Genomic DNA, 55,575 nt, shown 5'->3' with positions numbered 1-55,575 from the left:
CCAAAAGCGCATGAGGCGCTCGGCAGTCCCGAAAACGCGCCATTGCCGGCTTAGATAGCTTAATGGGTCTTCGCACATCTTGGTTAGCTATGGCGCTTGCCGTTTCGGACACGTGTTTGGAAATGATCGCAATCCGCCTGCGTAGATTAGCGGCATGACCGCGACTGCACAGGCGGATCTGCGCATCGAGGTTTTCTGAGTAGCCGATCGTCTCGACGTCACCCGAAACGTGACCGGATCTCGTTGGCTGGCCGATTCTCGGCTCCTGACGAAACACAGAGACTCTGCATATTGATATCTGGCGCGTAGGAACTCCTTACACCGATCCCCCTTGATGCGGAAAACGGGAGAGCCGCATGTCATGGCGATGGCGAGAATTGGTTGTGTTGACGTTCCTCATATTGCTGCTCGGCGCCGCGATGATTGTGAACGTGAGTGACGGGCCGATGTCCGAGTATCGCGGATCCTTGGTGACCCGCGCATCACGCTTTTGATAGTTGATCAGTGCCAAGGACCTCCGACGGGTAACACGCTCTTTAAGGGCGACGGCGCCGCCTCAACTGCCAGCCGCCCGTTCTGCAACGGTCACCGTTGCTCAGGTTTCTTGGCCGGCGGCCCATTTGTTGCCAGGCATACCTTTGATATTCGACGTGTCCTGCTGTTGAACAGTCGGATTCTGCTGGTTCATAGTAGATCCAACGGTATCTCCCGGCTTTACGGCGGGACCGTTCTTATTGCCGGGCGCGCCGGCGATCCCGGCACCGAAGTTCTGGGCACTGGGGGACCGACGAAACATCCGGCTTGGTCGTTTGGGAGCCCGAAAGCTAATCGTTCTGAAACGCCGCGAAACAGAACTGAGCCGCGGCGGACCGGGCAAGTAAACACTACGGATTGGCCTTGGAAGGAGATCGCCATCAGGTGGCGGCCCGACTGACGCCAGAGGCGCTGCGAAATTCATCCGAGGGTAAGCAAATCAACGAGGGACACACATTACAGATCGGCGGCTCCATCGGTGATAGGGTCCGCATGGTGGCGTAGGACGGGATGAAGCGGGGCACTCATTCCGAACGGGCAAACCTTCTTGCCATCCGTCGCGAACACAGGCGCCTTGAGATGTGCTGTGACAACCGACGCCGCATCCTCCGGTGCCGAAGGCAGGTCTGGTAAGAGCGAAGGCCAAAAAGAACGCCCCTAACCAAGCAAATCGGGTCATGGTGGCGGCTCCTCGTCGTCTGTAGAAACAGCCCCAGCTAGAAGAACGCTGGGGCCGTCACTGTATGCGCCAGAAGTGAGCAGTGGAAGCCGGCGCGCCTTCTTACATTCGAGGACCTCGTACTCAAAGGCGACGCCTTCGGGCTCGTTTTCCTCGAGCCAGGTGTCCGCCGTATCGGCAGTCGCGAAGACTTTGAGGTGATCGGGGTCTCCGACGTCCTTGCTCGTATCCACATAAATGAACACGTTCATGGCTGGATCCGATTTAAGGAAGTGAAGCGGCCTCGACCGTTGCACTGGAAGAAGGACGGGGCCGCTTACTTCCAGGGGCCATGGGACTCGTGGTCCCGGAAGCTCAAGTAAGATGCACTTCGAGCGCAAACGTTCCTATTTCGCATTCTAAGCGGCCGTAGCGAATAACGATTTTAAGCGACCAGAACCAGGCGTTCAGTCCTTCGTTATTTCGCGTCGGCCGTGACAGCGGATCGTTCGGGCCGGCGGGGTCGTCGCTGGTCTGTCTCCTCAGCCCGCAGCGGCCGCCCCACTCACATTCGTCAGAGCAACCAAAGTAGCGTCCCCTATTTGGTCATGGCCAGTCGCGGCTGATGGTGAGGCGGCGGCGGGTCCGTCAGCGGATGGATTTTGGCGGCTTCGAGCCGCCGTCATTTGACGGTTCACCGACGCACGCGTTCATGAACCTAACAGGGGGATTTCTGCGTTGCTTCACAGAGGGAGAAACTAGGAAACAAAAGAGGACAAAAATGAACATCCGTAAAGCAATCTTGGCTGCGGCAAGCGCATTATCCCTTGCCTCGCCGGCAGTGGCCTCCGACCTGCCAGTAGGGCCTTATACCAGCGGTCCGACCTATGAGCGTGAAACTCACACTTACGAGCACCGAATCGCGCCCCGCGTCATAGTAGAGGAGCCGGCTCCTGTCGCTGCCGAGACAGTGATCGTTCGGAGGCCGGTGGTAGTCGCGCCGCCCCGAGTGGTGGTGGAAGAGTATCCTGTCTATGCAGCCCCGCGAACGTATGCCGCGCCTCCCGTGTATGCGTACGCTGGTCCGGGTTGGCGTCATGGGTGGGGCCATCGGCGCTTTCATGGTGGATGGTAGAACTGTCAGTGGCGGTTGCCTCGACGTAGGATCTCTCCAGCGGTGCTCTTGCTTGGGGAGGCCGCTGGTTGGCAGGCGCAATTTTTGTGTTCTCTAGCAACGCAGGGTAACTCCAGCTCTTGGCCTGGTATAAGCCTTAATTGGGTGAGGACGTCATCCGAATTACCCCTCACTCAATCTCTTCGATCAAGGCCCTCCTACCTTGCGCATCCTTACTCATCCGCAGCGCGACGCTGAGCTCTGCCAAGTAGTGCGGCAACTCACAATCGGAACGGGCATCCATATTGTTCACAAATGAGGAAACCGCGCCTTTGAGATCGCCCCGATCAAGATAATCGAAAGCGCGTTGCTTACACCGTTCGGCATACTTGTCGCGCGGAATATCTGCAATAACAGAACGATCCATTCATCAGCTCCCAATCGAATCAGAACGTTAGCGACGCTATCACGCGGCTTGTCGCCGAGAAGAACATTGCGGTTGGCCGATTGGGGATTGAAGACCCGGCTGAGATTTCCGAGCTTGCTCTTGGAGAAGCGCGCCGCGGGGCGAATGTGACGCAACGCTCGGCCTTGAACAACATTACAATCGGAAATATGCCGGAACGAAACGGTTGTGAGAATTTCTCATCCTAATGGAGGTACCATGATTCAGGCTATAAAAGGGGTGCATGCGCGTTCGCTTGGCGGAGCTACTTGCTGGTCCATAGCGATGTAGGAGAAAACGATGACAGGCGCGCTGCCCTCTTGCGTTACGTCACCAATCTTCCCGGCGAATATGACTTCGATCGTTTGCAAATAGCGGCGGTGACTTACCTGAAAAAGCTTGACGAACTGCATGATGATCTCTGTGCCAGACTTGCAGCAAATCAGGCTTGGCTGAGCTGCTAGAACCACGCGACGCACGACGCGGCACTTAGATTTCGGGCTTGATCACCTAGAACAGAAACACAAGCGACGATGGCTGAAAATACCTCTAACTCAGATCGTTTTTGCGCGCCCGGTCCAAAGGCCCGCCACCGGTGCGACAGCAATCGGTATTACGGCCCTGAAACCGATTATGCAGTTTTAGGTCTCAATGCTTAGGATGTGGGCCGACAGTATCGAAAGGTGTTTGCGGTCAACTACGAGTGATTCAATGAAACTGCAACCGACGTCGAGAAGCAAACAGGCGAGGATCGCAGCGTGCATTGAACGAGGGCGAGGCAAGCGACCTTTTAAAGTGGTTGCGCGGGAACCTCGCGGAGGCACTGCCGTTGGCAAGCATGCAGATCAGATCGCATTCGGAAAGTCACCTTGTGGAACTCGATGACGGCTCGAAATGGCAAATCTTTCCGGGCGACCTCGACGTGACCCTGAACTGGCAACCGGACACAGAGCTTAAGCTCGTCCGCATTGATGATCGGGTGAGTTCCCACGCGCTAGTTAGCATCAGCAGCGTCCGCGTGTTGCCGGTCGATGAAAACTGGCCTGTGGATGAGGTGCGTACCGTTCTAAAAGACAGTTGATATTAGGGCGATGGCTTAGGAAGGGCCGCCTTGCAGCGGCCCCACGGAAAACTTTAGATTCCCACGCCGTAATAATCATTTACCGCTCGCGTTCTTGTTGGATCACTCCAATTCCACGAGTTGTCGTTGCTAAACTTCGGGGCGTTCTGCAACTGAGACTCGGTAATCCCCGTAACGTACCCGCCGAGATTCGTGTCGTATTTCAATGACTGCCACGGCAGCGGGTAATGATCATCTCCTATGCCGAGAAAGCCGCCAAAGCTAAGCACGGCGTATGAAACCTTGCCGCTTAGCTTGTCGATCATCACGCGCTCGATAGAACCGATCTTGTTCCCGCCTGAGCCATAAACTGCAGTGCCTTCAACCTTGTCGCTACCGATCAGGTTACCGGTTTCTCTTGTTTCAGTGACCATTGTCTCCTCCACAGTTGATGAAGCAAGCAATAGCGATCCAAGCGTTTCGTTCCTATCAGCCATCACGTCGATCACCATCATCATTCCCAGAACGATGAACGCCGCGAAGCAGCACGACAGTGCGGCTAACGTAAAATCGGGTCGGGCGCTGTGTTCTATAACCCCGCGCAAGAAGGTCCTGATCACCCTCACAGAACCTTCTGCCGAAGTTGAAGGTGCGATAGGAAGGACAACCCCAAGCAGGTCGACCCGTCGAGGTCCTTCTCTCCCGCTTGCCAACGCCACTGTAAAAAGCGTTCTGGCGTACACCACATCTCATCGTTGGGAGCTATATCGCTGTTCTGAGCAAGATAGATGGACCATGCTTGTTGCGTCGCAAGAACATTCATTGGGCGATCCATGCACACACTCCCTTGTTTTTGTTTGCACGGGCACAGCTACCTCAACTGTCTAGGCCAAATTTTGTTGCCACTTTTTCCCAAACTTTAGTCGAAGCCGGCAACCTAGATGAGCAAAAGCGTTGCTTCGGAATGGACCAAAAAATCCGGGCATAAAACGACGAATGTGGTCGGCCTACCGTTGCCTAGTAACTGCCCCACTTCGCAGGCTTGCGTTTCAGCCTATCGACCGTCGATTGCTCTGTGCACGTCCAAGACCAGAAAACCCAGCCAGTGGTCATCCCAATACACGCAAGGATGAGAGCCGCCACAACGGCGTACTTCTCTGCCCCGTGTCGGAATACATCAATGTCCGCATCCGGTTCATCAGATGACGCCGAATGATTTTCGGTTTGCCGTTGGCACACGTAGCGAGATTGCCGCCCTTGGCAGGCAGATGCAGCGCGAGCGGACCGAGCGGCAGGCGTGAGCCGCCGCGTGATCCAGCCGAATTGGACTCTTTGTCGAATACCAATCCTTCCGGCAAGGGGCGCCGCCCGGCCGCAGTACGATCGTGGGGCGACCGGGAAAAAGTGGAAACATTTCGCAATTTCGCGAATTGCCAATCACTCACTTCTCCGCATTTGGAGCATGAGCATGGTCGACACAGTTACGTTGCGGACGGCGGTCGAGACAGCCTGGTCCATCTTTTGCGCGACCCATCACGGAGTCGATGCGGGCGACAGCCGCTGTCTGCTTGAAGGGCATCTGCAAGGGAGATGCGAAGCACGCGGGGAAGGAGGTGGACGAGCTCGCAAGCTTCGGCCTCGCCTATCTCTCGCGGTTTTCCGAAGACGAATGCTGAGGCCGTTAGCGAGATTGACGGAGCGGACTGCCCCCGCAGCGTGCGCCCCGAGTGGACACTTCTTCCGGTGTCTTACCTGATATCCGGTGCCGTGGTCTGGGCCATGCGCGCCGTGTTCGCGGAGGCCGGTTAGCGAATGCGCATTGCCCAGCTCGCTCCTCTCGCCGAAAGCGTGCCGCCGAAGCTCTACGGAGGCACCGAGCGCGTGGTCGCTTGGCTGGTGGACGAGCTGGTCGACCTTGGTCACGAGGTCACGCTGTTCGCGAGTGGAGATTCCCTGACCAAGGGAAAGCTTGTTCCCGTTTGGCCACGGGCGCTGCGTCTCGGCCGCAGAGGCGCCGATCCCAATGCGGCCTGCTCCCTTCTTGTCGAAGCGATCGCGAAACGGGCATCCGAGTTCGACGTCATCCACTCACACGTCGATTGGCTGCCGCTGCCGTTGCTCAGTCGTTCGAAAACGCCGTTTCTCACGACCGTGCATGGCCGGCTGGACCTTCCGGGATTGCCCGATATCGTTCGCGAGTTTTTTGAAGCAGGCTTCGTTTCGATTTCCGATAGTCAGCGCCAACAACTTCCTGACGCGCAATGGATTGCGACGATCCACCACGGCTTGCCGCCAAGCCTGTTTCGAGCTTCGTACGACCAAGGATCCCACCTGGCTTTCCTGGGGCGTTTGACCGCGGAGAAGGGGCCGGAGGATGCCATCCGCATCGCCGAAGCCGTCGGTATGCCGCTGCGCATCGCCGCCAAGATTCCGAGGGCCGAGACGGCCTACTTCAAGAAACAGCTACAACCCCACATCGATGGCAAAAGGGTAACTCGGGTCGGAGAAGTAGACGACGCGAAGAAGCAAGCTTTCCTTTCTGGAGCTGCCGCGTTGCTGTTTCCGATCGACTGGCCTGAGCCTTTCGGTCTGGTGATGATCGAGGCTATGGCGTGCGGGACGCCGGTGATCGCGTATCGCTCCGGCTCCGTGCCGGAAGTTATCGAGAACGGCGTCACGGGCTTCGTCGTCTACGGCGAGGAAGACGCCGTCCGAGCCGTCCGCGGGCTTCCACGTCTCGATCGAAAGGTTATCCGCGCCCGGTTCGAGGAGCGCTTCACTGCCGCCCGAATGGCGAGAGAGTACGAGGCACGCTACACCGAGCTCGTTACGGAGACGGAAGCCGAGGCGCACCTCCTCGAGAGAGCGTCGGCCAAATGAAAGGAGAGCACATGTGGTCTCGGACAGCAAATTTGGCACTCGTTTTAATCGCTGTGCTCGCCGGTGGTCCGGCAGTGAGCGCCGAACTAAACCCGGATGCGATCAATTCGGCAGAGCCGTCGAAGAAATCTCTCTCCAAGGATAAGACGACGCCGGCCGGCCTCCGGCTGCAGGTTCTGCTCGACAGGGCGCACTTTTCGCCGGGCGAGATTGACGGCAAGTTCGGAGAGAATGCAAGGAAGGCTTTGCGTGCCTATGCGGAGGCCCAGCAATTGCCGAGCGTCGATACGCCGACTGAGGAAGTGTGGAAGGCGCTAATGGCCGACGAGCGGCCGGTCACCTCCGACTACACGATCACCGAAAAGGATGTGGCCGGTCCTTTCCTGGAAAAGCTTCCTTCGAAGATGGAGGACATGAAGGACATTCCGAAACTCGGCTACACCAGTCCCCGCGAGGCGATCGCCGAGAAGTTTCACATGAGCGAGCAGCTTCTGGCGGCCCTTAATCCCGGGAAGAAGTTTGACCGCGCCGGCGAAGCCATCGTCGTGGTGGATACGGGCGGCGCTGAGGGCGGCGAGGCCGCGAAGGCAGACAGAATCGAGGTGGACAAGAGACGGCAGACCGTGAAGCTGTTCGACAAATCGAACGCCCTGGTCGGCTTCTATCCGGCGACCGTCGGAAGCGAAGAGAAGCCGTCGCCGTCAGGTACGCTGAAGGTAACCGAGGCAAGCCGAAATCCGACCTACCGCTACAACCCGGACTACCACTTCAAGGGCGTTCGCACTGACAAGCCGTTTACGATCGAGCCCGGCCCCAACAACCCTGTCGGCACGATATGGATCAGCCTGTCGGCGGAAGGATACGGAATCCATGGGACGCCCGAGCCAGGCAAGGTCTCGAAGGCGGAATCGCATGGCTGCGTGCGGCTTACGAATTGGATGCCGAGCGCGTTGCAGCGAGCGTTGTGAAAGGCACGCCTGTGGAATTCGCGGCCGGCCGTCGTTGATACATGGCGGGCGCTATTCATCTAGATAAACGTCCGTTCATCGTCACCCTTGTTCTTTAGTTGAGGCTTGCAACCTTCCAAAAGTGCTTTCGTTACAGCTCAAGTCAAAACCGAATTGAGGAGGACCTTTAGGTGAAGAAAACTGCACTTGTCTTGGCAACAGCAGCCGTGCTCGGCCTCAGTGCCATGGCGGCACCGAGCCCCGCCGAAGCCCGCTGGCGGGGTGGTGGGTTCGGCCCCGGTATCGCCGGAGGATTGATCGCCGGCGCCCTGATCGGCGGCATTGCCTCGTCGGCATACGGTTACGGTCCGGGCTACGGCTACAGCTATCCGAGCTATGGCTATTACGGCGGCTATGCGCCGGCGGCCTACTATGGTGGATACGATCCCTATCCGTGGGGCGGATACACCACCACGTACTACAGCGGCGGGTACGCGCCGACTTACTACGGTCCTCGCGATCGCCGCGTCATTCGGCCTGCGTTCGCTTACCACGGTGGTCCCTATGGACGCCACGTCATCCATCATCGCTGGCACCGCCATCACTGGTGAGCATGGCTCCCTCGGAGCTTTCCTTCGGCTCGGCGCGCATTTGCGCCGAGCTGATTTTTTCTAGGGCGCATCAATCCGTAACACTGGAATTGCAGTGGTTTTCGAAGCGCGGATTACCGGACGTCGCCAGGTACAAGATCAGCCATCCCAAGGAACAATTGCACCTCCGCCAGGTTGCTCGGTGACGGACACCTGCGTCGCGAGGCGGCGTCGATTTGTGTCCAACTTCGTCCAAGTGGGAAGCAAGCGAACAACCAAGGAGGAGGATCTGATGATGAACAGAGTGAAGAGTAGGTTGCTGGTCACGACGGCGGTATTGCTTGCGGGCGTGGGCTTTGCGTCCGCGCAAGGCGTGAGCGGTGGCGGGGGCGGCGCTGCCGGCGGCGCGGCGAGCGAAAAGGGAATGTCGGCCGGTGGGCACTCCGGGGGCGGTGCCGCTGCTCGAGAAGGCGGCGCTTCCCACAATGAAGGAATGACGCAGGGCCGAGGCGCCGAATCTCGCGAGAGCGGCCGGGCCGCGGAGGGGTCTTCCGCACGCGGCAGCGAGTCCAATCGCGCACAACGTGAGGAGTCCGGCACGCAGGAGCGTGGCCGAGCGGAAGGCTCTCGCGACAGCGGCAAGGGTCAGACGGCGGGGCAGGGGCGCGACTCCGACCGTGACAACGCGCGGCAGTCGCAGGACTCCAGCAAGGAACGCGACAGCAGCAAGGACCGCGCGCAGCAGCATGGCCAGAAGGACAAGGATCAGGCCGGTCACAACAAGTCCGAGCGGGACAGTACGCAGCGGACGGATGACCGCACGCAAGATAAGGGCAAGGCCGACGCCAAGGCGGACAACAAGGCTGACAGCAAGTCCAATAGCCAGCAGAGCGGATCCGGCCAGAGCGCCCAGGACCGGAATTCGAACATCGGCACGAACCAGAACGCGGCCCAGGGCCAGACCAACACGCAGGGTCAAACCCAGAGCCAGACCGCGACCAACAGCCAGATCCAGACCCAGAGCGGCAAGAACGTGACGGCGCAGCAGCGCACGACGCTGCAGCAGTCGGTCTTGCAGGCGAGCAACGTTCCGCATGTCAACGCGAGCTCGATCAACTTCCAGGTTCGCGCCGGCATCGCGGTCCCGTCGAACGTGACCATCGCCTCGGTCTCGACCTACCCGGCTCTGATCGACGTCTTCCCGGCCTATCGCGACGATAGCTTCTTCGTCGTGGAAGACGAGGTCGTGATCGTCGACCGCGAGCGCCGCGTTGTCGACGTGATCCCGGTCGGTCCTCGCGCGCGCTTCGCCGGCGCCAGTCATGGTGGCGGCCCAAGCAGCAGCGGCAGCACCGCGGCGATGGTCGATCTTCCGCCGGACGACGTCCGCGTCATCCAGCGCGTGCTGATCGAGCGTGGCGTGCTGCATGGTGAAGCCGACGGCATCTGGGGTCCGGATACCCGCGAGGCCGTCACCGTGTATCAGCGTCAGCAGGGTATCGCCGTGACCGGCAGCATCGACATGCGCACGGTATCGTCGCTCGGCGTGTCCGGCCGGCTGAGCCAGCAGGCGAGCCAGAGCATCCAGTCGCAGTCTTCGTCGACGACGGGCGCTCAGACCTCCACCGGCACCCAGACTTCAACCGGTACCCAGACCCCGACGGGTCAGGGCCCGACCGGGACCGGCAGCGCTCAGAGCCGGACCGGCCAGCCGTCGAACCAGCAGAACGCGACCGGGCAGACCACGAACCAGAATGCTGGCCAAGCGCAGAACCAGCCGTCTTCGACGACGGGGCAGGGCACGCCCAGTCAGTCGAGCACGACAGGCCAGTCTCCCTCGCAGAGCGGAAGCTCGTCCACATCCAGCCAGCCCAGCGTAAACCAGAGCACGTCGTCGAATTCATCGACGGACTCCGGTTCAAGCAAGAAGTAACGGTCTAGAACAGCAGGCCAATCGAGGAGTCCCGCTTTGGCGGGGCTCCTTTTGCTTGCGGTCAACGCTCGGCGCCGCTCGCCTGAGTTATGTTCGGCGGTAGGCTTCGCGTTCCAATCCTCCTCAGCCTCGCGCGCAATCCGGGGAGTAAACGCGCTCGGCAAGCATTGAGCCAATCAACGACAACTCCTATGGGATCGAAACCGCCTTGGAAGCTGGACATTCTTCCACCTCCGAGAGCAAAGGGGCAGTGTATATAGCGTTGTGAATGGCTCCTGCACTGATCATTCAGGCCACGTTGTGTCGGCATCACAGTAAAGTACTACGGCGAGGTTCGTGTGCTCGGCTCGGACCCCCGAACATTCGGAGGTGACCATGGCTGACGAACACCAGACAAACGCGATCATCGCGACAGCGATATTGGACAGCGTCAGAGATCACCCGGACATGCGATTGATCCTGAACAGGCGAAGTTAATGGCGAAGCGCATCTTTGAGGCACTAACCGATACCGGGCTCGAGATCACTCTAGTTGATCAATCTTGATCCGAATTGCATATCGGATGTTCGCCGACTGGCGTGTTGATGCAGGGCGCTCTGAGCGTGGGGGGCTGGGCGTGGTACGGTCCGGCGGACCGGTCGCGGCCGGCGACGCCGCGCGGGTTCGGCTACCGTCGGCCGGTTTCGCGCCTTGACGGCTCTGTAATAGCAAGCGCGCGTCCACCGGGCGCTCCAAGTTTATAAATTCTCGTCCTTAGGCCGCGTCTTCAAGCGCGGACGGCAGGGCTGCTTCACGGCTCTGATTGATAAGGTTTAGAAGATGGCTCGTGCCCGGGCATCGCACAGCGCCCGGTGGTGCGTTTTGAGTTCAATTCCCGTATATTCGCATAGTTTTCCAAGGCCATAGGACTTATGCCCCGGAGAACGCCGACGCATTCCTGCAACGGTGCACAGCTTCGGAAAACGAAAGCGGCGCTCGAGCCGTTCATATTCGTAGCTGATGAAGCCGTAGTCGAAATTGACGTTGTGGGCGACGAAGATCCCGTCGGCCATGAATTGCACAAAACTGTCGGCAATTTCCGAGAGTACCCCCCTTCATTAGCCGACTTAGAGGAATGGAACGCGGCGGTCCTCCTACTAGCGGGCACGCCTGGGGCGTTCCTGCACAATCGCGTCTGAGCGCTTCTCCGGTCTAATATAGATGGAGCTGATCCGGGGCGAAGCCTGCTTCACTTCGGTTTCGATCGCCTCGATTAGCTTCTCCGTCGCCGATCATCATCCCGGGCTCGAATTCGGCGCTGATCGCGACGAAAATCGAGTCCGGCACGCTGTGAATCGTGCGGACATGGTTGATCGCGTCGATTCCGCGGCGGCTTGTGAGGATATTCCAGATCGTGTTGATCAGATCCGGATCGGCGCTCTCGCCGATCAGCAGATCCTTTGCTTCCCGAGCCAGAAGGATCGCCACCGCGGGCGAGAATGAGGCCGATCGCGATCGACGCGATGCCGTCGATCCGGGCATCGTCGAACCAGTGACTCGCCGAGATTCCGACAAGGACGCCGAAGAAGTCGAACGCGAAAGAGAGAAAGTTCGAACGCCCGAAACGGGCAAAGCTGCACGTTTATGAGCCGGATATTTATGATCGCATGCAAAGGAACCAACTGCGGTCATCCCGTTTAGGAGTGGAATGGACTCGAGATGCGGCCGGCAATCGATCGACTCCGGGTCTGCCAAACCTGCCTCAGGCAGCCAATCGGAGTGCGTAAAATGGCAAGCCAAATCGTGATGGATCATACCGGTGACACCCGCCACACGTTCGACAAGCAGGATCGTGCGGAGGTCGCAAAGGCCGAGCAGCGGTTCAAGGAACTGACCGGCGCAGGCTTTACGGCAGCTGTCCGTTCTGGCCCGGCCGAACAGCGGATTATCCACTCATTTGATCCAACGGCAGATGAAACCTTGTTCTATCCGCGCCTAGTCGGCGGCTGACCACGGTGATGCAGCAAGCGCTCGCGTTGGGCTCGTACTGCCTGGCCTTGATCTGCCTCGCGGTGATCGGCACGCTGCTGCTTTCCGCGCTTGTGTCGGTTGCGGTGCGGCCTGGTTTCCTCTTAGCCAGGGCGCGGGCACTGACCCTGCTGGAGGAGTGGCTCTCGCCAGAGCAGCGCGCGTGCTATGAGCGCTTTCGGTATTTCGACGTCGTCGGCAGCGATACCGGCACGCACTATCGGATACACTACGGCACCCAGACCAACATCGAGGAACTAAGCCACGCGGGGCAACGTGTCTGCAGATGGTGCTTCGTTCCGGAGGGCAACCTCGTAGCTGGCGATGTGATGCTGGCGCAGAAGATTGCACTTGAAACGAACGAGCGCGGGGCGCTAGCAGTGGCACATCGCTCATTCGTATCGATGTAGGCGCGACAGCCAGCGTTCATGGCAGCTTGGCTCGGTATCTTGATACGCGACCAGATCGGCAGTCAGTTGGCGCCTTAAGCCGATCGGCCGCGGCCCGGAGCTTGCCAGCTTCCTTGAAGGCGTCAGAGCGAGCCGAACCTGGAGGCAGACTGCGAGCGTAATCCAGCGCTAGACAGCCGCCTCGTCAGCTTAAATGATGAGATAAGCAATCGCTATAAGTCTTCGCCTCTAGCGGCCCGTTTTTTACCGGTCGTGGACGCGCCGTCCGACGTCATTGCCCACATAGCCACTGCCTAATCAAGCTGACTCCCGGGGCCCCTTTACCATGGTTTGCGGCGGAGCTACCCGGGCCGCGCTGCTTCTTTCACAAGTCGATTGCGCAACATCGCAAGCACCGCGGCCTCTTCAGCCTTCAGGCTTCCCACGGCGCTTCGAAGCTCACTCTCCGCCTGCGATTGGATCTGCAGAACAAGGTTGCCGTCCATGTAGGAGTTCAGAACTTCGGGATGAACGTAGCACTTGCGGCAAATTGTCGGCGTATTGCCGAGCCGCGCCGATACCTTTTCAATCGCGCTACGAAGATTGCGCTTCGCCTGCGCAGCGCTATCGAAACTCTCAAATTCAGAGAGGGCCATCGCCGCCAAAACCGTTCCCGCCCAAGTGCGGAAATCCTTGGCCGTGATGTCCTTGCCGGTTATTTCCTTAAGATAGTCGTTTACGTCCGTCGATGTGACGTCCTGACATACACCCTGCTCATCGACATACTGAATCAGCTCTTGTCCGGGCAAATCCTGACAAGCTCGGATGATCTTGGCAATCCGTCGGTCCCGCACGCGTAAGGACCACTGCTTGCCGCTCTTGCCCGTAAAGCGGAAACGCACCTCGTTCCCGTCGATCGCGACGTGGCGGTTCTTCAAGGTGGTCAATCCGTAGCTGTTATTCTGCTTGGCGTAATCGTCATTACCGACGCGGATCAACGTGGTCTCAAGGAGATGCACGACGGTCGCAAGCACCTTCTCCCGGGGCAATCCGCGCAGGCTCATGTGCTCACGCACCTGTTCCCGGATAGTCGGCAGCTCGTCCGCAAACGCCACCACACGCTCGTATTTCGTGCTTTCTCGTATCTCGCGGAAGCGGGGGTGATAACGGTATTGTTTGCGCCCCTTGGCGTCACGGCCCGTTGCCTGGATATGGCCATTGGCGGACGGACAAATCCTCACATCTGTCCAGGCCGGAGGAATGGCAAGCGCCTTGATCCGCTTCAGCGCATTCCCCTCGGTTAGCCTTGACCCGTCAGGCCGCGTGTAAGTGAAGCCTGAGCCCGACTTCTTACGGTGAATTCCGGGACGGTCGTCGGCGACATGTCGAAGGCCCACCGACTCGGCAGCATCCCTTGGATCGACAATGACCTGCGCGGCATCGGACGAATCGACTAGCAAACTATAGGCCTCATAGGGGTGTCACCCAAAACGAACTTTTTTGCACGACGCATGTTCCAAAGGTTGCGGGTTCGCCGTCCAAACCGCCGCTAGTTAAGGCTTTCGTCTTTAGCGCCGGAAGCGATCGACACCGGGCTGACATCGGAAACTTCCGCCGCAGCGCGCGCGCCGAATCTCTCGAGCCGCAGACGAAGCGGTAGGGTGAGGGTTGCGAATCAGTGGGCCGCGTACGCGGGGCGAAACTACCTTGCTCCGCGCGCCCGGGCAGGATGACGTGCCGAACCTTTTGCACCTCCCCGCTTCGGCGAGGATTTTGTCGTACGCTCGGCGGCGATGCTGCGCCGGAGCGCGTCCATGAGATTGATTACGTTCTCCTGCGATGGCTTGACCGGAGGCCCATGCGTGGGCCGTTTGACCTGCTTTTTGCGCAGAATGCGAACAAGCGCGGCGCGGTAATGATCTTCAAGCATAGATGGATCGAACTCCGTCGACTTGGTCCTGATGATGTGTTGGGCAAGCTTCATCATCTCCGCTGGAAGCTTCATCTGCGGGATCCCGCCGAAATAGTGGTCTGCGGTGCGCACCTCGTTCGAAAAACGCAGCGTCATACCGCGAAGGCCCCCGTCCATCGGCTCGATCAAGAACGGGCGCTCGCAGGAGGACAATACGACACGGGCGAGGCCGACGACGCCCTCGCGGGTCATGGCGTCGCGGATGACTGCAAAAGTTTCTTGTCCGATCTCTTCGCGCGGCACCACATAGTATGGCTTTTCGAAATACCGGCCGTCGATCTGGCCCGCCTGAACAAAGCGCTCGATTTCGATCGTTCGTGAGTTTACCGGACGGGCAAAAGTCTGATCTGCCTCCTCATTATCGTGGTCATTTTCTTCCGTGTCCTGCTCAAGCAGCCCCGCGGGCACTGTCGGCGGACTCTCGTGCGGAAGCGGCTCGGCAAGTTCCACGGCGCCAGGCGGCAGGCGGCGACTGCGCGCCCGCTCAAGGTCGCGATCCTCGACCAGTAGAAACTCGTCCTCGCCAACCTCGTAGCCCCGCGCCTTCTTTGATGAATCCACCGCTTCGCCAGTGACGGAGTCGACGAGTTTGTGCCTGAGGCGATGACCAGTACGCCGGTTAATCTGCCGGAAAGAGACCCGCTCGGCCGCCGAGGTCGCTGGGTAAAGCGCGACCGGACACGAAACGAAGGACAGCTTCAGAAAGCCTCTCCAGAAAGCGCGGGACGCAGGCACGCAAACCTCCAACGCAAAGAGTAGGTAGTTCCGGGACTTAACGGGCTGCAAGCACGGGAGTTTCAGGTAATCACGCTGTTTTTCCCCGACTATTGCAACCAAGACCCAGCAGGTGGCCGGCAGTACATCGGGGGTAGCGTATCGGTCGCTCATGCTCAGTCTCCTCGAGCTTTCCTCATGGCGCGCCTCCGTCTGGCTGACATCCATGCGCGAAGGCCGTAGCGGACGTGCCTGACGAGTCGGGCGAACTTCTCACGCAGTATGGTGCACAGGACTTTATCGAGGATCTCAAGAAGCAGCTAGCCGAACGAGGTTAGTCGGAGTCGCTAGAGGCAAATGGTTCTAGCGGCTTGGAAAGTGCAGCCAGCTCCTCGGGATTCCGCTACTTGCCGTCGGTAATAACAGCCCCCATCGACGCCAAGTTGGCTCCATTCAACCAAAACATCTGGCTGGCAGGTGTCGAAAGCATGCGACCGATAATCTCAGAAGGGACGCCCAAAAGTTTCGCTATCCGGCCCATGGATTCAGTAGCTTTGATCGATATGGCGCCGGACGCCATCGTCGCCGCGTGTACCCCCACTCTAGCCCCATTCTGAACGGATTGGTTGAGCCCGCTGCAAAGACGAGGAAGCAAGCTGACGCGCAGATATTGCGTTCCGCAACGCAGGTATTAAGCGAAGCGGTTCGGACGACTCTTGCCAGGCCAGTTCCTTCATACAAGCTTGCACCGATCGAATTCAGCTGGATTTCGGATATGGAGAAGTTCGCAAATTGGGCTGTTTGTATTTCCAGCCTCAACGCTTCCGCGTCGCCTTCCACGATTTCTCCGGCGATCGAAATTGCAACGGTCCCATCAGCGCTCGCGCGGCTCTCGATTACTGCGCCGCTCACGGGCAACACGTTGAATATGGCTAGCAAGGCTATCCGGAGACTTATACGAACAATCAATCCGCCCCTAGCCATGCTCAACCGCATAATAAACTGAGAAAGAATGCGTTTATTGTCGTTCCGGCTTCGGTCGCTGGACGACAGTGGCTCGATCAACAGCCCTTGCAGATGCTTTTAATTTTCTTGTCGACCACCTCATCTTCCGCTCGGATTGCAGCGTCTCCGGGCACGTTAGGCCCTTGGGTAACCGTACTGTCAATACGACCGCCGCTTTGACCGCCGCGTCGATTGAGCGCTGATCCGGTGGTTTGGGAATCGGTACCCGTTGACGAGTTGCTGTTAGATGATCCTCCGGTTGCATTGGCGGTCCCAATGCTATTGGTTCCAGGAGCAGTGGGTACTTTGCTTGCGTTACCAGCGCCGCTCGGATCATTACCGGAATTGTTGTTACCTCCAAGATTGGCGGGGCCATTAGGAACGCCACTGACCGCTTGGGTGCCCGCTCCCGCGGATCCAGCGCTCGGGGTGCCAGCCGCGCTGGGGCTCCCTGAAGTCGGACCACTCGCCGCGCCAGCCGCAGTTGTCCCGGTGCTGGCGCCGGCTGAAGATGCACCTCCACCCGTACCGCCGCCTCCTGCACCGCCGCCACCGCCGCCTCCGCTACTTTGAGCGTATGAAGCGAGCGGCGACACCAACAAACCAATGAGCAATAATCTGGAAACCACAGCCATCGCGAGATCCTCCGTCTGGCCACCAACTATCTCATCCCGCACCCGTTCCTAGCGGTGCCGACAATCGCGGCTGAGACTTGGTTGGTCCTGACCTCATAATGCTGCGATCGCCCGGTCGCGATGGCGGTCATTGATTCGCATGCTCAGTCGTATGTCTCGTGCATCTCAATAGTTCCGCATGCCGGTTTCTAATCTGGCGGCAATACGCCGTCCGGCTTTGTTTGGTACGCCCATGGCTGGTTCATTCGAGTACTTGCGGCCTTTTCGTCCGGCATCCTCAGGAGCTGGGCGGGCCTAAAGCGGAGGGATGCCCTGTGGCTTTAGGAGCTAATCCTGATGCACCGCGTTAAGGCGGCATGGAGACCCTTGAAGACTATTTGCTCAGAAAGAACGAAGAGTGCAAACTGCTAAACGGCCTCCTCGAAAACCCGTTCAAACTTAGGCAGCCGCGGTCTGTGGATGAGGTTATCGAGCAGAAATTTCACTTGGCAGCGGCGCTTAAGGCCGAGCACGACTTGCAAGACTGGGCGCTCACGGAAACGGCCTGGACGCATTCAGGTCGCCCCAGATCGAGCGCGTTCGAATTTAGATACGACTACCAACGTGCCGACCTCGAAGTCCGCGGTCCATCTTTCTACGCTTTCGAGAAATTGGCAGACGCCGAGCCCGTCTATACGGCATCGGGGATGGCGGCCATTTCGGCGCTGTTAATGGCAATGCGGCCTACGTTCTTCGAAGCCGACTTCATCACCCTGCCGAACGGTTACGGTGAAACCACCGAGCTGATCGATGGTCATGTAAGGCACCTGAAACGGATCGAACTGAGCGCATCGTTTGACGAGGTCCGACGCAGAAAGGGAGCCAGACCGCGGATCCTTTCGTTCGATTCCTCTATGTCTAACGGGATCTTCGAGGCCCTACTTAAATGCGTGCGACCGCGTCTTGATCTGATCGTGTTCGACACCACATGCTTTTCCGGTGAATCGGGACGCATACGTCGGGTCATGAATTGGGCCGCTCGGGCTGCTATCCCGCTCGTTCTCCTTCGAAGCCATACCAAGCTCGACTCTCTAGGTGTCGAATACGGCCGTCTTGGATCTGCAATCTTTCCGAACTGTCGCGGTCTCTCCGAAGAACAGCAAGTGCTCGTGAATAGGCTCTCGGCTGAGACCAAGAAGGCTGTCCGATTATTCGGCAGCGCTGCTCTCCCTGCGCATTTCCCACCCTTCGCCGGGAGTAGGACTTACCGCTCGTTGACGAGTAAGCGCATCTGCGCCCTTCTGAAAAATGGCAAGCGCATGAGGGGCCATTTCTATCGATCATTGTCCGCCTTCGCTGCCGAATTTCATTTTGCGCATGGTCTATATTTGACATTGGCGTCTGCAGGGTTGAACGATGAGAAAGCCGCGCGCGAGATCGTTGCGGAGATGTGTGCCGATCTCAAATGCAGAGGTTTGCCGATTCGCCACGCAGGAAGCTTCGGATTCGACTTTGCGGCGGCGGAATGGGCTCAGGACAGATCGCGGAATCGCTACGTGGTTAGGCTCGCGGCGGCAGATCTGCCAACCCCAATATGGGACGAAATTGTTGCCGCAGTTGCTGCTTGGTGGAGGGCTCGCGAAAGGCAATCGCCGTGTTGCCATCACGGGAAAAGCACCGCGCAGCGGTGACCCGCGGCCGTGCTGACGGCGCGGTTCGTGGCAACCTCACCGGACGATTGGGTTGAAACGATGGAACGTCGCTACACCGATTTGCTTGCAATCCAAGTCATAGAAATGCGGCTGAAACATTGAATTGAACGCGCGAATGGAAGCCCACGTCCGTTGGCACAAAGCCGATCTAGGCGGCCTCCACGTCCACCATTGTTTTGGCGAACTCCTCGTAAACGCGTCCATCAGCGACAACTGTGACAACGGGGAATTCTCTGCAGAAAGTCACTTGCAGCGCGCATCGCTTCCTTGCGGGTAGCGGCAACGACCTTCTCAATCCCATCCGGCTTCCACGGCTTAGCCTGCACGATGAACACCATCTCGCAGTCCTACGTTTGAGCCCGCGACTAAAACGGGCAAATGGTTCGGGAGTTCCAACGGATGCCAGCTCGGAATTGTGCCCGCCAATGCAAGCGAAGGCCGTTTGCACCAACCTAATGGACGAGACGTCCGCCGCCAATGCGACCGTTTCGCCAATAGCTCCGTGGATGCTCATCTGTCGTGCGCCTCTCAGAGAGCGGGACCATCGTGAGCCCTAGTTTTACGGAACAGGTCCGCTTCTTTGATATTGTCTGTTCTGGTATGCGAAAAGTAATCAGCAAACCGTGGACCGTCTATGATGTTAGCGCCTTAAGGGAGCTGGCTGAGAAAGGCACGCCTGCTCGAATGATTGCTGTAAAACTCGGACGCACCCTAGGAGCAGTTCAGGCAAAAGCGCAGCCGAGCGCATTCCCTGCGAAAGTTGCGGCCTTTACGCAGTTTAATAAGGTAACGTCGCCCCACGCTTCGAGCTTCGGGGCACTGGTGGCTCGATCTCAAATCGCGGTCCGGCGCCGACCCGCAAAAAGTCCGTACACAAAGAGCACTATGATCGCGCCAACCACAGCGCCAATCAGTCCAGCGCCTTCGCCCGGTCGGTACCATCCCAGAGCTTGGCCTAAATAGCTGGCCACGAAGGCACCCGCAATCCCGAGAATTGTCGTTAGGATAAAGCCCGACGGCTCGTTGTCGCCGGGCATGATGAATTTGGCTATTACACCAGCGATGAAGCCGATGATGATCGTCCAGAGGATGCTCATTTCAATCGTCCTTCCGTTTGTAGTTAGTTGGACAGCCGGGTACACGCCCATCCAAATGCCTCTAAATGGGATGGGTTCCAATGGGACTACTCCCGGGATGAGCACCAAGACATCCAAGCCATAGGGGCGGCCCGGGGTCATGGGCCGAAGATGCACGCTGGGACTGCTCGGCAACGGTTATTGGAAGGCCGGGCGTCGCCGATCAAGCCGAGGCCGAAGCCCCCATGGTCATGTCCGCATGGAAGGCTGGCGGCCGGACCGAGCCAGCGTCACGGTGCCCCTATTCTTAAGGGCCGCGACTGGAGTGGAGTAATATATCTAAAGGGAACTAATGTTCACTTTTTAACTTGATGGTCTGCTTGCTCTCAACGGCGAGGCAGTATCGTGAACAGAGATTTCAAGAACGAAGTATTTTCCAAATATGAGCCTAACCCGGCTCCTCCCTGTTACTGCGGTGCAAAGCCGGTTCTTAAGCTCAAGATGCTTAATCCGGGCACCGGCCAGACTGTTCGAATGTTCAAATGCGAGTGCGGCGCGCAAACATGGAATGCGGCCAAAGAATAAGGACGTCTTGTTGGCGAGGGCCTTTTCCCTCACCGCTTGCCCGGCCACGATGTTGACGGCGGATCGCTCGCGCTGATCTTGGTGATACGCAACGCCACCAGATGGCTGCGCTTGTACGGGCGCCCCCGAAGTCTTGAGCAATCTTTGCACCGCATGTATCGCTCCAGTTCGTGGATCGGTGAGGCGGCTCCGCAAGTGCGAAGAGGAGTGCGCCATGCATTCGAGGAAGCGTCTTTCGATCAAATTAGCGACAGTTGCCGAGATCGCTGCTAGCGCCCTGTTGGGGCTTGCAGGTGTCACTCTCAATCCCGCGCCAGCTAAGGCGGTCGTGTACTGCACATACGAGCGATATCCCGGAGGGTGCATTGCCCGCGCAGGCGTCGTGCTCAGGCCTCGTCCGGTGGCGCGTGCGGCGGTCCGTCACAATGCCGGTGGCAAATATGAATGGTGGCGTCAATCGCGTTGGAGCACGGCGGTAGAGGATTGTTTCGGCGGCAAGCGTGAAAAAGAGTCGTCACCGCTTCAACCCCGGTGGCGGCGTTTTTTATCGTTCCGGCGCGGACAGGCGAGAGGCGGCGGCATCGCGGCATGAACTACACTTGGTATGTCACTTTTGAAGTGCCAACCGATGGCACGCTGTCAAGGCGGCGAGCGCGGGATGACCGCAGAATCCATCGGCCAACTCCTTGGCGGCTGGGCATGAAATCGTGCTTCCAATTGGTGGCTCTCGCCAGGTTTGTTTGGGGGCGACGGGGTATTTAGGTAGCGCCGAACCTAATCGCATTTTTCATAGAATCGAGGTGCGTCATGAACTCCGCAGGGCGCTGCATGGAGGCAATCAACTACGACCATCACTCGGCGAGCTCAACCAGCCTCTTTTGCGCGAGCCCCGCAATGTGGGTGGCAGAGAAATTGCTCGGCCACAGGCAACCGGTCGGCGCGCCGGCGCACCGCGGCATTGCGGTCGAGGGTGGCGTCATGGCCTCCTGATGCCTGACGCATCCCTGGCGGAGTGCGTCAAGGGTGCCATCATCAAATTCGACACACTCATGGCGTTGTCGCCCGACGTCCGCCGTGAGCGGTATCGCGAAACGATTTCCGTCATGGTTAGCCAGGCTGGCGGAATAGCGCCCTTACGCGTGCCCTCGGCCGTGCAGGGCCGCGTTGAGTGGAAACCCGATGGTTTGCACCTGCCTCGATGGTCTGGCGGGCTGGTAAGGAGGCGTTTATAACCGGAACCTTCATCCGTCTCATGCGTTACGAGGCCGAGTAGGAAGGAGCCATGCATCGCGTTAGACTGGTAATAGCAGATCGACGTCCCATTGTTTTGCAAGGTCTTGTATCGCTGTTCGGAGCGCGATTTCGAGGTGGTTGCATGCTGTCTCGATGGAGCTAGTTGCCTTGCAGCGATTCGCAGGCTGACGCCAGATGTGGTGTTACTGGAGGACGGGTTCACGGATGTGACCGCGTCCGACATGCTGGCCGTCGTGGGCGACAAAGGCCCTTCTTCCCGACTGGTGTTCTTCACCGCTTCTGTCGCCTGTGGCGATCTTGCCACAGCAATAGCGACCGGTGCTTGCGGCATGATATCGATGAGCGCCAAACCGGAAGCACTAGTGCAGTCCGTGAGGCTGGAAAAACCGGGGTCAGACCTGGCGAGGGTCGGTAACGAAGCCAATGGAATCGCGTCGTTCGGTAATAACGTTCTGGCAATTCTGACCGTCAACGAGCGGACGATCATGGATCTCGTCGCCGAGGGGTTGTCAGACAGCGCTATTGCTCGGGTGCTCGGTGTCGTCCCGGACATCGTCAGGATTCACCTCAACCACGCGCGACAGAAGCTCGGAATCAGCAGCCGTACGGAGCTCGCCGCGCTCGCCCTTTCGCGCCGTTATGGCGCGATGAGTATCCTGGCAGCTGCTATCCTGGCGGCGTTGGACGATTCAGTCGACGCCGGTCACACCGCGATCGAAAGTTTCACGGTCATGGCCGCAAACGGCTCCCCGGAGGTTGTCACTATCAAAATCAGCCGGAAGGAAACAGTAACAGGTGACACCCCAGAAAGAGCCGCCAGCAAGGAGCGCTGCGGCGCCGGCGCGGCAACTGGAACGTCAAGGCCGGTCGGCAAGCTCGTCGATCCGGGTGGCGAGACGGCCGCGAGTTCATTTGCGCAGGCAGCACTCAACGCGCCGAGGCCGAGTTCGAGCAGCTACGGCATCTTCATGATTGCGGCTTTCGGAGCCTTGATTTACGAGCTCGATCGTACCGCCCGCGCCGCGCAAGCGTTTGAGTTTGGCGATGGCCTAGCTGATGTCTTCACTTCATCTCCCGCAAGCGACGCCAAGGGACTGGCAGCGGTCGCAGCTCCCAGCTTCGCAAATTTCGACGGCACACCAGCTACTGCAGTGTACGATGGGGCGTTCGCATTCGAGTTCGCCCAAGGCGATAGGATCACCAGAGACCACAGCGAGCTTCATGTTGGCGATGCCGACGCGGAGGATAACGGCAGCGACCGAGCGAACACTATTCCCCAAGGTTCCGGAACCATTAACGTTGTCGCGGCGGCCGCGAACGAAGGCACGCGTGACACAACGCAGGCAGGCCAGGATAACGAGCCCAATCATGATCAATGGCAGCCCGACTTGCATGCTTCCGATAACGGCGCTGGAGCTGCCAAGGGGTATATCAAGCATGAGGCCCTGGGAGACGATCTAAATCACGGTCAATCGCAGAAGGCCCTGCATGATTCCGACAACGGCTCCGGAGCTGCCAAGGGGCATATCAAGCATGAGGCCCCGGGGGACGATTTAAATCACGGTCAGTCGCAGAAGGCCCTGCATGATTCCGACAACGGCTCCGGAGCTGCCAAAGGGCATATCAAGCATGAGGCCCCGGGGGACGATTTGAATCACAGTCAGTCGCAGAAGGCCCTGCATGATTCCGACAACGGCTCTGGAGCTGCCAAGGGGCATATCAAGCATGAGGCCCCGGGGGACGATTTAAATCACGGTCAGTCGCAGAAGGCCCTGCATGACTCCGACGACGGCTCTGGAGCTGCCAAGGGACATATCAAGCATGAGGCTCCGGGAGACGATTTAGATACTAACAAACCACAGCACGATCTACAAATGGCGTCCGTAAAATCTGCCGACGACGCACATTCGGCATTGAAGTTTAAGGCTGAAGGAAAGGAAGGGGCTTCCTCCGACGACTCCGGTCGGGCCAAATCACCAGTTGGCACCGAACTTGGCGATTCCTTTCATTTTAATAATGGCGCCAACAATGCTTCTTCAGACATTCTTGACTTACAGCAGCTGGGCCATGGGAGCGGGAAATCACATGAAGATGGTCAGCATGCTGCCGCACACAACGGACCGGTGTTAGTCCAGGATGCAGATGCGATTGATACTTCAGCGGCGCGGCACGATCACTTAGGGCATAGCAATCACTATGCGGCTCACGATTTGATTGTGTAGCCATGTACTGATCGGGATGCAGTCGTGCGGCCTCGTTAGTTGCAATCCCTTCATGAGACGCAGGGGCCAGGGGATAATCGGGAGACGCGAAATTGCAATTCGGACAAGGCGCGCCCGCGTCTCCACGAGTGGACGCAAGTGGGCGTCTTGACCTCCCACACCCGGCCGCAATCCGCGCAGAGCAGCCGAGTCATACCGATGCTCTTACTTGCTTCAGTCCCGTTCGAGCGGCTTGCCGCTGAAGAGCATGAGCTCAAGCTCAAAGCCCGTTGGAAGGGGCGGGCGAGGGCTTACCGAAAGCTGGCGGCAGAGCGCGCAGAGAAATTCGGACTTTATCTCCGCCGCGCCCGCCAGGCTCGTGATGACTCAGTTAGCGGATTATTTCATTCCAGCAATAAGGTTCGACTTCATTAGGTACGAGGCCGCCCGCTCCGGCGGGACCACCAACCTTAACGCAACTGGCAACGAAGGACTTTTGAAGTTGTCGAAGCGCCTTGAGGCGGCCGGCAGGCCGTCAATCCAGCCCCATCTCCACCGCGATCCGGATCAGGTCCGAATGGCTCTTCGCGCCAAGCTTCTGCTTGAGCAATGAGGTGGTGTTGGCCACCGTCTTGTAGGAAATCTCCAGCGCATTGGCGACTTCGGCGATCTTGTCGCCGCGGCCCAGCAGCCGAAGAATTTCCAGCTCGCGCGCTGTCACTTGGGACGCCGGATTTGCGTTAATGCCTCCTCGATCTTCACCGTGTTGTCCGACGCAAACAGCGACCGGCAACCCGCCAGGACCACTGCGTGGTCGTCGACAATCAGGACCTTCGTTGCCGATCTGTCGGATTTCTGCATCATCCAACCCCTTGCGGGAAAAATTTTTACGCTAGCGATATTTGGAATATAGAGATTTGGGAAAACGGGGTGAAAGTAGTCGTACACTCGACTCCGAGGATCTTGCTACCGATCGATCTTTGTGGCGGTGTGTGCCGATCCGCGCCTCAAGGTACTGGTGAACGTCGATTATTCCTTAGCTTTGCTGTCGCAAAAGCAAGAGCAAGTCAGGGTTCGAAAGCAGCCCTCGAAAATTTCGACCTCAAGCCCCGCGAACAACAGTAATAACCTTAATTGGGAATCCGCGTGATTTCGCTGGAGGCGTCCGACGTGCTGGCGAGCAGGGTGTTTAGCAAAGGGAGAACAACGAGTCTTACCTTGATCGGAATCAATGCATTGCCGTGCGATCACCCGCACTTGAGCCGGCCGGAGCATTCAGAGGATTTCTTGTCCTGCTGAAATCGCTCTGTCAAAGCGGCCAGATCTAAGGGCGCAGGCGTTTTGGTGTCGCTTGGCATGGCAGGCACTTCCTTTTCCATTCTCTCTGCCACCTTCTTGCTACGAATGATGGTCGTCGCACTCGAGTGTAGGTCCCGAGGCGCGGAATGAGAAACACTGGATCTTCTCGCGCGTTTGCTGGATTCGAACGTTCCGTACTCACGGCCCTTTAGCTATAATCCACCACCATTCCGCTGGAAACGGGTGCCAGCAGCGGCCTTCGTATGGTGAAAGAGCGGCTAACGGCAGCCGCTCTTTCCGAAGCCGAACCTGTACTCCAACTCAGGCAGTACGTCGCATCTCTTCCATGCTCTGCTTGATCTGCTTTCCGGCTTCATCGGCCATTTTATGCGACAAGTCAGCTATTCGCCGGCTGCTTTCCAAAGCGGTTTCGACGTTCTGTCGCATCAAGTCAGTTTGTACGGCGGCAAAGTCCTGAGGGGTTCGGCAGGTCCACAATTCCCTCATGAGTTCCATATTCGTTTCGAGTTGATGCCGGACCATCTGGAAGTACTCTTGTGATACGTCACCCATCGCTTTGGCGGCAACGGTGCTGGTGTAAAGCAACGTTTGAGCGTTGCGTGCCGAGCGTTCCGTTGCCTCCGTTGCCTGTTGTGCCCCTTCACCGGATACGCCGAGCGTGCGACCAATTTGCTCCGTAGACAGTCCCATCACCGAGGTCGCCGATTCCAGCCCGGAGCGCCATGTGTTCTGTATCGTCTCGATGTTCTGCTTGAGCAGGTTCGCACTTGCTCGAGCCACTTCCTTCCCAACTTCAGCGGCAGCTTGCCCTGCACGCGCGGTCTGATCGGCCGCAGCTTGTCCGATACGGCTGGTCTGTTCAGCGGTCTTTTCGCCGGCTCGGCGGGCTGCGTCTTCCACGCCTTGCTTAGACTTTTCATCTTGCTGTGGGTTTGCCATGTTTTCCTCCACCATTCTTAAAGCCCCCAGCTCCTTGCCGAGCAACGCGATTTGGCGGAGAGCGTTCCCAACATCGTCCAGTGTTTCCGCGAACCATTGCCGCTAGGAACGACACTAATCTCCGGGGGTTATGCACTCAATGACCGTCGTCAATCTGTTTTGTGTGGTACACGCGAATGTCCATCGGCGAAACCGCTTCCGTCGTTATTGCTATTTTCCTCGTTCTGGTCATAGGGAACATCGTGTTCTCGTTCATGGCTGAGCGAAAGCACCCACCTGTCGGCAACTTCATCGAGTGTGACGGGGTGCGTCTCCACTACCTCGAGCGCGGTGATCGTGCAGCTCCCAGCGTGGTGCTGTTCCATGGCAATGGCTCGTTGATCCAGGATTTTATCGTCAGCGGCCTCGTGGACCATCTTGCGGCCCGCTACCGCGTTGTTTGCTTCGATCGGCCCGGCTTTGGATACAGTCAACGACCGCGCGCACGGGTCTGGACTGCAACATCCCAGGCAGCACTGTTCGTCAAAGCCTTTGATCAACTCGGGGTCCGCGACCCCGTCGTGCTAGGCCACTCATGGGGTGCGCTAGTGGCTGTCGCGATCGGATTGCAGGATAACTGCCCTGTTCGCGGTCTTGTGCTCGCCTCAGGCTACTACTTTCCCACTTGGCGGTTGGACTTCTGGTTGCTATCAGGTCCGGCGGTACCGCTGTTTGGTGATATGATGCGCTATACGGTTGCGCCAATTATCTCCTGGGCTATTCTACCGGCGATGCTTCGTAAGCTTTTTGCGCCTCGCTCGGTTCCTGCAAATTTCGAGAATAGCTTTCCCTTGTTCTTGACGCTCCGGCCGAAGCAACTTAGGGCGGCCGCGGAGGAAAGTGCGTTTCTTATTCCTGAATCAGCGCGGCTGCAGTCGCTCTATTCGGACATTCGGTGTCCGGTCCATATATTCCACGGAACAGAAGACCAACTTATCGAACCCGAACAGGCCAGACGTCTGCATCAAGTAGTCGGTCGCTCAGATCTGCATCTGGTAAATAACGCCGGACACATGGTAACCTATGCCGACGAGGGCACCATTTCGCACACCATCGATAGCTTGTAGGAGCCGTTGCGGATCATCTCGTCGCGAGGACGCTACAGCTGAGTGCGAGGCCGCCGGCGAAGGCAGTTTTGGCCAGCTGATCGTTAATATTCCATTCCATTGTCCAATTCGGCTGACCTGCCAGTTTCCTGAACGTGGCGAGGTCGTAGGCCCCGCCGCGCGAGAGCCACGCCTTGAGGGTAGGGCGGTCATGGACTAGAGACCAGACCCGGGCTTCAGAGACCTTGTTCTCCTTGCCTACGATGCCAAAAACCCCAATTGGCATCAGGCCGTGGCGTGGGTCCAAATATGAACAGATCCTCGAGTTCTTCGCACTCCTCATGCTGGCGAGCGGCAGCGAGCATCATCATCGCAAGAAGCTGCTCTTCGGCAAGATAAAACGGAATCTGGGTCAAGTGTTTCACGATCTGGCGCGACGGAAGGAGTGCCGGATCGAGGAAGGACACTTGATGCCGGATCACGTTCATATGTTGATATCGGTGGCGCAGATCATCGGATACATGAAAGGGAAGAGCTCGATATGGATCGCACAGAATGTCGAACGCAAGATACGGAATTTTCTGGGCACAAATTCTGGGCGCGCGGGTACTTTGTCACGACCGTTGGCCGGGACGAGGAAGTGATCCGGGCCTACATCAGAAACCAAGAACTGACCGATCGGCAATTGGAGCAGTTTGAGCTGAAGATTTCAGCAGCCCAAAATCCAATCAATCGTCCAAACATCCCTTAAAACCGCCTTTGGCGGTTCTCAATCAAACCTCCAGCTTTGCTGGAGGTTATTGGCTGAGCTTCCGGCGCAGACTGTCGATCTGCGCGCGAAGGTCGCGGATGTACTGCTCCAGCATTTGCCGAAAATCCGCCGGCGTCCTCTGCGAGCTGAGGTGGGGCAGCGTCAGGTCCAATGGCTTGCGCTAATTTCCTTTTGCTATGTCGGGTAGCGCACGGAACTAGGAAATCGTCCCAGACTTTTTTGCCATGTCGCATGAGAGCTGGTCCCGGTTGTCTGAACAGAATTTCCGCGTCGATAAGTGGAGCCTCTGCCGGGGTTAGGCCGCCGCGCGGAGCGGAGGAAGATCGAAGTAGGCTTGATCCGGGGTGTGGTCGTCAAGGCTCGAATGCGGTCGTCGCCCGTTGTAAAAGTCGAGATATCGACCAATCGAGCTTCGCGCCTCACCAACGGTTTCGTAGGCTCGCAGATAGACCTCCTCGTATTTGACGCTTTTCCACAGTCTCTCAACGAACACGTTGTCGCGCCAAGCCCCTTTGCCATCCATGCTGATGGCGATGCCGTTGTCGGCGAGGACGCCGGTGAAGGCCGCACCGGTGAACTGCGAGCCTTGGTCGGTGTTGAAGATTTCCGGCCTGCCGTGACGCGCGAGAGCATCCTCCAGCGTCTCGACGCAGAAGGCCGCCTCCATCGTGATCGACAACCGCCACGACAGGACACGACGGGTCGCCCAATCGAGCACGACAGCGAGGTAAACGAAACCGCGCTCCATGGGGATATAGGTGATGTCCATCGCCCAGACCTGGTTCGGCCGCGTGATCGCCATGCCGCGCAGCAGATACGGATGGATCTTGTGGCCGGGCTCGGGCTTCGTGGTGCGCGGACGGCGATAGAGCGCCTCTATCCCCATCCGCCGCATTAGCGTCTTCACATGCCGGCGGCCGATTTTGCACCCCTGCAAAGCCAGCAGGCCTCGCAACATACGCGAACCGGCGAAGGGATACTCCAGGTGCAGCCGATCGAGCTGCCGCATGATCTCGAGGTCGGCTGAAGAAACCGGCCGCGGTAGATAGTAGACGCTGCCGCGGCTGACCTTCAAAATCTCTGCCTGCTTGGTGATCGACAGATCGTGCGCACGGTCGATCATCGCTTTGCGCTCAGCAATCCCGCCTTGGTGAGCGCTCCTTCTAAAAAATCGTTCTCCAGCGTCAGTTCTCCGATCTTGGCATGGAGCGACTTCACATCGATCGCGGGGATGGCCGGCGTCCCGCCCCCTGATCCGAAAATCTCGGACGCGCTGCCCTCAAGCTGCGATTTCCAGGCTGTGATCTGATTGGGGTGAACGTCGAAATGCTCCGCCAACTGGGCGATTGTGCGGTCGCCCTTGACGGCGGCCAGAGCCACCTTCGCCTTGAAGGCCGGTGAGTGGTTCCGGCGGGGTCGTCTGCTCATGGTTTCTCCTGTTCACGGCGATTATCGCCGTTGTCAGGCAGAAACTCCACTTATCGTCTTGTTCAGATTTCCGGGACCGGCTCTCATGTAAGGGGCTCGGCATGGAGTACAAAGGCATACGCTACAGCGTGGTCCAAACGATAGGCAAGGCCTTCAAGTGGACAGTCAACCTGAACACCCGCGAACTCAGTGGTGAAGCTCGCAACCGCAATATCGGGATCCTGCACGCATAAAGGCGATCGACCAGGACGATCGGCGGATGAGAGCCGCCAAACGCAAGGCGGAGCGAAACGAGCAAAACAGCTCTAATTAGCAACTTACTCAGGAACTTCGTTTTCTCCGCGGCGTTTTCCAAAGATGCCGAGGTACTCTTTCGACATTGACGGAACAAACCCAGCCTTAGACGAGATAGGCGAAGAACTTCCCGACGATGAAGCTGCTTGGAAATAAGCCACGATCACCGCAGGCGAGATATTCAAGGACGTGGACGGCAAGTTTCGGCCCGGGCAGGAATGGAGTGAGCGACGAAAAGCGAAAGCGCTCTATTCTATCGTCAGGTTAAAGCCGCGAGGTAAGGCTCTTCCAACGTATGCCTGATGCGAGTTCCTTGGTCTGGCAAATCACGCACAGGTTGAGATTTGCTCCATCCAAGGAAGGTGAAAGGTCATGGGCCATTTCTATTTTCACGTTAAAGTAGGTGCCAACCTATTCCAAGATGAGGAAGGCACTGAATTGCCCGGCGTGGAAGCAGCGAGGCAACTGGCGTTGCAAACTGCCCGCGAATTGTTGTGCAACGCCATCAAAGCCAGGAAGGCGTCAGTCCCCGAGGTCGTGGTGATCGCGGACGAAATCGGGCACCCGATGGAGGTCGTACCGGTGGTCGCTGTTCTGCCAGAACCGCTCAGGCCGCGCGCCTAACGAAGCCTGCCTAACTATGGTGGGTTGTCCCCAATGTCGGACATTGAACCGACCGATGCCGGCCGACCGTGTACGCGTAAGGTGATGGCGATCCAGTCCGATCCGGCACCGCTTAAAATGCCCGCATTGCCGAACCACTCAGGAGCGGGACAACATCCTGTTCACCGTTGCAGACGCACGATGCGCGGACCAGCCGCGATGGCAAGATGCGTCACTAGTTGAGCTTCCGACGCAGCCGGTCGATCAGCGCGCGAAGGTCGCGGATGTACTGCGCAAGCATTTGACGAAAATCCGCGGCGTCCTCTTCTTCGTCACCCAGACGCGGTTGAAGCGGCTTTTTTGTCTGGCGGATGATCCATGCCTCAGGCATCAGACCGGCGGGCCGGCGGTGCCCTTGATCTAGATCAAGGCAATATCTAGATCAAGGCAATCCCGCAAAGGCCGGCGCACGTCGCTAGCAATCGTTTCCGACCTTATCCTTTGTGCCCTGCGCTTTCTGTGCCGCAGTCGGCTGGCCCTGCATTTGTCGCTGCGCGTCCTCGGATGAAGTCGCAGTATCGCTGGCTGCACTATTCATCCTGCCTGTCGGCGGATGCTCTTGACTTCGTGGAGCCGCGCCCGTCGTCGTTGTTGTCTGGGCTGTGTGGCCGGGCGTCGGTCCCGAGCCAGCGTCGGAATTAGCCGTGGTGTCGCATGGTCCCGCCTGCGCAATGCCTGTGCTGAGCAGAACCGCCGCGCATCCTGCGAGCAGGGAATACCTTATGGCCGGGCCTCCTATTTGATGGTGCGGAGGACAACGGCGCTCTGGACAGCAGGTTCCTAACCTCGTCTCGCGTGAGCACCAGGCAGGGCCTGGCGAAACAGTACACAGCGATCCCGCGGGGCGATATTTCCTCGCGTGAGGCTGGGCTTACCTGTGTGGCTTGTCGCGGTCCCTGAAAGGATCGGCGGCCTCGTCGTGTCCAGTTCGACTGCTGAAAAACATCAACGCCATGAGGCCGCAGCCGATCAACAGGGAAAATAACGTACCAAGCCCCAGCGCGATCCACCCGTGCTTGTCCATTAGGTTCTCGCCAGTGTTCCACACGAACCAAGCCCAAAGGAGCGTGAGAACGAGGATGGAGACCAGGGCAATAAGCAGCAATGTTTCCCCTATACTCAGTCGCCAACGCATCATTCACCTTTTGATTTGCTCCATTGAGCAAAACCCGGATGGGCGACCGCTGTTCCTCTTTTTTCCCGTGCATCGGTGTTATTCCGCTCCACCTGCGCGGCGACCGTTACCGACAACCATTGCAAGTAGTTTCAGCCCGGCCGAGCCACGACTTATGGGCGATTTGCGTGCAGCCTCTAGGTCAGCTTTGATGCAGCCAAGCAACCTCAGATGGGAACGCGTCGATGACCATTAGTATGCTCGACCAGCTTTATTTTCCGCTTCCATGCGGACACGAAGTCATCCTCGGACGGTTGCAGGGCGCGAAAAGCTGGACCTGTGAGACGTGCAATAAGCAAACCGACCTGATGGAGAACGAAGTGAGAGCCGCATTGGTCAAAGAACTCGACACGGCTGTGCAGATCGATCTTCAAGCGAAGGAGCGCGGCGAGCAAGTCAGGCGGCTCGGCTAGTTACATGACCCTCGACTTCAACAAGCTGACGCGCCGCCGCGATCCGCACCGCGAAAACTGCTGGCGCATCTATATCCATCAGGCGCCAAGCGGCTTTGTCGGGGTCCGCGAAAGGTCGGTCGGCGGTCAGTTTCAAAATCAAAGTCTCACGTTTTCGTCACCAGCTGAGCATCGGCGAGCAAACCGATGCCCAACACGAGTGCATTATTCGTCGATCTGCCTTCGGGATCGTTTCCAACGGAGCCAACAAAAGACCGCCCACTAAGGCGGTCTCCCGGCACCCCCGCGCGGGAAGATAAGATGGCGCCTTACCGATCCTTCCGCCGCTGCGCCTTATCCGGTTCGTGGCGTTCCAGGACCTCGCTGATCCATCGCAGAATTGCCGCCACCGCCAACGGCTGATCCGGACCCGGCAGTGGCCCCCCCGGCGCTGCCAGCGCCTTGAGGTGTTCGGGGTCGCCAACCTGCTTGCCCGTATCAACGTAGATCAGCACGGTCATTTCGATTCCTCGCCCGAAATGCTCGGCCTATCGTTCGCCGGTTCCTCGAGCTCGCGATCTCTTTCAGCCCACCGAGCCCCTCGCTTCTCCTTCGCTGCGCGCTCGTAAACCTCTGCCGGGGTTAGGTCGGTCTCCGGCTCAGATGGCTCTTGTTGGTTCGGCACGTCGCCGGGGTCGGCTTCAATGCTTCGTGGACGCAATGCGAGTCCGACGAGGCCCAGCATCAATAGTATGGCGCCGGCGATTATCAGCCAGTGCGGATACTCCATCGATAAGAGGGCGTCTGTCATATCCCGTCGCGAAAGCTGGCAGGTATTGCCGGCTCAGTTTAAACTTGCCTAGCAGAAACCGGTTCCTCGTGGAGCCGGTCCTACCAACCCATTGGCTTCTCAATTATCAAGCTTTACCGAGGGCGGGCAATCACTCCTTACAAGTGCGTGCATCAAGATGAGGAGCGGTATAAGTGCAGCAATAGTGGTGTCAGGAAGGACCACGTCCCCTGATTGTTCGAGATTCCTGAGAACTGCGCAAAGATGCCCGCTTGCACTTTAGGCGGGCTTTTTTGTGAGTTGAGTTGTTGCCAAAGCGTATTGAGATGCCGCGGTTCATTTAAACTCCAACTCGCCACCCTGAAAGCCAAATAGGGCGAGCAATGGATTCACGAAATCAAGCACGACGGCTACCGGGTCCAAGTTCACCTGAACAGCGGTCGTAAGAAGGTCTTCACCCGAACGGTCTCGACTGGACCAAACGCTTCACCGAGATTGCCGGTGCTCTCGCTATCCCGGCCAAGCCATCGTCGACGGGGAGGTCTTGGTCGTCCATGAGGGCCGCACCAGCTTCTCGGAACTGCAGGCCGAACTGGCAGGGGGCAGGCAGGGGCACCTAGTTTACCTACCTTCGACTCCTCTGGCGGGATGGAGACCTTCGCAAGCTTCCTCAGATCGAACGGAAGCAACTGCTCCTGGACCTTCTCGGCGAAAACAACATCGAGATGCCGGTTCTCTAGTCGGAGCATCTGATCGGCGACGGGCCGCGGATGTTTGAGCATGCCGCCAAGCTGAACTGGGAAGGCATTGTCTTGAAGCGAGCGGACGCGCCGTATCGATCTGAGCGGACGGAAGCCTGGCAGAAAATCAAAGTCGTTCAGAAGGGCAAATTTCCCGTCATCGGATTCATCAAGGACCCCACCGGCCTCGCCGCCCTCTACCTCGGCAAGAAAGAGGGCAAGGACCTGGTCTACATGGGGAAGGTCGGGACCGGGGTGGTCGCGCACTGCCTCCAGCCAAATACGCAAGCAACTCGATACCGTCGTCAGTCCCAAATCCAAGCTCTCCAAACCCATCAAGAAGCCGAAGGCGACGTGGGTGGAGCCGACATTCGTCGCAGATATCGAGTACCGCGACATCACGTCTGAGGGATTGCTCCGAGCTAGCTCGTTCAAGAGCCTTTCGAAAAGGAACTAAGCCGCCGCGAACGGAATTACTCGGCGGGTCAGTTTTCCGGCGAACGCTGGCCTGTGCACGGTCTCCCCTCAAGCCCCCAAACCCCCAAGGGCGGGACCGTGCTCCTTGATGGAGGAGCATATGGGTAAATATCCAGACGAGCAGATTCGAAATTACGCCCAACGGCTCTGGGAAAAAGCGGGAAGGCCGGAAGGCAAGGTCCGACGAATTTTGGCGACAAGCTGAGATCGAACTGGATGCGGAAGGTGAAGGCGTCGATCCGAATGACCAGCCTAATGCGAGCACCATCCCCGGCTAGATGTCTCATCTGCTTGGGGCTCGGCTGGGTGCGCGAAAACCATCCCAGCCGTGCTTGGAGCGAGGATCTGGGCTGTCAGTGCGGCACCGGAATGCCGTGTGAATGCATCCGGCAATAACCTCCCAATTGGGAAATTGTCGTGTCGGCGGCCGCCCCGCTGCGCCGGGACTCAGGTTCTCGCAATCACGCGCTTAGCGGCGTTTCGTGTCACGCGATATGAAATACAGATTGGTGTCTGACGGTCCACGCACGATGCGCTTGCGTTCGATCATGCCTGCCGCCGCCATCTCGTTCAATTTGGCTTTGACGCTCGGAGCAGACCACATGCCGAGCTGCTTCCAAAGCAATCGGGCAGAGACAGCGTTTTCTCCTCGCCGATCGGAATAAGCTGCACTATGTCGCCCTCTATCGTCATCTGACCGACAACTTGGCCTATGTGGCTGCCTCAGTTAGCGTCCGTGACCTTCCCCTTACCGTCGCAGGACTTGCACTTGATGGGATATATTTTGCGGCCTGGCTGCACCGGCTGCTTCACGACTGGGTAGCCCGTTCCATTGCAGGCCGGGCAGACGTGCTCTTTGATCTTTGAGCCTCTCATGCCGTTCATTGCGCCCTCCGTTTCGCAGATCAGCCTTTGGACTTCACCTTCAGCCCCAACTCAACTAGCTGGCGGATGGCTTTCCAATTGGCGGCCGCATCGCCTTGATTCCTGCCGTCGTGAGTCGCACTTTCGTATCAATTCCCCCGCCCGAATAGGAAGGCGATTGACTAACTTCCAGTCGGTCAGGCTTAGATATTGCAAGACCGTTCGCTGGCTCATGTTGAGGACTTCATCGGACTTTTTGTCAGTCATTCTTCGCCTTCTCAAATGCACACCCTTTGAGAATAGCCTCCTTCAGCAAGGGATTGGCGAGAATTGCTTCGCCTGCTTTGAAAGCGGCAAACGCCACGCGGGACGATGCTTGGCCGTACGGCACTTTTTCGTAGAAGCGGCGGAGCCTGTTCATCTCGGCACGATTAGTCCCAGCCCGCGGCCCTGAAATACAAACTCGTCTCCCTCCCACTATACCTGCCTCGCTTTCGTTCGATCAATCCTTCCGCGGCCATTTCATTCAATTTGCGCTTGATACAGACATGCGACCAGAGACCTAGCTGTCGCCAGAGCAGCAGTGACGAAATCGCCTTTTCTTCACCTGTCGGATCGCGATACATTGGCATCGGCAGTAAAACTCGTTGGCTGATTATGAATATTGCCTTCAACCGAGCTCTACAAGCCGGCTCATCCTATCCGCGAGCGGATATAAAAATGGAGATCAAAACCGAAATAAGAAACGCTATCATTGCCACTAAGAACACCGGCGGCCCTGAAGGTGCAATTGCGTCTCGCAGCCATCGCCAGAGTTTCACTTTCCCTTGACCCGATCCGAGCTCGACCAAGCAGCGGATGGTTCACCGCGACTCAAGCTGTTTTTTGATCGCTTGTTCAGCCTTCTCAATTGCTTCCATGCAGCCAACTATGAAAGACGCAAGATCGCGCTTCATAACCTTTTCTTTGCCCGCTTTTTCGCTGCAAAACATTTGCCGCGCAATCTCAGCCTGTCGCTTTTGCGCGGCCTCTTTGTATTCGGGACTTACACCGGAAATTGCGTTGTCGAGGGAAAAAGCAAAAGTATAAAAAAACACTGCGATCAAAACGAGGAAATTAACTCGGCTCAAATTGTTGCTCCTATTCTTAGCCTCCAACACTCCGCCAGCCGCGCGGATAGCCTCAAAGCGAAGCCTCACTTGCCCGGCCGATAATGGCGTATAGCAGTCGCCGTCTCAACCCAGCGGCGGCTTTTTCATGCGCCAAGGGAGTGTGCACTGCATCACCTTGATTGCCGAAAGTTCCCGTCCCATCGCGACCGCGCCAGTCTTTCAGCTTCTGCGCTGGCGAAGGCCTGTCATTTCTACAATGATCGGCGCGATCATCAACGCAATCAGCACCCAGAGCAATTCAGCATCCTTTGATGAGAGATGCTTGGGTCTGACCTTCGGTGCTCGTTTTGCCATCGCGCGATCCATCTTGGCAGGAAACGGCCCCGGCGTTTCTCCGCCTGCACCGGGGTCGCCAACTCTCAGCTGGGGGGCTTGGGGGCTGGACAGGTGTGAGCCACGGCTAGACTCTTGTTAAGACCATTAGTTCCAATGAAGGTTGCTCTGACCTGAACCTTCTTACATAAGGAGATGGTGTATGGATCAGAGTGACGACCCCCGGGAACTGGAGCGCAAAATCGAACAGGCGACCCGGATGGCTTCGCGTGTCACCGATCAGACGACTGTGGAGCGGCTGAGGGCGTGGGTCGAGGATCTGAAGCGGAAGCTGCAACAGCATCGGGAGGCGAGGCGCACAAAGCAGGCGACCGGTGCACGCGCCCATGAACTTTGGGAACAGAGCGGACGTACCTCGGGCCGCGCCCTGGAGTTCTGGCTTCAAGCCGAGTCCGAGATCAGCGAGGACGATCCGAAATAATCGGTGCTTCAGTTGGCCGCCCCAGACGTGTGCCTGAATGTCTCGATGTGTCGATCCAGTTGCCATAGCTCAACATCGTGACCGTCAACGACCTGCTTGGCAAGCCTGATAGCTTCGACATCATCATCGCATCGCAGTTCGACACGATTTGCGCCGATGTTGTTTGCAGTGAAGGCTCTTGCTACTCAACACTGATGAACGGGCTTAGCAGGGGGAACAGCATTGTCTTGCCCAGTATCGCACCTCGAAGCTTCCGCAACCAACGACGGCTTCATGCTTGATGATGCGAATGCGGGCGGTTTGCATGCGACAGTGGCACAGCCATATGCTTATGAACCTTGAAGATGGTGGAGCGTGCACAGCCCTCCGCCTTTTTGAATGGTTGACAAGACACCCCATCGCGGAGTTGCGTGGCAATCCTGGCATTGCGCCCGGTATCCTCAGGCCGTCCGGTTGCCTTGCCCTCGGCTTCTCTTCGCGATGCCCTCACCCTGGCGGCGGCGCCGATTTACTTTATCGAACTAGCAAAATACGCCCTTTTCGTCGCAACCACACGCCGACTCGTTCAATCCTGGTTTTCTTGACATTTGGCTGGTCCTGATCGGAACGCAGCTTTGAAGGCGAGCTACAGGACTCTACGTTTCCCAGCCTGTCCGACGGGCTTTTCTTTTAGTGCCGCGAATTTGTTCCTGGGCTTCCGCCCTGCTGTGCGTATCGGGCGGGCGAACGCCGAAGGGGCGTTCGCCGGTTCGTCGGCGACCCACCAGCAGCGCCGGGCATCGAGCCATCATTCTTGGAGGCGTTGAAGTCGGCTTGCGAGCTGTGGTTGGCGGGCTGCCCAGTGCGGTTCATGCCTGTGGTCGGCGCACCTGTCGCGCTGTTGCCAAACTGGTTGCCTTGGTTGGTGTGTACCGTCCCGCCGACGTTGGTCCCCGCTGTTCCTTGAACAGTCGACGAACTGGTAGAGGTCTGTCCTGCGGCGGATCCTCCGGAGTTGCTCTGTGCAAGTGCACAAGAAAAGCTGCCGAAAAGAATACCCAAAATGATCGCGATGTATTTCATCTGCTTCACCCTTGGCTTAATGAACCTCAATGAGCCGCTCCTACATTGGTTCTTAGCTCCTTGTTCGCGGTACACAGGCGACAAGTGAAAGCAGACGCCAACCGGGCACAGGTAATGTGGTGCAGTCCGCGCTGTTGCGCGCACGGGCGATTTTTTCCGGTGTGATCTGTGCCTACTTACCGTCGAAATGATCGAGCACGTAATTAGCGACAGCAGCGAGTTCTTGGTTGCGGTACGCTTCAAAGCCGGCCATCACAGCTTCGAATTGATCCGTTTTGAGCTGCGAACCATGAAGCAGTACCTGCATCAGGTTTATGCACGCCGAATCGTTGACGCTCGGTGCACGCAGCAAGGCTGCGCGGGGATCGTTCACGCCGGTGCCGTTGAAAGCATGGCAACGGGCGCAGGCGCCCTGAAAGATATCGAGCCCAAGGGACCTGGCCTGCGTCTCCTCTCGCGGCGGCGCCAGTTGTACATCGGAACGCGGCACGAACTTCGATGTTAAAGTCGCATGGAAGAGTGGGAACCAGTACCGGTGGAAGTGATGATTGGTTGCTTCGTGGTGGCGGGCTTCATCGTTTCGGTCGTCTACAGTATCGACTGGAGCGCATTTTAGAAAGCCGAGGCTCCGGACATGAAACAGGTATTGAGTCACCAACCAGATTGCAGTCTTTGGTAACCAAATTTCCCCTGCCACCTTGTGGAGCAATAGACTCGGAAAAGCTCGGGCTGAGCAAAACGAGTCCGCATTACCCCGAGCAGCGGATATAAGTGCAGATTCTGCAGGAAGTCGGCGTCGGGCATGGCGGACCTCAAAGCTCCGGCGTTTGATCCACAGAAGCTCGCGAAGTGGTGGATGGATGCTCGGTCGGGAACGACGCTCGCTTCCCAGCCCTTGGCCTCGATGCACGCCGCCTCGTCGTCGGTCATTCCGACGAGAGCTTTTGCTTTGGAATCAAAAATGGAATCAAATGGGCGGGCCGGAATGGAAAAATCCTTATGTGGCAACGGATTATTTCAGGGTTCGATCCCTCCCGCCCCAGCCAGCCATTCGTGCGTTCGGCCGGGCTTCCGAAGAAACGCAGAAATCCTGGCTTTTCGCTTTCGTCTCGAGGCTCCCGGTTTGCGAAATTGAGAGAGAAATCGCCGAAAGTCTCAGGCCGTATCCGCAAATCTTCTCGTTTTGCGGAGACTATCGTCGGAGACCGGTTCGATCACCACTGCCGGCCCGATGAACGCAGTTGAGCCGGCGCACTGATAAGCTTTCGAGCAAAAGCTTATAGGTTTGCGGACGCTCGCGAACTAGCTACGTGATTGCTCTGAAATCTCTTCGGAATTCTCCGAAAAATCCAAGTTGATCTTTCGCGTTTGGATACCTTTGAGACATGCCCGCCTATCCTGGCTATGTCCGTTCACCGGGCTAGACCGGAAGTCGCCGCGGTCCGGCCAAACCGGCGCGAATGACGCCAACCGGACACAATCCATCTCCCGGCGCATTTTTTGACCTATCGAGCGGTCTGCACACTCACTGACAAACCAGTACGGGGGTTTTCGCGTGCGCCAGCACTTTGTTTGTCACACTGCCGACGAGAAGCATGGAAAGTCCGCTGCGCCCATGCGATGACATAACAATGAGATCGCGGCCTTTGTCCTCGGCTGCTGCGATGATGGCTTGATGGGGTTGCTCGTTCTCCACTTGAATAGTCTCGCAGGAAACACCAGCCTCCTTGGCGGCCTTTGCCGCGCGATCCAACACGCTCGTGGCCTGTTCCTTGCGCAGCTCAGCATATCTTGCGACTGTTTCACGGAACCGCCCTGTCATTTCTGAAAACGGTTCCACAACGAAGATTATAGATACCTTGGCGCCAAGGGATTTCGCCAGCGCCAACCCATGCGCCACCCCATGCTCCGCTAGCTCGGACCCATCTGTCGGAATGAGAATATGCTGGTACATGCTTCAACTCCCCATTGTCTGGGACGTATCGCTGCCTTCCGAATGTAGGCTGGGCCCGTCAATCTATCAACCCAGGTGTCCGAGATTGGGCACGAAACGGACTTCCCGCCCACCACTTGGGGGGCGGGAAACTCTCCGGCGCGAGTCGCGCGGTGGAGATCATGTTCTGATCCTTTGGCTACCCTGATAGGAGTAGATGCGCGTTCACCGAGTGGGAAAGGAAGCGCCATGTCGCTGTTGCTCGTGCTCGATCTCGTCGGCACGTTCGTTTTTGCGATCAGCGGAGCGGTTGTCGGAGTGACCCGCCGGCTCGACTTGTTCGGCGTTCTGTTTCTCTCTTTTGTCGCCGGAAACTTCGGGGGTATTACGCGCGACGTTCTGATTGGCTCGGTTCCGCCCGCCGCAATAAGCGACTGGCGATATCTAGCGATCTCGCTCCTTGCCGGCGTGATCACTTTCCGCTGGTATTCCGCGGTCGATCGACTGCGGAGCCCCGTTCTTATCTTCGACGCCGCAGGACTCGCGCTTTTCGCCGTGTCAGGGACTCAGAAGGCGCTCGTGTTCGGGCTCAACCCGGTTATGGCCGCGTTGCTCGGGATGGTGACCGGCATCGGCGGCGGCATGGTGCGCGATGTACTCGTGGCCAATACTCCCGTGGTCCTGCGCACCGATATTTATGCCGTGGCCGCGCTGGCCGGGGCTGCGGTGGTGGTGATCGGCAACTTGCTAGGTCTTCCTCCGACCTTAACGACAGCGGTCGGCGCGCTTCTTTGCTTTGGGCTGCGGCTCATGGCCATTCACCGCGGCTGGCGTCTCCCGGCTCCGAGAGGGCCTGAACATCACGCCGGCGAAGGGAAAGCTTCGGATGATGACAGGCTGTAGGGCGCTCGCCCTGACACGCCAAGCAGCTAAGACGTCGCGGCACGGACCAATCTGCCACCACGGCGATCGACTCGTTGTCAATCGTTGCGGGCCGAGCCGGAACCGAGTTCGAAATTGTGCGTCTTACCAAAGTGATTGAACTCAACGGGAGTTGAGGTGAGGCTTGAACCGGGCTGCTGGCGCGCCCCTGGAGTTCTTCAGGGACGGCTCGAATTCGGGGCCTCGATGTGCAGTGAGGTGCGAACATGCAGATCCTTGCAGCCACGGATTTCTCCACTCGTTCCAACCGGGCCCTGCGGCAAGCCGGCTTGTTGGCACAGCCCGGCAATGCGCAACTTCACATCGTGCATGTAGTAGACGACGATCAGCCGGATGAATTGGTCCGCATGGAAAAGCGGGAGGCAGAGCGTTTTCTCAATGAGCAGATGGCTTCAATGCCAGAGCTGAAGGATGTGCAGGCGCGTCCGCTCGTAGTCACTGGCGATCCCTTCGACGGAATCTTGCGGGCGGCTGCCGACGTGAACGCCAATCTCATCGTCATGGGTTCGCATCGCAAGCAGCTGCTCGACATCGTCGTCGGTACGACAATCGAGCGCGTGATCCGCACGGGCCCTTTCCCCGTGCTGATGGTGAACAACGAAGCGCAACGGAGGTACGAAAACGTTCTGGTTCCCGTCGATATGGTAGATGCCTCGGCTGATGCTCTTCGAGCCGCCACGACCACAGGATTGATCGGCGACAACAGGGCAACGCTCGTTCACGCATTCATGTCGGTCGGAAAAGGGAAGATGTCCATTGGTGGGGCGGATCAAGACATTATCGACAGCTACGTCGCGAGCGAGCGAGACGAGGCAATGAATGAACTTGCCGCGTTCCTGGCAGCGTCGGTCGATCGCATACATGGACGATGGTCTCTCCGTGTTGAAGAGGGTGGGCCCATGGAAGTCATCTCCCGTGTGATTTCAGAAATGCGACCCGATCTACTGGTAATGGGAACGAATGCGCGTTCTGGTCTGCTAAAAGTGCTGATCGGCAGCGTCACTGAGGAGGCATTACGCTCACTGAACGTCGATATTCTGGCAGTGTCTCCTGTGAAGCGATGAATTCAGCCTGTTTATTTTTCTCCGCGGAGGCCTCGTTCGCTTCCGGCCCCGTCGCGGAACCGTGCCGCTCGAACCAGAACCATCAGCGTTATGGGCGTTGTTGTGGTGACGAAAACGATCACCAGCAGCTCATGCAGTATAGGTCGGGTTCCAAGGGCCGAAAAATAAATCATCGACGCCGTCGTGATGAAGATTGTTCCGAGCGTCGTTCCAAGCGTGGGCGCGTGGACGCGCTGATAGAAACCGCGAAAGCGCAGTAGTCCGAACGATCCAATGAGAGTCACTGCGGCGCCGGCGATCAGGAGCGTCGCAGTCAAGATCGTCGCGAGGGAAGGGACATCCATTACTTCATTCATTCGATTACCTCGCCACGAAGCAAGAATTTGGCGAGCGCTACCGTGCTCACGAATCCGAGCAGGCCAACGATCAGAGCGCTCTCGAAATAGAGAGCACTGCCCGACCGAATGCCGAATGCAAGAAGCAGCAGCATCGTATTGACGGACAGTGTGTCGAAGCCGACGACCCGGTCCTGCGCCCGTGGTCCCCAAAGGATACGGAACGCGGCGCAGGCCATGGCAAGGCCCAACAGGACCTGCGCCGCCGTGACCGACCAAGCAAGCATTGTGCTCATGCAAAAATCTCCAGCAGCAGTCGTTCGTAGCGCCCCTTAATGGTGCGAACCCATTCGGTCTCGTCGACCAGATCAAGGACATGGATGGTCAAGGTGCCGCTCGCTTCGTTGAAATCCACCCATAAAGTACCGGGCGTCGATGTGATGATGCAGGCAAGCGTCGCCAAACCATAGGGATCACGAAGCGCAAGCGGGATGTCGACGAAGCCTGAGGTCCATCGTCTTGGTCCGAGCCCGAGAATGATGCGGGCGACGGCGACGTTGGACCGTACAATATCCGCAAGGACGAATGCAGCCAGGCGGAGGACAGCGAACGGCCGCCGTAAACGCATTTTCGGCGGCTCCAGCGCGGCGAACGCCCAGCCTCCGATCAGCGCGACGGCGCCGCCTAAAAGGATATGCCCCACCGAAAGGCCATTGAGCAGCAGCCAAAGAACCAGAAGGCCGGCGCTTACCATGGGAAAGGGGACGAGCCGGGTCATGTTGGCCCCTTCAGGTCCTTTGGCCGCTCCGCGGCAGAACCAAGGACGCCGCGGATATAGTCGTGAGGGGCGTGCAGCGATTGCGCCGTTTCCTGCATGAAGCGCATGATCGGGCCGGCCTGGATCGTCTGGATTACGCAGAGCAGCAGGAGGGCTCCGACCGGCGCCACCTCGATCAGACGCACGCGTGGTACGGCGCGGTCCGCCGAAGCCCAGAACGCACGGATACCGGCCCGCGTCATGGCGATAAGAGCCGCCAGCCCCGAAAGGATTAGAACGGGAAGCATAACCCAGCTCGCAGTCGAGATAGCGCCAGTCGACGGATTGAGCGCAGCTGTCAGGAGGGCAAACTTGGCGATGAATCCGGAGAGCGGCGGCAGTCCGGAGATGACAAGGGCGCAGCCGATGAAGGCCAGACCGAGGATCGCCATCGTCGCTGGGATTGCGATGCCGACTTCGTTTGATTCTTCCGGGTCGTCCTCTTCTCCGTACACCTCCCGTGTCACTGCGAGCACGTCCGCGCCCGGCTCGCGGCCTCGCTCGACGAGTTCGATCAAAAGGAAAAATGCACCCAGCCCGAGCGTCGAACTGACGAGATAGAACAAGGCTCCCCCCGTCACACCGACCTGCCCCATACCGATGGCAGCAAGTAGCGTGCCGGAGGATACAAGCACCGAAAAGCTCGCGAGCCGCGCCATATCCTGCGAAGCCAGGCTCCCGATGGCGCCGAATGCGATCGTTGCGATCCCGCCTAGCAATATCCATTCACCGCCGAATTGCGCCGATGCTCCCGCATCATCGCCGAACAGGAGCAGATGCAGCCGCAGCACGATATAGGCGCCGACTTTCGTGAGGATTGCAAAGATCGAAGCGACCGGTGGGGCTGCGGCGGCATACGTCGCCGGCAGCCAGAAGCACAGGGGCCACATTCCTGCCTTGACAAGGAAGGCAATGCCCAGGATGCCAGCTCCCGCTTCCAATAACGCGCGATCCTCCGTGCGCATTGCCGGGATCCGTGCGGCAAGATCCGCCATGTTGAGCGTGCCGGAAACGCCGTAGATCAGGCTGACGCCGATCAGAAAAAACAATGAAGCGGCGAGATTCACCACAATGTAATGCAACCCCGCCGTGACTCGGCCCGGTCCCGTGCCGTGGAGCGCCAAGCCGAACGAGGCCGCGAGCAGCACCTCAAAGAAAACGAACAGGTTGAACAGATCGCCGGTGAGAAAAGCGCCGTTGATCCCCATCAGGAGGAACTGAAACAGGGGATGGAAAAGCACGCCCGCGCGGTGCCAGCGGGCCAGCGAAAATACAAGTGCGGCTGCCGCGAGGAGACTGGTCAGCAGTAACATGACGGCGGCCAGCCGATCCACTACCAGCACGATGGCGAACGGAGCAGGCCAGTCACCCAGCCGGTACACGCCCGCCACGCCAGTGGGGGCCGCATCTGTCGCCCGGAGCAACGCTGTTGCAATCACCACGAGTGCGAAGGTGGTCGCAACATTGAGCACGGCGTTGACGTTGCGGCGACGCTCTCCGCCGAGGGCGAGCATCATCGCTCCGGCGAACAACGGCAATACCACTGGCGCGATCAACAAATGGTCGGCGTAACGGGTCACGGTTCGGGCTCCCGTCCGTCGACATGGTCAGTGCCCGTCAAGCCGCGGGACGCGAGCAGGACGACGAGGAACAGCGCCGTAGTCGCGAAGCTGATCACGATGGCGGTCAAGACCAGCGCTTGCGGTAGCGGGTCGGCAAGGTGTGCAGGGTCGCCCACCTCGCGCGCGGCCAGGATCGGAGCGCTGCCGCTCCGGAGTCGCCCCATGGCGATGATGAAGAGATTGACCGCGTAGGAAAGCAGCGACAGGCCGACGATCACCTGGAACGTGCGCGGCCGGAGGATCAACCAGACGCCCGAACCGGCGAGCATGCCAATGCCGAGAGCAAGTATGATCTCCACTATCGTACCTCGTCCTTTGGAGAGGTCACAGGCCCGACAGCCCCGCTGCTGCTCGGCATGCGGTGACTGCGCACAGACTGATGCGCGATCGCGATCAGCATCAGGACGGTCGCACCTACGACCAGCACGAAGACGCCGACGTCAAACGGAAGCGCACTCGCCAGCGGGATGGCTCCGATCAACGGAATATCGACATAGGAGAAATACGAGCTCAGGAAGGGTCGATCAGACAGCCACGCGGCGGCGCCAACGCTGACGGCGAGGAGCAGCCCTATGCCCATCCATCGTACTGGCAAGACGCGCAGCCGTGCTTCCACCCATACCGTCCCGCGGGCCATATATTGGAGAATGAACGCCACAGCCATCGTAACCCCGGCGACAAAGCCGCCGCCGGGCAGGTCGTGCCCCCGCAGCAGAAGAAAAACCGCTGCTGCTCCGATCACCGGGAAAAGCATCGCCATCATGAGCGCTGGGATCGCCATCGCGCTCTTGATCGTGTCTCCCTTGAGACGCTCGGGATGAGCCTCGTCGTAGCTGTCTTGCGCCTGCTGTTGTTCCGGCACCGGAAGGCTTTCTGCCGCCGGTCGGAACCGGCGCAGCAACGCATAAACAGTGATCGCGACGATGCTGAGCACCGTGATCTCGCCGAACGTGTCGAACGCGCGAAAGTCGACCAGGATGACGTTCACGATGTTGGTGCCGCCACCCTGCGTGTAGGCGTTTTCGACAAAGAAACCAGCGATGTTCTTCAGCGGCGGGCGCGTCATGATTACGTAGGCGAGCGCCGCCAGTCCGGACCCTGCCGCGACGGCCAGGGCGAAGTCACGAACGCGATACCATCGGATAGAGCTCGCCGCTGTGCCATCAGGGCCAAACTTGTGGGCGCGCTTCGGAAGCCAGCGCAGCCCGAGCAGCAGCAGTACAGCAGTGACCGTCTCTACGACCAATTGCGTCAGCGCGAGATCTGGCGCGGACAGCCAGACGAAGCTGACACACGTCACCAGACCGGTGCCCCCGAGCAGGATGAGCGCCGCAAGGCGATGGAACTTGGCTTGATAGGCCGCCGCCAAAGCGCAGGCGATTCCGATAGCCCAGATCACGCCGAACACGAGATCGAATCCTGATGGCGCGGTGCCTTCCATTCCAATTCCGCGCGCGTACAACGGAACCGCACCCACCAACAGTGCAGCACAGACGAGCAGTTGCAGCTGTGGCTGCAGCCGATCCGTGCCGAGGAGCCTCTCCAGGCGCCTCGCGACGCGCCAAGACAGTGTCACCAACACGCGCTCGAAAATGCGTTGCCCCTTGATGTGGCGCAGGAGAGGCGGGCCATCGCTCGTGAGCAGGTAAGAGCGCAGCATAAAATACAGGCCGATGCCCCCGCATAGCGCAACCAGACTCATCAGGAGTTCTGGGGTGAAGCCGTGCCAGAGGGCAAGGCTGTATTCCGGTATGTTTGGGCCGACCACGGCACGGACCGCGGTTTCGAGCAGCGGCGCCACGGTGAATTTAGGAACGATGCCGACGAGAAGGCATGCGAACACCAGAAGCTCGGCAGGGAAGCGCATGAGGAAGGGTGGCTCACCCGGCGTGCGCGGAAGGTCCTGCGAAGGCGGACCAAAGAAGACTTCGCGTATGAAGCGTAGCGAGTACGCGACCGTAAACGTGCTCGCGACCGTAACTATGTAAGGCAGCGCTTGATCTACGAGCGAGTTATCATGAACCTCTATAGTCTCCGCGAAGAACATCTCCTTTGATAGAAAGCCGTTGAGCAAAGGGACGCCGGCCATGGCGGCGGCGGCGACCATCGCCAGAGTCGCCGTGATTGGCATGAACCGCCAAAGGCCCCCCAGCCGACGCATGTCGCGCGTGCCGGTTTCGTGGTCGATGATTCCCGCTGCCATGAACAACGACGCCTTGAACGTTGCGTGGTTCATGATGTGGAAGATGGCTGCCACTTGGCCGAGCGGCGTGTCGAGGCCGATGAGCAGCGTGATCAAGCCAAGATGGCTAATGGTCGAATAGGCCAGTAGTCCCTTCAGGTCCTGCTGAAAAATAGCGATGAACGCGCCGAGAATGAAGGTAATCAGACCGGCCGAACCGACGAGCCACAGCCACTCGTTGGTCCCTCCCAGCGCCGGCCAGAGGCGCACCAGCAGGAATACGCCGGCTTTGACCATTGTAGCGGAGTGCAGGTAAGCCGAAACTGGCGTGGGGGCTGCCATGGCGTGTGGCAACCAGAAATGAAAAGGAAACTGGGCGCTCTTCGTCAGCGCACCGAGAAGAACGAGAACAAGCGCCGGGACGTAGAGCGAGTGCAAGCGGATCGCGGCGCCGGATGCGAGCACGCGATCGAGGTCGTAGCTGCCGACGATATGGCCGAGTATCAGTACGCCGGCGAACAGGCAAAGTCCGCCGGACGCCGTAATGGTCAGCGCCATACGGGCGCCGTCTCGCGCCTGCGCGGTTTGGTGCCAGTAGCCGATCAGCAGGAAAGAAAAGAGGCTGGTTAGTTCCCAGAAGAAAACCAGCTGTATCAGATTGCCCGAGAGCACGATGCCGAGCATAGCACCCATGAAGGCGAGCAGGAGTGAGAAGAAGCGGGGTACGGGATCGGCAGGTGACATATAGTAGCGGGCGTAGACAACTACCAGCAACCCGATGCCGGTGATTAGCGTGGCCATCAGCCAAGCGAAGCCATCCATCCTCAAGCTGAACTCGAGGCCGAGTTCGGGGATCCAAGCCGCGCTGTATTGGAGGACCCCGCCATTGGTGACGCGCGGGTAGGTCGCAACCACGAAGACGAGAGCAACGATAGCGACGAGTCCCGCCAGGTATGCTTCTGCGTTGCGGGCATTTGCCGGGAACAGAATGGCCAGACAGCCTCCGATAAACGGGACAGCAATGATTGCGACGAGAAGCGTCTCCGGAGAAGTCAAGATCTTTGCCCAATTGCTACAGCAATGCCAGTTTCTCCATCATCTCTTGGTAGATCGGACAATACTAGTGCAACATTCCGTGAGTGGCTGAGTGCACCGGAGTTGCATGGACCGCTTCGTTTCTGCTGTATGTGCATCAACAGGTTCCTGCCGCGTGACTGGCCCGGGCCTCGAATGGCCGATTTTCCGGACGCTCATCAAGTGCGGTCTGCAATCGCTCGAGGTCTTCCGTGTCGGCGTCTTCCTCGCGGTAGGGGCCCACGTCGTGCTCGACAAAATCTCCGACGCGGTCTGGATGCAAATCGCAGTTAGTGTCCTCGGCATCGCCATGCTGACCGGATTCGCTTACTGCCGCTCCTGGTGCAAGAAGGTCGACAAGCCAAATTCACTTGCCGTGCGCAGGCCTAGTCCACGACAAACGATGTGTCGGTGTCTAGGTAGCAGGAACATGCAGCCAATCAGCGACAAAACGGCGCGGGCCAACTCAACAGCTTGCTTTCACGGGTTGTCTCGCCAAGTATATCGCTATGATTATCATTGTGCTCGATCGAAGATATTGCCGCGCGGGCCGCTTGCAAATCGGCAAGTAACCCGGGCTGCCTTCGCGGCTGTCCGGGCATAAATTTCCACACCAAAGCAGTCCTGCTCGATTGCGACGTTCCGGAACATACTTCCGCGATCGTTTCGCGTGAGCTCACGCTCCGCCGCGCCCGCCACGCGGCGGCAAATGCGATGCATTAGCTGTCGCGCGCTAAAAGCGACGGACGACGATAGCTGCAACGGCGCGATCCAGAATTTTGACTTGAGGAGAAGGCGATGACAGAGGCGAGAGAGATGGGCCGGTCGTACATGAAGGCTGCCGGCGCTGCAGCTGCGACCATTGCTGACCATAACCGCAAGAGCATGCAATTGTCCGGCGCCAGACAGAGCAACTGCCTCCAATCGTCGTCGCACGGCGAGACCATGCTCGTCCAGCTTAAGAAGGGGTGTGTTGGAAACGAGCTCGATTGCTCGCTAAACATTATGGAGTAGGAAATGCATCGCGACAGAATAGCCGAAATCAGACCGCCAATTGCCATTGATGCGAATCACTTCGCCAGACTATTTGCGCTCTCGTCGCTGACGAGCGGATCGATGACGGAGGTATGCGAATATCTTCGGGAAGAGCTCGATCGCGCGCATGTGCTTCCGGCCGAACAGTTGCGTCCTGACATTGTAAGTCTCGGTAGCAAGGTCGAATTTCGGGACGAGCAAGCCGGAAGGATCCAGGAGATCATTCTGGTTTACCCGCTTGATGCCGATATCACGTGCCGGCGCGTGTCCGTGCTGACGCCGGTCGGCGCAGCGCTTCTGGGGCTTTCGGTCAATCAGACCATTTCGTTCCGCACCAGAACCGGCGAGAGGCGCGAACTGACCGTGCTCAAGGTCGGTCGCGCCGACTAGTCGGACATCGAAGGGAAAAACAGGAGCGCGATGAAGTTGTCATCGCGCTCATGCTTCTGCCCACTGTGGAAGGCGGCAACGGTTTGTCTCGCGATCCAGAGCTGTAACGTCGATCCAGTCGATCGATCGGCCGCGTAGCCTGGCCGCACCAACGAACTGCCCGGGGCGCGCTCCATACGAGCAATTGAGCGCTGCGAACGGTTACGAGCGGGTGTCGCGAGCTTCAGTGCAGCACGCGGTCGTCCTCGATGCTGTCTCCGTTGCGCAACAGCCGATATGTTCCTCGTCTGGAACAGCATTTGCGACTCCACACTCGAAGAAATTCGGCTCAGTGTCCGCAGCACCGGGACGGCGGATCGAACGTTTTTCATTTGACGTATTTGAGCCCGGGGGCCGCAGCGCGAAAATGCCTGCGGTCGTTTCATTCCAGGATTCGTCTGCCCTGCGGTAAAAATGCAGAGTTGGGCGGTAGGCGTTACCTGATCGGAGAAAGTCGTTGTCAGTTATGGTGGTCGCGTTGCAAGTGTAACGTGTGGTGGCGCGTCTCGCGCGAGACCGGCCGCTCGGACGGGTCGCGGCCAAGCTTGGACTTCAAATCCACGAGGTCGATGAAAGCGTCGGCCTGACGCCGAAGTTCATCGGCGATCATCGGAGGATGGCTGGCAATGGTTGAGACGACGGTGACGCGAACCCCTCGACGTTGCATTGCCTCGACCAGCGGGCGCAAGTCGCCGTCGCCCGAGAAAAGAATCATCTGATCCATATGCTCGGCAAGCTCCATGGCATCAACCGCGAGTTTGATGTCCATGCTGCCCTTTATCCTGCGATGGCCGCTGGCGTCGGTGAACTCCTTGGCCGCCTTGGTGACCACGGTATAGCCGTTGTAGTCGAGCCAATCGATCAGGGGGCGGATCGACGAATATTCCTGGTCCTCGATGATCGCAGTGTAATAGAACGCGCGAAGCACTGTGCCGCGACTTTGGAATTCCTTGAGGAGTCGCTTGTAATCTACATCGAAACCAAGCGTCTTGCTGGTCGCATGAAGATTGGCGCCATCGATAAGGAGTGCGATCTTGGTGCAGCGAGATGACATTTGGGCAATGGCCCCCAAATCGGACAGCAAGGCATTACAGACATCAGTTCACGTTATTTGTACAAGTTTCAAGAAGCCATCAAGCGCCGCCAGGTTCAGGTGGTCAAGGAAGAGCGCGGCGACGAGGACGAGTGTTTTGCGAGTAGCATTGCGAGCATAAAGTGGGGCAGGGACTTGTTGCGGCGTGGAGCTATGCCCGCCGGGAACGAAGAACATCCGCTTGAACTTGTTGAGGGCGCGGACGGCCAAACCGAGCCCGAACGGGTTGGTCTGGCGGAAGAAGGCGATCTTCTTCACATGGCCTTCGACATGCCATTTGGCGTGCGCCCCGTTGCGGAAAAAGATCACATCACCGACGCCATAACGCTTCGGCGGCATGCCCTCGCTCTCGAGCACGATCGATCCTTCGAGGATCATGATGGTCTCATCGACATCGTAGTACCAGTTGAACTTGCCTTCGGTGCAGGACCAGATCAGCGTCCTGGCAGCGCCGTCCGCGCTGACCGACAGCGGGTACGAGCGGGCTTCCGGATTGCCTTCCAGGATCCAGGATGGCTCGATCGGCGACGGCCTGAGATCCACGTTGCAATGGCTGGTTTCAATAAGCGCAAGCGGCATCGAAGACCTCACGGGTTGAGTAATTATGCACGACTTTACAAAGTATCCCGGTGGCGCTGGCAGCGGCGGGTGTTCTTCCGGGTGCCACACAACCAGTCTATCGCAAAAAAAAGAAGAAGCCACTCAGCCGCAAGGGCAACGTACCTAACAGGTCGCTCAACGTGGGTTACCTCCAAAGAGGCACCTCTGTGCCGTGTCCAATCGTGAGATGAAGCCGCAATGCGAGCTACCGTGACGCTGAGGCATCAGCCAAACGCCGCAGCGAGGGATCGATCGATTGTTTGGCGTACATCAGATCGAACTTCGATCACGACGGGGCCGTTCGCCGACATTGCTTCTCTGATTACCTCGGCCGCCTGCGCTGCATCCGTGATGGTATAGCCCCGCGCGCCGAATGCGCGGGAAAGGGCCGCAAAATCGGGGTTGGAGAGGTCCGTACCCCAAGGACGTTTCGGAAATGCTCTTTCCTGATGCGAACGGATGGTGCCGTACGATTGATTGTTGGAGATCACGATCTTTATGTTGAGCCGGCGCGCAACGGCAGTTGCCAACTCGTTCCCGGTCATCAGGAAACCGCCGTCGCCGCAAAACGCGATCACCTGACGATCCGGATAACGGAGGCTCGCGCTCAATGCGGAAGGAACACCACTGCCCATGGCGCCACAGGCGGAGCCGAGCAGTCGAGCTGACGGCTTGAAGCGGAATATCCGGTGCACCCAGGCGGCGAAGTCGCCGGAGTCGGTCGTCACGACACCATCTGCTCTGAAATGCTTGGCGACGGCCGCAACCGCATGGCCAAGGACATCAGCGCTCGGGATACGCTGCTCAGGCCATGCGTGCACCGCTTCCCGAGCTTTCGCCGCGGCTTCGATCCACCCACCGCGCTCGCGTACGGCGACCGGCAAGTCAAGCCAGGATCTCAAGAAGGGATGTGCCGACGAAACGATTGCAACGTTGGTATGGAAGTGAGTGCCGATGGTATTCGGATCGGGGTAGACGTGAACCAGAGGCTGAGACGTCGGCGATTGTCGCGGAAACCGGAATCCGAGAGAAGACAAGTCGCCGAGTCGCGTTCCGATCGCAACGATCAGATCCGCTCGCTCAAAGAGCCTGACATGGGCTGGCGAGGTGAAGAAGCCAAGGTGCCCGATCCAGAGCCGGTGATCGTTCGGAAATTGATCCTGCATCTTGGTGGTGACTGCGACTGGAACATTCCAGCGCTCGCTCACTGCGATCAGATCCTTGCGAAATTCCGCAGTCCGACACTCGCCTCCGACCAGCAGAATCGGCCTCTCCGCCTCGCCGACCAAAGCGGCCGCCTGCTCGACGGCGGCTCGACTGGGCTCGGCTCGCGCGACGCCGTGAACCCTGGCGGTGAGCTGGCCGGCCTCCATCTCGAGAACGTCCTGAGGGAGCTCGATCACAACCGGCCCCGGCGTGCCGCTATGCGCCACGGAAAATGCCCGCGCCATCATCTCGGGCGCCTGGGCTGCTGAATCGATTCTGGTGGACCACTTCACAAGGCCACTGAACGCCCGCCCGGTGTCGATCACCTGGACTGCGTCACGATTGAGGTCCGGCGTCTCGACCTGACCAACCAGCAATACGAGGGGTATGGCCTCCTGGGAAGCTACATGCAGGCCAAGCGTCGCGTTGGATGCGCCTGGTCCGCGGCTTGCCATCACCACGCCCGCGCGGCCGGTGAGCTTGGCGTCGGCGACTGCGGCAAGACTGGCGCTTCCCTCGTGGCGGCAAGTCACGAGATCGATCTCGTCGCGTTCGTACAGTGCGTCGAGGAGCGCAAGAAAGCTTTCGCCGGGTACACCAAATGCCCGGTCGACGCCATGCGCGATCAGAGCATCGACGATTAGATCAGCAACCCGAAAAGCCATGCCACACCATCTCAGTCGGAAGGCCATCACCATCACGCCGCGGCTTTACCGCGTGCGCGAAATCCCAGTACAGCTTCCGCGCACGCGCATAGAAGGGGCCGGGCGTGAGCTTCCGGTCGTCGATACGGATCACCGGCGCGACCTTGGCGAAATTACCGGTCGAAAAGATCTCGTCCGCGGCGAGGAAATCGGCATAGCGCAGCGTGGCCTCGATCACGGTGGCGCCTTCGCCGCGCAACAGGTCGATCACCCGCTGCCGGGTAATGCCGTTCAGGAAGGTTCCATTCGGTGCAGGCGTGTAGACAGCACCATCTTTCGCCATGAACACGTTGGAATTGCCGAATTCCGCTACGTTGCCCAGCATGTCCAGCATTAGGCAGTTCTGGAAGCCGCGCGAGGCGGCCTCGATCAGCGCACGCGAACAGTTCGGGTAGAGACAGGCGGCCTTGACATCGACCGGCGCGCATTCGGCGGTCGGTCTGCGGAACGGAGACAGCGTGATCGCGCTGCCGACAGGCTTTGGGATCGGCGCTTCGTAGATGCTAAGGCACCAGTCCGTCGTTTCCGGATCGAAGAGCACTCCGCCGCCGGCGCCGGTCTGCGGCCAATACATCGGCCGGATGTAGAGCTCGGCATTGGCTGGGAAGCGGGCGATGCCCTCGTGCGCGAGACCCAGCCACGTGTCGAGATCGACGATCGGCTTGAGCCCGAACTTTACCGCGGATTGATTGACGCGGGCGCAATGGCGGTCTAGGTCGGGCGTAACGCCTTCGAAGGCGCGTGCACCATCGAACACGGTCGAGCCGAGCCAGAGCCCATGGGTGCGTGGCCCCATGATCGGCACATTGCCCTCGTGCCACCGGCCCTCGAAGAACGTCCACGTCCGCGAATGGCTGACGGACTTGCTGCTCGGAATCATCACGGTCCTCCGTACGGGCGACTGAGTTACGGCCCATAGATCACCAGCTCGGTATCCGACAGATCGGCAAGCCGGGGGCATTGCGGACCCTTGAAGTATTTGCGCCCACGCGGCTCGCGATAGACGCCGACCAGTTCTTTCATGCGGCCATTGGCGTCGAGAGCGACCGAGATCCGCCCGCGCCGGAGCAGGAAGCGGCCGATGGCGCCGGCGCAGGCGACATAGTCGGCGACATCGTGGCAATAGATCAGCTGCATCGCCGGTAGCGCGATCCGGCGGGCACGCATCGGCTGCAGGACGAAGGGAAAGCCGCGGCCGTCGGTCGCGCGGCACGCCAGGCTGAGGCAGCCGTAGGCCGCGTGCCGTGCCAGCAGCGCGACGTCGGCTTTGGATAAGCCGTCGATCGTCTGCGCGTCCTGCTGCACGACTTCGACGCGCATGCCGCTCGCCGAATACGACAGCGCGGGGAAGGAAAAGAACAAGCCACCGCAATATGCGCGGAATCCCTGGGCTTCGATGGTCGGCCAGGTCCAGTGCGCCGGGCTGATATTGAGGTAAGTGACATGCTGGTGGCGCTGCGCGACCTTGGTCAGCATCGGCGCGTAGTTGCGGAACCCGGGCGCCACATACCAGCTGGAAACATTGCAGCGGATGCAGATCCCGGCGCCGTCGTCCCGTGCAGTGTAGATCAACAGCAGAACACCAACGGGCGTCCCCTCATGGTCGAGCATGTAGCCAAAGCGCGGGAAACCATCGGGCACCTCGCGCAGGGACGCGCGCCGGAGCCCCTCCATCCAGTAGTCGCGCGAGCGGCCCTCAAAGCCGCGCGTCAAGAGATCGGCGACGGCGGCAAGATCGGCTCGTCCTATCTCGCGGCATCGGATCATGCTCCGAACTCCGTCATACGATCCGATCCCGCTTTTTCGTCAGCCGGTCGGCGAGCGAGAGCCAGGCGAGCGGATCGGGGCCGTCGTCCGGTGCGGGAATCGGCGCCCAGCTTGCGTCCGTAGCGACGAGCCGGAATTCCGGTCACGGAGCGGGCCCCCTTCTTGCGCTTCCTGCCGTTACCCATGGTGCCCGAATGCGCGGTATCCGCCGCGGTCCGAGATCGGCCTCGTTCGGCTCCTTCCGTTAAGGGCCCGCGGCCTTGAGCGTGTGGCACGCTGCGACGCCATGTACAGCAGCCAGTTGCGGTAGATGCGCCTGGCCGGCAGATGCCAGACGTTTCTCAGATTCCTCGCCAGGTGATCGGCGGGGAAATCCGCGAGAAACTCCGGACATCTGTCCGAAAGGGCTTTTCGCTGGAAGGCGGTCAGGATCTCTTCCGCCTTCGTACCAAAATAACCTTTCGGTATCGTCGGACAGACTTCGTTCTCTCCCCGAAGGAACCGGCCCATGTCCCTTCTGTATTCGCCCAATAGGCTCTGGGCCTCGTATTCCGGATGGCCCTGGAAATGGACGAAGAGGCTCTTCTTGTGCTGCTTGACGAAGCAATCGACGCCAGCCTCCGCCGACTTTGTGAGAACGGAATATCCGCAGCTCGCGATAGCTTCTTGCTGCACCTCGTTCCACCGGGCGTGCGGTATTCTAAAGGTCGCTGGAACGTAGTGCATCAGGGGATGATCTCTCGTCTTCGTTTGAGCGAAGACACCGATGCATTTTGCAGGCAGCTCGCGGCGCCCCACGCCATCCATGTGCAGGACGGCCGCATGGACGGCGAGACAGGAATACACCGACGAGATCGTATTCTCCCTGGCCCAGTCCATGACCTGGGTGAGCGCGGTCCAATACGGCTCGTCCGTCAGGCGGGCAGCTCTCGGCTCGGCGCCGGTCACGATTATTCCGTCCAGGCTGCCGAGCACCAGATCGTCGGTGTTGCGGTAGTATCGACGCACGTAATCGCGCCCCCATTCCGAACGGGGCGTCGCCTCCATCGTGTAGAAGTGCAGCCTGACGACAAGCCTTTCAGCCGCCGCGCCGAGCAGGTCGAACACCTGGCGCTCGGTGGACATCAAGGCGGCATCCGGCATGTTGTTGATCAGC

Annotated in this window: 58 protein-coding genes and 5 pseudogenes (2 of these 63 running past the window's edge); 26 read left to right on the top strand and 37 right to left on the bottom strand. The window is 58.8% G+C overall.

Translation table 11 applies throughout. The features are described from left to right. Positions 1–54: the final stretch of a hypothetical protein gene (locus tag ACVWVY_RS38200; protein WP_456631237.1), read on the top strand. The gene continues 372 nt to the left of window position 1, outside the view; the window shows 54 of its 426 coding nt (coding positions 373–426); its start codon lies beyond the left edge, outside the window; its stop codon occupies positions 52–54. A 531-nt stretch (positions 55–585) separates the two neighbouring features. On the opposite strand, the pseudogene ACVWVY_RS38195 reads toward ACVWVY_RS38200, so the two are convergent. The 4 genes and pseudogenes from ACVWVY_RS38195 to ACVWVY_RS38180 form a co-directional block, all read right to left on the bottom strand. Continuing rightward, positions 586–781: pseudogene (locus ACVWVY_RS38195) on the bottom strand (hypothetical protein); the annotation flags it as partial. Positions 782–1,209: 428 nt separating this feature from the next. Beyond that, positions 1,210–1,464, bottom strand: coding sequence for a hypothetical protein (locus tag ACVWVY_RS38190; protein ID WP_456631236.1), 255 nt, complete (start codon positions 1,462–1,464; stop codon positions 1,210–1,212). Positions 1,465–2,496: 1,032 nt separating this feature from the next. After that, positions 2,497–2,733, bottom strand: a complete 237-nt coding sequence (locus tag ACVWVY_RS38185) for a hypothetical protein (RefSeq protein WP_456631235.1) — start codon at positions 2,731–2,733, stop codon at positions 2,497–2,499. 242 nt (positions 2,734–2,975) lie between these two features. Beyond that, positions 2,976–3,164: a hypothetical protein gene (locus ACVWVY_RS38180; protein ID WP_456631234.1), complete on the bottom strand. Its 189-nt coding sequence runs from the start codon at positions 3,162–3,164 to the stop codon at positions 2,976–2,978. A 350-nt stretch (positions 3,165–3,514) separates the two neighbouring features. Here ACVWVY_RS38180 and ACVWVY_RS38175 point away from each other — a divergent pair, with 350 nt between their 5' ends. Further along, entirely contained in the window at positions 3,515–3,832 is a 318-nt protein-coding gene (locus tag ACVWVY_RS38175; protein ID WP_456631233.1) for a hypothetical protein, read from the top strand. A gap of 53 nt (positions 3,833–3,885) precedes the next feature. Here the strand turns inward: ACVWVY_RS38175 and ACVWVY_RS38170 are convergent, their stop codons facing one another. Together ACVWVY_RS38170 and ACVWVY_RS38165 are read right to left on the bottom strand one after the other, a co-directional pair. Beyond that, a complete protein-coding gene (locus tag ACVWVY_RS38170; protein WP_456632415.1) occupies positions 3,886–4,245 on the bottom strand; it encodes a PRC-barrel domain-containing protein in 360 nt (119 codons plus the stop codon). Between the two features lie 675 nt (positions 4,246–4,920). After that, entirely contained in the window at positions 4,921–5,169 is a 249-nt protein-coding gene (locus tag ACVWVY_RS38165; protein ID WP_456631232.1) for a hypothetical protein, read from the bottom strand. 454 nt (positions 5,170–5,623) lie between these two features. Here ACVWVY_RS38165 and ACVWVY_RS38160 point away from each other — a divergent pair, with 454 nt between their 5' ends. The 4 genes from ACVWVY_RS38160 (at position 5,624) to ACVWVY_RS38145 (ending at position 10,161) form a co-directional block, all read left to right on the top strand. Next, on the top strand, positions 5,624–6,691 hold the full coding sequence (locus ACVWVY_RS38160) for a glycosyltransferase family 4 protein (RefSeq protein ID WP_456631231.1): 1,068 nt from the start codon (positions 5,624–5,626) through the stop codon (positions 6,689–6,691). Positions 6,692–6,723: 32 nt separating this feature from the next. Then, a complete protein-coding gene (locus ACVWVY_RS38155; protein ID WP_456631230.1) occupies positions 6,724–7,659 on the top strand; it encodes a L,D-transpeptidase family protein in 936 nt (311 codons plus the stop codon). Positions 7,660–7,829: 170 nt separating this feature from the next. After that, positions 7,830–8,249, top strand: a complete 420-nt coding sequence (locus tag ACVWVY_RS38150; protein ID WP_456631229.1) for a hypothetical protein — start codon at positions 7,830–7,832, stop codon at positions 8,247–8,249. 271 nt (positions 8,250–8,520) lie between these two features. Continuing rightward, positions 8,521–10,161 (top strand): peptidoglycan-binding protein, encoded by a 1,641-nt coding sequence (locus ACVWVY_RS38145; RefSeq protein ID WP_456631228.1) that lies wholly within the window; start codon positions 8,521–8,523, stop codon positions 10,159–10,161. Positions 10,162–10,973: 812 nt separating this feature from the next. Here ACVWVY_RS38145 and ACVWVY_RS38140 read toward each other — a convergent pair. After that, on the bottom strand, positions 10,974–11,213 hold the full coding sequence (locus ACVWVY_RS38140) for a 3'-5' exonuclease (protein WP_456631227.1): 240 nt from the start codon (positions 11,211–11,213) through the stop codon (positions 10,974–10,976). Between the two features lie 148 nt (positions 11,214–11,361). On the opposite strand from ACVWVY_RS38140, the gene ACVWVY_RS38135 reads away from it, so the two are divergent. The 3 genes from ACVWVY_RS38135 (at position 11,362) to ACVWVY_RS38125 (ending at position 12,578) form a co-directional block, all read left to right on the top strand. Next, complete coding sequence (locus tag ACVWVY_RS38135) at positions 11,362–11,643, top strand: hypothetical protein (protein ID WP_456631226.1); 282 nt, start codon at positions 11,362–11,364, stop codon at positions 11,641–11,643. A 285-nt stretch (positions 11,644–11,928) separates the two neighbouring features. Further along, positions 11,929–12,150, top strand: coding sequence for a hypothetical protein (locus tag ACVWVY_RS38130; RefSeq protein ID WP_456631225.1), 222 nt, complete (start codon positions 11,929–11,931; stop codon positions 12,148–12,150). Between the two features lie 8 nt (positions 12,151–12,158). Further along, positions 12,159–12,578, top strand: a complete 420-nt coding sequence (locus ACVWVY_RS38125; protein ID WP_456631224.1) for a hypothetical protein — start codon at positions 12,159–12,161, stop codon at positions 12,576–12,578. Between the two features lie 341 nt (positions 12,579–12,919). On the opposite strand, the gene ACVWVY_RS38120 is transcribed toward ACVWVY_RS38125, so the two are convergent. Together ACVWVY_RS38120 and ku are read right to left on the bottom strand one after the other, a co-directional pair. Beyond that, positions 12,920–14,017, bottom strand: coding sequence for a DNA topoisomerase IB (locus tag ACVWVY_RS38120; RefSeq protein WP_456631223.1), 1,098 nt, complete (start codon positions 14,015–14,017; stop codon positions 12,920–12,922). A gap of 242 nt (positions 14,018–14,259) precedes the next feature. Continuing rightward, positions 14,260–15,417, bottom strand: a complete 1,158-nt coding sequence (gene ku / locus ACVWVY_RS38115; protein ID WP_456631222.1) for a non-homologous end joining protein Ku — start codon at positions 15,415–15,417, stop codon at positions 14,260–14,262. 1,822 nt (positions 15,418–17,239) lie between these two features. On the opposite strand from ku, the gene ACVWVY_RS38110 reads away from it, so the two are divergent. Continuing rightward, positions 17,240–18,553 (top strand): hypothetical protein, encoded by a 1,314-nt coding sequence (locus tag ACVWVY_RS38110; RefSeq protein ID WP_456631221.1) that lies wholly within the window; start codon positions 17,240–17,242, stop codon positions 18,551–18,553. Between the two features lie 854 nt (positions 18,554–19,407). On the opposite strand, the gene ACVWVY_RS38105 is transcribed toward ACVWVY_RS38110, so the two are convergent. Beyond that, positions 19,408–19,671, bottom strand: coding sequence for a GlsB/YeaQ/YmgE family stress response membrane protein (locus ACVWVY_RS38105; protein ID WP_456631220.1), 264 nt, complete (start codon positions 19,669–19,671; stop codon positions 19,408–19,410). Between the two features lie 778 nt (positions 19,672–20,449). On the opposite strand from ACVWVY_RS38105, the pseudogene ACVWVY_RS38100 reads away from it, so the two are divergent. From ACVWVY_RS38100 to ACVWVY_RS38090, 3 genes and pseudogenes are all read left to right on the top strand, one after another. After that, a pseudogene (locus ACVWVY_RS38100) lies at positions 20,450–20,714 on the top strand (hypothetical protein). A gap of 328 nt (positions 20,715–21,042) precedes the next feature. Then, positions 21,043–21,225 carry a hypothetical protein gene (locus ACVWVY_RS38095; RefSeq protein ID WP_456631219.1) on the top strand — a complete coding sequence of 61 codons (183 nt, stop codon included), beginning with the start codon at positions 21,043–21,045 and terminating at the stop codon, positions 21,223–21,225. A 332-nt stretch (positions 21,226–21,557) separates the two neighbouring features. Continuing rightward, on the top strand, positions 21,558–23,711 hold the full coding sequence (locus ACVWVY_RS38090) for a LuxR C-terminal-related transcriptional regulator (protein ID WP_456631218.1): 2,154 nt from the start codon (positions 21,558–21,560) through the stop codon (positions 23,709–23,711). A 514-nt stretch (positions 23,712–24,225) separates the two neighbouring features. Here ACVWVY_RS38090 and ACVWVY_RS38085 read toward each other — a convergent pair. The 3 genes and pseudogenes from ACVWVY_RS38085 to ACVWVY_RS38075 all read right to left on the bottom strand — a co-directional run. Then, positions 24,226–24,435, bottom strand: a pseudogene (locus ACVWVY_RS38085) (response regulator transcription factor); the annotation flags it as partial. Continuing rightward, positions 24,408–24,551: a hypothetical protein gene (locus ACVWVY_RS38080; RefSeq protein WP_456632506.1), complete on the bottom strand. Its 144-nt coding sequence runs from the start codon at positions 24,549–24,551 to the stop codon at positions 24,408–24,410. The pseudogene ACVWVY_RS38085 and the gene ACVWVY_RS38080, both read right to left, overlap by 28 nt. 759 nt (positions 24,552–25,310) lie before the next feature. After that, complete coding sequence (locus ACVWVY_RS38075; protein ID WP_456631217.1) at positions 25,311–25,949, bottom strand: phasin family protein; 639 nt, start codon at positions 25,947–25,949, stop codon at positions 25,311–25,313. A gap of 176 nt (positions 25,950–26,125) precedes the next feature. Here ACVWVY_RS38075 and ACVWVY_RS38070 point away from each other — a divergent pair, with 176 nt between their 5' ends. Next, positions 26,126–27,055: an alpha/beta fold hydrolase gene (locus tag ACVWVY_RS38070; protein WP_456631216.1), complete on the top strand. Its 930-nt coding sequence runs from the start codon at positions 26,126–26,128 to the stop codon at positions 27,053–27,055. A 215-nt stretch (positions 27,056–27,270) separates the two neighbouring features. On the opposite strand, the gene ACVWVY_RS38065 is transcribed toward ACVWVY_RS38070, so the two are convergent. Beyond that, the gene (locus ACVWVY_RS38065) at positions 27,271–27,522 is read right to left on the bottom strand and encodes a hypothetical protein (RefSeq protein WP_456632505.1); all 252 of its coding nucleotides are present in this window, start codon (positions 27,520–27,522) and stop codon (positions 27,271–27,273) included. Between ACVWVY_RS38065 and tnpA the strand changes: the two are divergent. Then, positions 27,415–27,785, top strand: a pseudogene (gene tnpA / locus ACVWVY_RS38060) (IS200/IS605 family transposase). The gene ACVWVY_RS38065 and the pseudogene tnpA sit on opposite strands and share 108 nt — an antisense overlap. Before the next feature lie 316 nt (positions 27,786–28,101). On the opposite strand, the gene ACVWVY_RS38055 reads toward tnpA, so the two are convergent. Next, a protein-coding gene (locus tag ACVWVY_RS38055) for an IS3 family transposase (RefSeq protein WP_456627687.1) occupies positions 28,102–29,234 on the bottom strand; the annotation gives its coding sequence in 2 pieces (ribosomal slippage) (positions 28,102–28,979 and positions 28,979–29,234; 1,134 coding nt in all). A gap of 357 nt (positions 29,235–29,591) precedes the next feature. Here ACVWVY_RS38055 and ACVWVY_RS38050 point away from each other — a divergent pair. Beyond that, complete coding sequence (locus ACVWVY_RS38050; RefSeq protein WP_456631215.1) at positions 29,592–29,684, top strand: DUF6894 family protein; 93 nt, start codon at positions 29,592–29,594, stop codon at positions 29,682–29,684. Positions 29,685–29,900: 216 nt separating this feature from the next. Further along, positions 29,901–30,152 carry a DUF6894 family protein gene (locus ACVWVY_RS38045; RefSeq protein WP_456631214.1) on the top strand — a complete coding sequence of 84 codons (252 nt, stop codon included), beginning with the start codon at positions 29,901–29,903 and terminating at the stop codon, positions 30,150–30,152. A 910-nt stretch (positions 30,153–31,062) separates the two neighbouring features. Here ACVWVY_RS38045 and ACVWVY_RS38040 read toward each other — a convergent pair. Then, positions 31,063–31,296: a hypothetical protein gene (locus ACVWVY_RS38040; protein ID WP_456631213.1), complete on the bottom strand. Its 234-nt coding sequence runs from the start codon at positions 31,294–31,296 to the stop codon at positions 31,063–31,065. Between the two features lie 266 nt (positions 31,297–31,562). On the opposite strand from ACVWVY_RS38040, the gene ACVWVY_RS38035 reads away from it, so the two are divergent. Further along, positions 31,563–31,778 (top strand): hypothetical protein, encoded by a 216-nt coding sequence (locus ACVWVY_RS38035; protein ID WP_456631212.1) that lies wholly within the window; start codon positions 31,563–31,565, stop codon positions 31,776–31,778. A gap of 308 nt (positions 31,779–32,086) precedes the next feature. Here the strand turns inward: ACVWVY_RS38035 and ACVWVY_RS38030 are convergent, their stop codons facing one another. Beyond that, entirely contained in the window at positions 32,087–32,278 is a 192-nt protein-coding gene (locus ACVWVY_RS38030; RefSeq protein WP_456631211.1) for a hypothetical protein, read from the bottom strand. 1,103 nt (positions 32,279–33,381) lie between these two features. On the opposite strand from ACVWVY_RS38030, the gene ACVWVY_RS38025 reads away from it, so the two are divergent. Both ACVWVY_RS38025 and ACVWVY_RS38020 read left to right on the top strand, forming a co-directional pair. Continuing rightward, positions 33,382–33,744 carry an ATP dependent DNA ligase gene (locus tag ACVWVY_RS38025; RefSeq protein ID WP_456632414.1) on the top strand — a complete coding sequence of 121 codons (363 nt, stop codon included), beginning with the start codon at positions 33,382–33,384 and terminating at the stop codon, positions 33,742–33,744. Between the two features lie 108 nt (positions 33,745–33,852). Then, on the top strand, positions 33,853–33,969 hold the full coding sequence (locus ACVWVY_RS38020; protein ID WP_456632413.1) for a DUF2934 domain-containing protein: 117 nt from the start codon (positions 33,853–33,855) through the stop codon (positions 33,967–33,969). Positions 33,970–34,487: 518 nt separating this feature from the next. On the opposite strand, the gene ACVWVY_RS38015 is transcribed toward ACVWVY_RS38020, so the two are convergent. The 4 genes from ACVWVY_RS38015 to ACVWVY_RS38000 all read right to left on the bottom strand — a co-directional run bounded on the left by ACVWVY_RS38015 (position 34,488) and on the right by ACVWVY_RS38000 (position 36,094). Continuing rightward, positions 34,488–34,670 carry a hypothetical protein gene (locus tag ACVWVY_RS38015; RefSeq protein WP_456632412.1) on the bottom strand — a complete coding sequence of 61 codons (183 nt, stop codon included), beginning with the start codon at positions 34,668–34,670 and terminating at the stop codon, positions 34,488–34,490. A 217-nt stretch (positions 34,671–34,887) separates the two neighbouring features. After that, positions 34,888–35,049, bottom strand: coding sequence for a hypothetical protein (locus ACVWVY_RS38010; protein WP_456631210.1), 162 nt, complete (start codon positions 35,047–35,049; stop codon positions 34,888–34,890). A gap of 442 nt (positions 35,050–35,491) precedes the next feature. Further along, positions 35,492–35,758: a hypothetical protein gene (locus ACVWVY_RS38005; RefSeq protein WP_456631209.1), complete on the bottom strand. Its 267-nt coding sequence runs from the start codon at positions 35,756–35,758 to the stop codon at positions 35,492–35,494. Positions 35,759–35,959: 201 nt separating this feature from the next. Next, the gene (locus tag ACVWVY_RS38000; protein WP_456631208.1) at positions 35,960–36,094 is read right to left on the bottom strand and encodes a hypothetical protein; all 135 of its coding nucleotides are present in this window, start codon (positions 36,092–36,094) and stop codon (positions 35,960–35,962) included. A gap of 181 nt (positions 36,095–36,275) precedes the next feature. On the opposite strand from ACVWVY_RS38000, the gene ACVWVY_RS37995 reads away from it, so the two are divergent. Then, entirely contained in the window at positions 36,276–36,554 is a 279-nt protein-coding gene (locus tag ACVWVY_RS37995; RefSeq protein WP_456631207.1) for a DUF2934 domain-containing protein, read from the top strand. A 669-nt stretch (positions 36,555–37,223) separates the two neighbouring features. Here the strand turns inward: ACVWVY_RS37995 and ACVWVY_RS37990 are convergent. The 4 genes from ACVWVY_RS37990 to ACVWVY_RS37975 form a co-directional block, all read right to left on the bottom strand. Then, the gene (locus ACVWVY_RS37990; RefSeq protein ID WP_456631206.1) at positions 37,224–37,616 is read right to left on the bottom strand and encodes a hypothetical protein; all 393 of its coding nucleotides are present in this window, start codon (positions 37,614–37,616) and stop codon (positions 37,224–37,226) included. A gap of 172 nt (positions 37,617–37,788) precedes the next feature. Continuing rightward, positions 37,789–38,271, bottom strand: a complete 483-nt coding sequence (locus ACVWVY_RS37985; RefSeq protein WP_456631205.1) for a c-type cytochrome — start codon at positions 38,269–38,271, stop codon at positions 37,789–37,791. Next, positions 38,268–38,624 carry a hypothetical protein gene (locus tag ACVWVY_RS37980; RefSeq protein ID WP_456631204.1) on the bottom strand — a complete coding sequence of 119 codons (357 nt, stop codon included), beginning with the start codon at positions 38,622–38,624 and terminating at the stop codon, positions 38,268–38,270. Before ACVWVY_RS37980 ends, ACVWVY_RS37985 begins: the two co-directional genes overlap by 4 nt. 517 nt (positions 38,625–39,141) lie before the next feature. Further along, the gene (locus ACVWVY_RS37975; protein ID WP_456631203.1) at positions 39,142–39,570 is read right to left on the bottom strand and encodes a universal stress protein; all 429 of its coding nucleotides are present in this window, start codon (positions 39,568–39,570) and stop codon (positions 39,142–39,144) included. 228 nt (positions 39,571–39,798) lie between these two features. On the opposite strand from ACVWVY_RS37975, the gene ACVWVY_RS37970 reads away from it, so the two are divergent. Together ACVWVY_RS37970 and ACVWVY_RS37965 are read left to right on the top strand one after the other, a co-directional pair. Further along, positions 39,799–40,452, top strand: a complete 654-nt coding sequence (locus tag ACVWVY_RS37970) for a trimeric intracellular cation channel family protein (protein ID WP_456631202.1) — start codon at positions 39,799–39,801, stop codon at positions 40,450–40,452. Positions 40,453–40,697: 245 nt separating this feature from the next. Continuing rightward, positions 40,698–41,555 (top strand): universal stress protein, encoded by an 858-nt coding sequence (locus ACVWVY_RS37965; protein ID WP_456631201.1) that lies wholly within the window; start codon positions 40,698–40,700, stop codon positions 41,553–41,555. An 11-nt stretch (positions 41,556–41,566) separates the two neighbouring features. Here the strand turns inward: ACVWVY_RS37965 and mnhG are convergent, their stop codons facing one another. From mnhG to ACVWVY_RS37935, 6 genes are read right to left on the bottom strand one after another with little or no spacing between them, the layout of a single operon-like run. Beyond that, positions 41,567–41,911, bottom strand: a complete 345-nt coding sequence (mnhG, locus tag ACVWVY_RS37960) for a monovalent cation/H(+) antiporter subunit G (RefSeq protein WP_456631200.1) — start codon at positions 41,909–41,911, stop codon at positions 41,567–41,569. Then, entirely contained in the window at positions 41,908–42,186 is a 279-nt protein-coding gene (locus ACVWVY_RS37955) for a K+/H+ antiporter subunit F (RefSeq protein ID WP_456631199.1), read from the bottom strand. The genes mnhG and ACVWVY_RS37955 overlap by 4 nt, the downstream gene beginning before the upstream one ends. After that, positions 42,183–42,668: a Na+/H+ antiporter subunit E gene (locus ACVWVY_RS37950; protein WP_456631198.1), complete on the bottom strand. Its 486-nt coding sequence runs from the start codon at positions 42,666–42,668 to the stop codon at positions 42,183–42,185. Before ACVWVY_RS37950 ends, ACVWVY_RS37955 begins: the two co-directional genes overlap by 4 nt. Next, a complete protein-coding gene (locus ACVWVY_RS37945) occupies positions 42,665–44,224 on the bottom strand; it encodes a monovalent cation/H+ antiporter subunit D (RefSeq protein WP_456632411.1) in 1,560 nt (519 codons plus the stop codon). The genes ACVWVY_RS37950 and ACVWVY_RS37945 overlap by 4 nt, the downstream gene beginning before the upstream one ends. A gap of 59 nt (positions 44,225–44,283) precedes the next feature. Next, positions 44,284–44,628 carry a Na+/H+ antiporter subunit C gene (locus ACVWVY_RS37940; RefSeq protein ID WP_456631197.1) on the bottom strand — a complete coding sequence of 115 codons (345 nt, stop codon included), beginning with the start codon at positions 44,626–44,628 and terminating at the stop codon, positions 44,284–44,286. Further along, positions 44,628–47,567 carry a monovalent cation/H+ antiporter subunit A gene (locus ACVWVY_RS37935; protein WP_456631196.1) on the bottom strand — a complete coding sequence of 980 codons (2,940 nt, stop codon included), beginning with the start codon at positions 47,565–47,567 and terminating at the stop codon, positions 44,628–44,630. Before ACVWVY_RS37935 ends, ACVWVY_RS37940 begins: the two co-directional genes overlap by 1 nt. A gap of 106 nt (positions 47,568–47,673) precedes the next feature. Between ACVWVY_RS37935 and opgC the strand changes: the two genes are divergently transcribed. The 3 genes from opgC (at position 47,674) to rnk (ending at position 49,010) form a co-directional block, all read left to right on the top strand. Then, a complete protein-coding gene (gene opgC / locus ACVWVY_RS37930) occupies positions 47,674–48,189 on the top strand; it encodes an OpgC domain-containing protein (RefSeq protein ID WP_456631195.1) in 516 nt (171 codons plus the stop codon). 194 nt (positions 48,190–48,383) lie between these two features. Then, complete coding sequence (locus ACVWVY_RS37925; RefSeq protein WP_456631194.1) at positions 48,384–48,599, top strand: hypothetical protein; 216 nt, start codon at positions 48,384–48,386, stop codon at positions 48,597–48,599. Positions 48,600–48,602: 3 nt separating this feature from the next. Then, positions 48,603–49,010 carry a nucleoside diphosphate kinase regulator gene (gene rnk / locus ACVWVY_RS37920; protein WP_456631193.1) on the top strand — a complete coding sequence of 136 codons (408 nt, stop codon included), beginning with the start codon at positions 48,603–48,605 and terminating at the stop codon, positions 49,008–49,010. 499 nt (positions 49,011–49,509) lie between these two features. Here rnk and ACVWVY_RS37915 read toward each other — a convergent pair whose 3' ends face one another. The 6 genes and pseudogenes from ACVWVY_RS37915 to metA all read right to left on the bottom strand — a co-directional run. After that, positions 49,510–50,103, bottom strand: a complete 594-nt coding sequence (locus tag ACVWVY_RS37915) for a LabA-like NYN domain-containing protein (protein WP_456632410.1) — start codon at positions 50,101–50,103, stop codon at positions 49,510–49,512. A gap of 195 nt (positions 50,104–50,298) precedes the next feature. Further along, positions 50,299–50,721 (bottom strand): annotated as a pseudogene (locus ACVWVY_RS37910) (cupin domain-containing protein); the annotation flags it as partial. Positions 50,722–50,966: 245 nt separating this feature from the next. Further along, a complete protein-coding gene (locus ACVWVY_RS37905; RefSeq protein WP_456631192.1) occupies positions 50,967–52,646 on the bottom strand; it encodes a thiamine pyrophosphate-dependent enzyme in 1,680 nt (559 codons plus the stop codon). Continuing rightward, entirely contained in the window at positions 52,594–53,532 is a 939-nt protein-coding gene (locus ACVWVY_RS37900; RefSeq protein ID WP_456631191.1) for a branched-chain amino acid aminotransferase, read from the bottom strand. The genes ACVWVY_RS37905 and ACVWVY_RS37900 overlap by 53 nt, the downstream gene beginning before the upstream one ends. Before the next feature lie 26 nt (positions 53,533–53,558). Continuing rightward, a complete protein-coding gene (locus ACVWVY_RS37895) occupies positions 53,559–54,419 on the bottom strand; it encodes an acyl-CoA acyltransferase (protein WP_456631190.1) in 861 nt (286 codons plus the stop codon). A 177-nt stretch (positions 54,420–54,596) separates the two neighbouring features. Then, on the bottom strand, positions 54,597–55,575 hold the 3' portion of the coding sequence (metA, locus tag ACVWVY_RS37890; protein ID WP_456632409.1) for a homoserine O-succinyltransferase MetA. The gene runs 116 nt beyond the window's last position; 979 of the gene's 1,095 nt are visible here — the last part of the coding sequence; its start codon lies beyond the right edge, outside the window — the gene reads right to left on this strand; it ends in the stop codon at positions 54,597–54,599.

The sequence above is a fragment of the Bradyrhizobium sp. URHC0002 genome (genome assembly GCF_054059515.1).
Note: the sequence above shows the minus strand (reverse complement) of the source record. Positions and strands in the feature narration are given on the sequence as shown.

Bases quoted from the DNA above. Each gene is read 5' to 3' on its own strand.
- ACVWVY_RS38190 (WP_456631236.1), bottom strand. From the start codon at position 1,464: ATGAACGTGTTCATTTATGTGGATACGAGCAAGGACGTCGGAGACCCC.
- ACVWVY_RS38185 (WP_456631235.1), bottom strand. From the start codon at position 2,733: ATGGATCGTTCTGTTATTGCAGATATTCCGCGCGACAAGTATGCCGAA.
- ACVWVY_RS38180 (WP_456631234.1), bottom strand. From the start codon at position 3,164: ATGCAGTTCGTCAAGCTTTTTCAGGTAAGTCACCGCCGCTATTTGCAA.
- ACVWVY_RS38170 (WP_456632415.1), bottom strand. From the start codon at position 4,245: ATGGTCACTGAAACAAGAGAAACCGGTAACCTGATCGGTAGCGACAAG.
- ACVWVY_RS38160 (WP_456631231.1), top strand. From the start codon at position 5,624: ATGCGCATTGCCCAGCTCGCTCCTCTCGCCGAAAGCGTGCCGCCGAAG.
- ACVWVY_RS38145 (WP_456631228.1), top strand. From the start codon at position 8,521: ATGATGAACAGAGTGAAGAGTAGGTTGCTGGTCACGACGGCGGTATTG.
- ACVWVY_RS38140 (WP_456631227.1), bottom strand. From the start codon at position 11,213: ATGGCCGACGGGATCTTCGTCGCCCACAACGTCAATTTCGACTACGGC.
- ACVWVY_RS38135 (WP_456631226.1), top strand. From the start codon at position 11,362: ATGGAGCTGATCCGGGGCGAAGCCTGCTTCACTTCGGTTTCGATCGCC.
- ACVWVY_RS38130 (WP_456631225.1), top strand. From the start codon at position 11,929: ATGGCAAGCCAAATCGTGATGGATCATACCGGTGACACCCGCCACACG.
- ACVWVY_RS38125 (WP_456631224.1), top strand. From the start codon at position 12,159: ATGCAGCAAGCGCTCGCGTTGGGCTCGTACTGCCTGGCCTTGATCTGC.
- ku (WP_456631222.1), bottom strand. From the start codon at position 15,417: ATGAGCGACCGATACGCTACCCCCGATGTACTGCCGGCCACCTGCTGG.
- ACVWVY_RS38110 (WP_456631221.1), top strand. From the start codon at position 17,240: ATGGAGACCCTTGAAGACTATTTGCTCAGAAAGAACGAAGAGTGCAAA.
- ACVWVY_RS38105 (WP_456631220.1), bottom strand. From the start codon at position 19,671: ATGAGCATCCTCTGGACGATCATCATCGGCTTCATCGCTGGTGTAATA.
- ACVWVY_RS38095 (WP_456631219.1), top strand. From the start codon at position 21,043: ATGAACTCCGCAGGGCGCTGCATGGAGGCAATCAACTACGACCATCAC.
- ACVWVY_RS38080 (WP_456632506.1), bottom strand. From the start codon at position 24,551: ATGCAGAAATCCGACAGATCGGCAACGAAGGTCCTGATTGTCGACGAC.
- ACVWVY_RS38075 (WP_456631217.1), bottom strand. From the start codon at position 25,949: ATGGCAAACCCACAGCAAGATGAAAAGTCTAAGCAAGGCGTGGAAGAC.
- ACVWVY_RS38070 (WP_456631216.1), top strand. From the start codon at position 26,126: ATGTCCATCGGCGAAACCGCTTCCGTCGTTATTGCTATTTTCCTCGTT.
- ACVWVY_RS38065 (WP_456632505.1), bottom strand. From the start codon at position 27,522: ATGAACGTGATCCGGCATCAAGTGTCCTTCCTCGATCCGGCACTCCTT.
- ACVWVY_RS38050 (WP_456631215.1), top strand. From the start codon at position 29,592: ATGCCGAGGTACTCTTTCGACATTGACGGAACAAACCCAGCCTTAGAC.
- ACVWVY_RS38045 (WP_456631214.1), top strand. From the start codon at position 29,901: ATGGGCCATTTCTATTTTCACGTTAAAGTAGGTGCCAACCTATTCCAA.
- ACVWVY_RS38035 (WP_456631212.1), top strand. From the start codon at position 31,563: ATGCTCGACCAGCTTTATTTTCCGCTTCCATGCGGACACGAAGTCATC.
- ACVWVY_RS38030 (WP_456631211.1), bottom strand. From the start codon at position 32,278: ATGACCGTGCTGATCTACGTTGATACGGGCAAGCAGGTTGGCGACCCC.
- ACVWVY_RS38020 (WP_456632413.1), top strand. From the start codon at position 33,853: ATGGAGGAGCATATGGGTAAATATCCAGACGAGCAGATTCGAAATTAC.
- ACVWVY_RS38010 (WP_456631210.1), bottom strand. From the start codon at position 35,049: ATGAACAGGCTCCGCCGCTTCTACGAAAAAGTGCCGTACGGCCAAGCA.
- ACVWVY_RS38000 (WP_456631208.1), bottom strand. From the start codon at position 36,094: ATGGCAAAACGAGCACCGAAGGTCAGACCCAAGCATCTCTCATCAAAG.
- ACVWVY_RS37995 (WP_456631207.1), top strand. From the start codon at position 36,276: ATGGATCAGAGTGACGACCCCCGGGAACTGGAGCGCAAAATCGAACAG.
- ACVWVY_RS37990 (WP_456631206.1), bottom strand. From the start codon at position 37,616: ATGAAATACATCGCGATCATTTTGGGTATTCTTTTCGGCAGCTTTTCT.
- ACVWVY_RS37975 (WP_456631203.1), bottom strand. From the start codon at position 39,570: ATGTACCAGCATATTCTCATTCCGACAGATGGGTCCGAGCTAGCGGAG.
- ACVWVY_RS37970 (WP_456631202.1), top strand. From the start codon at position 39,799: ATGTCGCTGTTGCTCGTGCTCGATCTCGTCGGCACGTTCGTTTTTGCG.
- ACVWVY_RS37965 (WP_456631201.1), top strand. From the start codon at position 40,698: ATGCAGATCCTTGCAGCCACGGATTTCTCCACTCGTTCCAACCGGGCC.
- mnhG (WP_456631200.1), bottom strand. From the start codon at position 41,911: ATGAATGAAGTAATGGATGTCCCTTCCCTCGCGACGATCTTGACTGCG.
- ACVWVY_RS37955 (WP_456631199.1), bottom strand. From the start codon at position 42,186: ATGAGCACAATGCTTGCTTGGTCGGTCACGGCGGCGCAGGTCCTGTTG.
- ACVWVY_RS37950 (WP_456631198.1), bottom strand. From the start codon at position 42,668: ATGACCCGGCTCGTCCCCTTTCCCATGGTAAGCGCCGGCCTTCTGGTT.
- ACVWVY_RS37945 (WP_456632411.1), bottom strand. From the start codon at position 44,224: ATGATGCTCGCCCTCGGCGGAGAGCGTCGCCGCAACGTCAACGCCGTG.
- opgC (WP_456631195.1), top strand. From the start codon at position 47,674: ATGGACCGCTTCGTTTCTGCTGTATGTGCATCAACAGGTTCCTGCCGC.
- ACVWVY_RS37925 (WP_456631194.1), top strand. From the start codon at position 48,384: ATGACAGAGGCGAGAGAGATGGGCCGGTCGTACATGAAGGCTGCCGGC.
- rnk (WP_456631193.1), top strand. From the start codon at position 48,603: ATGCATCGCGACAGAATAGCCGAAATCAGACCGCCAATTGCCATTGAT.
- ACVWVY_RS37915 (WP_456632410.1), bottom strand. From the start codon at position 50,103: ATGTCATCTCGCTGCACCAAGATCGCACTCCTTATCGATGGCGCCAAT.
- ACVWVY_RS37905 (WP_456631192.1), bottom strand. From the start codon at position 52,646: ATGGTGATGGCCTTCCGACTGAGATGGTGTGGCATGGCTTTTCGGGTT.
- ACVWVY_RS37900 (WP_456631191.1), bottom strand. From the start codon at position 53,532: ATGATTCCGAGCAGCAAGTCCGTCAGCCATTCGCGGACGTGGACGTTC.
- ACVWVY_RS37895 (WP_456631190.1), bottom strand. From the start codon at position 54,419: ATGATCCGATGCCGCGAGATAGGACGAGCCGATCTTGCCGCCGTCGCC.